The sequence below is a fragment of the Apilactobacillus apisilvae genome (assembly GCF_023380225.1).
GTDB lineage: Bacteria > Bacillota > Bacilli > Lactobacillales > Lactobacillaceae > Apilactobacillus > Apilactobacillus apisilvae.
The window spans coordinates 173,015-230,685 of record NZ_CP093362.1 but is presented as its reverse complement, the minus strand read 5'-3'; the positions used below and the strand labels follow the sequence as shown (position 1 = coordinate 230,685).

Genomic DNA, 57,671 nt, shown 5'->3' with positions numbered 1-57,671 from the left:
GTATCTAAAATTGGTATTAATAAATCCACCGTCTGTTTGACTAAATTTCATAATTCCAACATTCATTGTTAAATCACCCATAATTTTATCATGATAATTTGTTGCTAAATGATTAGCTCTTGAGTCGTTATGCAAATATTTAGAAATAAACGTTAAGAAATTATCGGCATCTTCAGTAAATGAAAATTCACTTAAAAATGTTGCTAAATAAGTTCCGGAGTTAACTCCATTTTTAGGTTCCATTCCATGTGCTGATTTACCAATTAAATGTAGTTTAATCCCATTTTCAGTGATTTCTGAATTTCCTTTTAAATCATTATCTTCCATAAAAGTAGTGAATTGGGAATTAATTTCGTCTTTATCATTTACTAAAATATCAGCATAAGCATCACGAGGTACCATATTTTCACGTAATCCAGAATCAAAATTTTTTAATACACAACTTGCATTTTGAGATTGATTATTATTAAAAGTATTTTCAAAAGTAGTATTACCCTTTTCACCATTAATTACTGGAAATTCAGCATCAGGTGAAAAACCAAAATCAGGCTCGGGTTCTAAATCAAAGTAATGTTTCATTCCTGTCCAATTACTTTCTTCATCAGTACCTACTATAAATCTAATTTTACAATTAGGTTTAATATTATTATCTTTCATAATTTTCAATCCATAATAAGCTGCTAATCCCGGTCCCTTGTCATCAGAGACACCACGACCATAAGCATTACCATCTTTAACAACCATTTCAAACGGATTAGTATCCCAGCCTTCACCAGCAGGCATGACGTCAGCATGAGCTAAAATTGCAAAAGTCTTATCACCTTCACCGTATTCAATATAACCTACTAAATTATCTAAATTTTTGGTTTTAAAACCATCACGTTCACCAAACGATAAATATTTTTTTAAAGCATCAGCAGGTCCCTTTCCTAGTGGGAAATCTTTGCTACTATTATTATCATCACGTTCACTATCGATAGAAATTAATGTTTTCAAATCATTTAAATAATCATCTTTATATTTTTTAGCTTGTTTCTTCCAGTTTATCATGCATATACCCCCTAGTGTTAATAACTACATCTTAGCGGTTATCAGTGAACTTTACAAATATAGAATGCTATAATTAAATTATTAGTTTTAATTAGGAGGATACAGAATGAAAAATATAGATTTGTCTGTGGTTAAAAATACTATAAGAGTTCGTCCTAATGATAGTTATAAGGGTACTTATGGTAAAGTTGGCTTGATCGGTGGTAATACTAATTTTGGTGGAGCTATTATTATGGCAACTGAGGCTGCGTTAAACTCTGGGGCAGGATTAATTACAACTTTGACTGATCCTGTTAATTTAACTAGTCTTCACGACCATGCTCCAGAAGCAATGTTCGCTAACTATAATGATGATAGTGAACTAGAAAAGCTTATTCCTACTTTTAATGTAATAGTAATTGGACCTGGACTTGGAACTAATAAAAATAGTTTAAAAATAATAAGTAAAGTTTTTAAACTAGTTAATAATAAGCAAATTTTAGTTATCGATAGTTCTGCAATTACAATGATTAATCAATATGATTTAACATTACCTGATAATCAAATTATTTTTACTCCCCATCAAATGGAATGGCAACGACTTTCAGGTATTAAAATAAGTGACCAAAATGAAGATAATAACATGAAAGTTGTTAATAAGTTAGATAGTATTGTTGTATTAAAATCACATCACACTGAAATTTATAATAAAGAAAAAGTTTTTAAAAATCCTGGAGGTACTCCAGCACAAGCAACCGGAGGTATGGGTGATACTTTAGCTGGTATGATTGGCGGCTTTGTGGCACAGTTTTCTAATGAATATAATGCAGTATTATCAGCTGTATTTTTACATAGTGCAATTGCCGATGAATTAGCTAAAAATCAATATGTAGTTTTACCAACTCATATTATTCAAAGAATTCCCGAATTTATGAAAAAATACGAAAAAAAGGGTTAAATGATCTGACCCCCAAAAGTTGGACAACATTTTTCTAGGATATTAATCCCAAATATTGATTTGGTGATTGGTATCCTAGTTTTTCTTTAATTCTATTTTCATTATAATCCTTAATCCAAGCTTTCATGGCATGGATTAAGGATTCTTTTGTATCATAATGTACATTCATCATTTCACTTTTCATAATGTGAAAGAATGATTCCATTTGTGCATTGTCTAAACATGTCCCTTTACGGGACATGGATTGAATCGCATTATATGATTTTATCGTGTTTACCCATTCATGACTTTGATATTGGATCCCTTGATCACTGTGGACAATAGTTTGTATTTCTTTATTATTAATAATATTTAACGCTTTGTTTAAAGCCACTAAAGTAAATTTAACTGTTGGATGTGCACTAATATTATATGCAATGATTTGATCTGAATAAAGATCCATTACTGGTGATAAATAAACCTTTTGATTTATTAAATTATGACCATATCTAAACTCACTGACATCAGTAGTTATTTTATGACCAAAATGTTGTGACTTAAACTTTCCATTCAATAAATTAGATGCTATATGTCCTACTTGTCCCTTGTATGAATTATATTTGCGTTTCCTTTTACTAAATAGAGTACATTGTAGACTATACTTCTGCATAATTCTTTGTACACACTTATGATTTACATGTTTTCCATTGTTATTTAAATATGCAGTAATTCTGCGATATCCATAGGTCTTATGTTCATTTACTGCTTGCTTAACTTTTAATTCAATGTCTTGTTTAAAAGAAGAAAGCGTAGCTTTCCTATGATAATAATAACTGCTTCTTGAAATGCCTAAAATGTCTAAAATTTTAGATAGTGTCGTTGTTTTAAATAAACTATTTATTATTTTTATAGTTGTAGTTTGACCATGTTTATCTATAATAGTCTTATATTTTAGCTTTATTGATAATTCCAAATTCTTGTTTTCCAAAATTCTTATTTGCTTTATATTGTCTTTTGTGAGATTCTTTTTAAGTGGATGTTTGATTTTCATGTTATTAAGCGTCCCGTTTTCTAGTCTTCATTCCCATATAAATATGGCAGATGGCGAAGATATATTAAAGTGAAGTGCTGTTTCTGGATATTAACTTTTGTGGAGTTTCATCCAGTTCAGCACTTTTAATTTATACATATAAGAATATGATTGTTTACTGTTTTTCACAATTAAACCTTTAAATCCATATTTTTGATACATTTGTACCCATGAAAGTAATGTTGCACTGCCTTTAATACCATATTCATGGTTCAACGAAGTTGAACCTATTCCTGATAAATATTTTAATACTAATTTTAATTTAAACTCGCTATTAAATTTAACCAAAAAAATGACCTCCAAATATCGAACAATTTCTTGTCCAACTTTTGGGGGTCACTTCAAAATCCTATTTAGGATTTAACCTTTTTATTTAATGTGTAATTTATTTCTTAAGTTTTCAGATTGATGTCCAATAACGTAATCAGCAACTCGGCTCTTTAAAGCAAGATATACATATACAAAGCCTCCCGCTAACACTGCTAATGAAACAACAAATCCACTGCCTACTCTACCATATGGCTCCATTAATAGACCAACAACTGTATTGCCCAAATAAACAAATGCTAAAGCTACAATATAGGTAACCAGTGAAAATATCAAAATCCAGTTAATTTTTTCTAGCATTTCATAACTTCTAACACCAAATTGTTTATCTAATGAACGAATAATTAATCCATCGGCAACTAAGAATCCAATTGCGGATGAAATTAATGGACCAAAAGTTCCAAATAGTAAAACCATTGGGATTTGGAAAACTATTTTAGCAATTGTTCCGTATATAAAATATTTAACTGCTAATTTATTCTGCGAAATTCCTTGCATCATAGCTGAAATAACGGTAAATAATCCAAATAAGATAGAAATAACAGAAGAAAAAGCTAATATGTTAGCAGATAAATGATTGTATCCAGTTCCATAAAATAATCGATTTAATGGACCAGCAACTGCGGTCATCCCAAGAGCAGCCGGAATCATAATAAAGGAAAATAAAACAAATCCATTCGATAATTGACGACTAATTCCATCTTTATCTTTCTTAGTAAAGGCTTCTGATAATAAAGGAACCACAGTAATTGCTAAAGCTGAAGCTAAAGAAATCGTAATCATGATTAGTTTATTAGCGTTACCAGCAAAGATAGCATAAAGTTTGTTTAAAACACTCATTGGATAATCAGTAGCTATCTTCATAATATCAAAGAAAGTATATTGATCAATTAACTGAAAAATAGTAATTCCAGCACCTAAAATGATGAATGGAACTGCTTGACTAACTATTTCTTTATATAGATGATTAGCATTAACATGAATTTTATTATTACTATTTTCTACTAAGTGATTATAATAGTCTTTACGTTTTAAATAATAAGCACCTAGTATTAAAAGTCCAGCAACAGAACCAATAAATGCAGCAAAAGTTGATTGTGTAACAGCAGTTATCCAGCTACCATGTACAACTTTCATTATAAAAAATGCTGTAACTAACATATAAATAACTCTAAATAATTGTTCCGCAAATTGTGATATTGCTGATGGTGCCATATCCTGAAATCCTTGAAAATAACCACGAGTTAAACTCATTGTTGGTATGATTAATACAGCCCATGACAATGAATGCATTACAGGAATTACATTAGGATTACCATTATCTAATAATGGTGCACCGAAATAGAGAAATAACGCGCATAAGATTCCAGTTGTTACAGATAAAACCAACCCCCGCTTATACAGTCGAACACTTATTCCGTATTCATTAAGGGCATTATAATGGGCAACTTCTTTAGCAATTGCCGATGGAACTCCAGCAATTGATATAATTAAAAACATACTGTAAACATTGTATCCTTGAACGTATAAAGCATTGGCTTGAAAATATAGATTACCAAACCAAATACTCCAAGGAATAATGTAAATTGCACCTAAGATTCTTGACAAAATGCTACCAGCAGTCATCCATGAAGACCCTTTTAACATTTTGCTTTGCGTTTGGCGATCGCTATTTATTTTTTCTTTACTTTCTTGCATTTAATAGTCCTACTTTCAAATTTGTCTGACCTATTCATTTTAATCAAAATTTATAAAGTAAGCAACTTTAGTAATAAAAAAAAGAGACAAAGTCTCTTTTTATTTTTAAAATTAGTTAGCAACAATGTTAACAATTTTACCTGGAATAACAATAACTTTACGAACATTTTTACCATTAGTAAATTCAATAACCTTATCGTCATTTAAAGCAACTTTTTCAATATCTTCTTTTGACATATCTTTGGCAACTTTAATATGTGCTCTAACTTTACCATTAACCTGTACTACCATTTGAATTTCGTCATCAATCATTTTGCTTTCATCATAATCTGGCCACTTAGCATAAGTAATGGATTCATCATGGCCCATCTTATTCCATAATTCTTCAGCCATATGAGGAACAATTGGTGCAAGTAGTTTAATGAAGCCTTCCATATAATCTAGATATAAAGTATTTTGTTTATAACATTCATTAACAAATACCATCATACTTGAAATAGCAACATTAAATCTTAAGTTCTCGTAGTCATCAGTAACTGTTTTAACAGTTTTATTATAAATTTTATCTAGTTTTCCATCATTAACAGTAACAATACGATCGCGTAATTGGTTATTATCATCCATGATTAAACGCCATACACGCTTAATCCATCTATTAGCACCATTTAATCCATCAGTACTCCATGGTTTTGCTTCAGTTAATGGCCCCATAAACATTTCGTATAATCTCAGAGTGTCAGCACCATATTTTTCAACAATTTCATCTGGATTAACAACATTACCTTTAGATTTAGACATTTTTTCATGATTAGTACCTAAAATCATCCCTTGGTTAACTAATTTTTGGAATGGTTCCTTAGTTGGTACAATTCCTAAATCATAAAGTACCTTATGCCAAAATCTAGCATATAGTAAGTGAAGAACAGCGTGTTCAGCTCCACCAATATATAAATCAACTGGTAACCACTGTTTTAATAATTCTGGATCAGCAAGTTGCTTATCGTTATGAGCATCAATATACCTTAGATAATACCATGAACTACCTGCCCATTGTGGCATTGTGTTAGTTTCACGCTTACCTTTACGTCCATTTTTATCAACAACATTTACCCAATCATCAATATTAGCTAATGGAGATTCACCGGTACCAGAAGGTTCAATATTTTTCGCTTCAGGTAATTTTAATGGCAATTCATCTTCTGGAACCAATGAAGTACTGCCATCTTCCCAATGAATAACTGGAATTGGTTCTCCCCAATATCTTTGACGTGAGAAAATCCAATCTCTTAAACGGTAATTAGTCTTAGAATGACCTGCTTTATGTTCTTCCAGCCAACTAATTGCTGCTTCAATAGCTTCCTTTTTACCCATGCCATCTAAGAATTCGGAGTTAACATGTTTACCGTCACCAGTGTATGCTTCCTTAGAAACATCGCCACCTTCAATAACCGGTTTAATTGACAAATTAAACTTAGTAGCAAATTCATAATCACGGTCATCATGAGCAGGAACAGCCATAATAGCACCAGTTCCATATGATGATAGTACATAATCACCAATCCAAATTGGTAGTTTTTCTCCATTAATTGGATTAATTCCATATGCTCCTGTAAATACACCTGATTTATCTTTATTCAAATCAGTTCTTTCCAAATCAGACTTAGTAGCAACTTCTTTCTGATAAGCCTTAACTGCTTCTTTTTGATCATCAGTAGTAATCTTATCTACTAAGTCATGTTCAGGAGCAAGAACCATATAAGAAGCACCAAATAATGTATCTGGTCTAGTGGTAAATACTTCAACTTTTTCATCTTTATGGCCATCAACAGCGAAAAATACACTTGCACCCTTAGAACGACCAATCCAATTTCTTTGCATTTCTTTGATACTTTCAGGCCAATCTAAATCATCCAAATCATCAATTAAACGATCAGCATAAGCAGTGATTTTTAGAACCCATTGAGTCATTGGAACTCGATATACTGGATATCCACCTCGTTCAGTTTTGCCATCTTTAACTTCTTCATTGGCAACGACGGTTCCCCCCATAAAATCAGGAGCCCAGTTAACTTCAATCTTATCTTCATAAGCAAGACCTTTTTTATAAAGTTGTTCAAAAATCCATTGAGTCCATTTGTAGTATTTAGGATCGGTAGTATTTACTTCACGATCCCAATCATATGAAAAACCTAAAGATTTAATTTGTTCTCTAAAATGTTCGATGTTTTTTTCAGTAAAGCTTCCAGGATGATGACCCGTTTTCAAAGCATACTGTTCTGCTGGTAGTCCAAAAGCATCGAAGCCAATTGGATGCAAAACATTTTTGCCTTGCATTCTTTTCATTCTGGACATAATGTCAGTAGCAGTGTAACCTTCTGGATGTCCAACGTGTAAGCCTTGTCCTGAAGGATATGGAAACATATCTAAAGCATAGTAATTTTCTTTATTAGCATCATTAGTTGTTTTGAAAGTTTTGTTATTTTCCCAAAATTTTTGCCATTTTTGTTCTATTTTAAGATGATCATAAGGCATTATAAATTCCTCCTATAAAGTTTATTAAATAATAAAAAAGTCCTATAAGTAAATATGAAAAATACTTATAGGACGAAAAGATTCCGCGGTACCACCTAAATTTTTTGTATAAAATACAAAACCCCTTGTAGTATCCATAACGCGGAAAACGTTTTAACCTAATAATTTCAGTTAAAATTTCAACGATGAGTTCAAAAAATTCATATCTAAATTCACAGCAACCATTTAGTTTCTTAATATATCAATTAATTTACTAGTTCGTATCAGCAATTTATTATTTAATAGTTTAATTATTTATAATATACCAGTATATAAATTTAAAATCAAGACTACATAAAATAATCTTAATATATTATAAAATGATATAATTTAATCAACATTTAGTTAAAGGAGATCATAAAAATCAAATTACAACCATCACTAAGATATAGCCATCAATTATTAAAAAACATTGTTCAACCTGGTAACATAGTTGTTGATGCAACCGTTGGTAAGGGTAACGATACTGCATTTTTAGCTAGGTTAGTTAAAAATAAAGGTAAAGTTTATGGATTTGATTTACAAAAAGAAGCTATTCAAATCACTCAGAATCGATTAGATGAAAACGATTTAAAAAACGTTCAACTATTTAATACTGGACATGAAAATATTAAAAAATATGTAAAAGAAAACATTAGTGCAGCAATTTTTAATTTAGGATATTTACCAGGTGGAAATAAGAATATTATTACAAAACCAAATACTACACTAAAAGCCATTAAAGATTGTTTATATTTGTTAGAACAAAATGGTATAGTTGTTTTAGTGCTTTATTATGGACATCAAGGTGGCAAAGAGGAAAAAAATAGTGTATTGAGTTTTGTAAAAAATTTAAATCAAAAACAATATTCTGTATTAGAATATAAGTTTATCAATCAGATTAACGAACCACCTATTCTCATAGCTATACAAAAAAAGTAAAAAGATGTGGCTAATTTAGCTACGTCTTTTTACTTTTTTATCTAAGAAATTAATTATTAATGCTAAAACAACCAACAATAAACAAACAAAAAATACTAAATGTAGAGAATTAAGTAAAATCTCTTTAAAAGACGATATTGTTTTTGAAGATAATTGATGGTCAGATTTATAGTACATAAGTTCATTAACAGAAGATGCATTTACTAAATCAGAATGCAAAGAGCCAATTTTAATTTCTCTATTTGTGACCATTTCTAAAACAGAAAGTATTAAGGTTTGACCAATAATTCTGCTTAAACTGTTAAAAGAAGTTGCCACCCCTAATTTATCATTATCAACAATATTTTGAGAAATAACAGTACTATTAGTTATCGTTAATCCAAAACCGATTCCACAAATTCCAGAAATAACTGCAAAGTTTATTAAACTTAAATAAATTGATAAGTTTAATAATAAGATTGCTGATATCAAAAGACATGTTAGACCGGTAATTGTTACGTAAAACGCATTTGTTTTAGATAATAGCCAACCAGATAGAAAGGAACCAGCAATCCAAAAAATAGATATTGGAGTAATAACCAATCCAGATATAGATGCAGATAGTCGCATAATACCTTGTATCCATATTGGTAAATATATTTCTAAACTAAAAACAAATCCACTAATTAAAAGAGAAACTATATTTTGTATAATAAAAGTCTTGTTATGAAATAATGACATTGGAATAATTGGATTCTTCGATTTATATTCGGTTCTAATAAACAAAATAAAGGAAATAATTGATATAATAATTAAATAATATGTTTCATCCATCTTAACAGACAAAGAATCAATAAACTGAATCAAATTCATAACAGAAAACAATAAAATAGATAAATATATTATGCCTAAATAATCTACTTTTTGTTTAATATAATTAGAATTTTCATTTAAATTAAAACTAATTAATATGATTGACATTAATATAATTGGAACTGTCCAAAAAAATATCCAACGCCAATTAAAAATATCAACTATTAGACCACCTAATAAAGGCGCTAAGGTTAAAGATATTCCCCATATTGCACCATTTATTCCTATCATTTTAGACTTTTTATTCATACAGTAGATATCTGCAATAATAGTATAAGATAGTGGCATAATGGATCCAGCACCAATTCCTTGAATAGCTCGAAATATTATTAAAGTTTCTATATTATTAGAAATTCCAGCGAATATAGTTCCTAACAAAAAGATAGTTAGTCCAATTATAAGTATTTTCTTTCTACCAAATTGATCAGATAATTTGCCATATATAGGTATAGAAACTGCATTGGTTAATAAGAAAATAGAAAATATCCAATTCATAAGTGATACACCATGAATTTCTCCTATAATAGAAGGAAAAGCTGTAGAAACTATAGTAACATCCATTTCTCCCACAAACGTCATCATAAATAACGCTAACATAATCATATGACGATTATTAATATTTTTTATCATATTTCCCCCATAAATAAAATAAAAAAAACGATTTATTTTTTTGAAAATAAATCGTTTTTTTATTAAGCATTATTTTTTAAAAAGTTATTCAATTCGCTAACTTTATCAGTTTTTTCCCAAGGCAAATCAATATCAGTTCTACCAAAATGTCCATAAACAGCAGTTTGTTTATAAATTGGGCGTTTTAAATTAAGCATCTTGATAATACCAGCTGGTCTCAAATCAAATATTGTTCTTACTGCACTTATCAAATCTTCTTCTAAATATTCAGATGTACCAAAAGTATCTATTGATATAGATACTGGTTCAGCAACTCCAATTGCATATGCAATTTGAACTTCAACTTTTTTTGCTAACTTAGCGGCCACTATATTTTTGGCAATATATCTAGCTGCGTAACTAGCGGAACGATCAACTTTAGTTGAATCCTTACCTGAAAATGCACCACCACCATGATGAGCCGCACCACCATAAGTATCAACGATAATTTTACGTCCAGTTAATCCAGCATCCCCTTGAGGACCACCAATAACAAATCGACCAGTAGGATTAATATAATATTTAGTTTTTTCACTTAAAAATTTTTCAGGTATTGTTGTTTTAATGACCTTATTAATTACATCTTCTCTTATTTTTTCTAATTTAACATCAGGATCATGTTGAGTACTTAAGACAATTGTATCAACAAAAAATGGAGAATTATTGTCATCATATTCAACAGTTACTTCAGCTTTAGCATCAGGTCTTAGATATGTAATTTCACCATTTTTTCTTAATTCAGTAATTTTTCGCATTAAATTGTGACTTAATGAAATAGGTAGTGGCATTAATTCAGGAGTCTCATCAACAGCATAACCAAACATTAAACCTTGATCACCAGCACCGATTTTATCTAAAACATCAGTACTATTTTCTTTAGTCTCTATAGAATCATCTACACCTTGAGCAATATCGGGTGATTGTTCATCGATAGCTACCAAGACTGCACAAGTATTGCCATCAAATCCATATTTATTATTGTCATATCCAATATTTTTAATGGTTTCTCTAACAACTTTTTGAATATTAACATAAGCTTTGGTAGTAATTTCACCAAAGACTAAAACCAAACCTGTTGTAACGGAACATTCACAGGCTACTCTAGAATCAGGGTCTTGTTTTAACATTTCATCTAAAATAGCATCACTAATTTGATCTGCTATTTTATCAGGATGTCCTTCCGAAACAGATTCTGATGTAAATAAATGTCTTTCTTGCATTTAATTATTCCCCCTACTTTTTTGGTTACAAGGCATCTTCACTACTAGGTGAATCCTATCGGGAATACGCTCATAACTTTTATAAGCATATCACAAAATAAAAATATTGAAAAGAACGTATTACAAAAAATAAACGATAAGTATTAAATACTTATCGTTTCAACATTAAGATTTATTCGATTATTAATTATACCGGAGGTGGGGTTCGAACCCACACGATCTTAACGATCACTGGATTTTGAGTCCAGCGCGTCTGCCAATTCCGCCACTCCGGCAAAATATATATTAATGAATAATTAAAGGCGGTAATCGGATTTGAACCGATGATAAAGGTTTTGCAGACCTCTGCCTTACCACTTGGCTATACCGCCATTTAATATTATATTCAACTGGGCTAGCTGGATTCGAACCAGCGCGTGATGGAGTCAAAGTCCATTGCCTTACCACTTGGCTATAACCCAATTAAAAAGGGCGGTAGGTGGGAATCGAACCCACGCGTGTCGGATCCACAAACCGATGTGTTAACCACTTCACCACTACCGCCATAGCAACATAACAGGGATAGTAGGAGTTGAACCCACATCAACGGTTTTGGAGACCGGTATTCTACCATTGAACTATATCCCTATTTAAAATGGAGGAGAGTGGATTTGAACCACCGAACCCGAAGGAGCGGATTTACAGTCCGCCGCGTTTAGCCAGACTTCGCTACTCCTCCATAAATGGCGCGGGACAGAATCGAACTGCCGACACACGGAGCTTCAATCCGTTGCTCTACCAACTGAGCTACCGAGCCAAACCATTTATGTTATGCTATAGATTATTTAATTATATGTTGTATAAAACAACAACGGTTCGTACGAGACTCGAACTCGTGACCTCCTGCGTGACAGGCAGGCGTCCTAAACCACTTGACCAACGGGTCATACCAATAAAGTTATAACGGAGAGTAAGGGATTCGAACCCTTGAAACAGGCTTTGACCCGTTTACATCATTTCCAATGATGCTCCTTCGGCCAACTCGGACAACTCTCCAAAACCATAACTAACTCCGAATGTCAGACTCGAACTGACGACAACCTGATTAACAGTCAGGTGCTCTACCAACTGAGCTAATTCGGAATAATAAGCGCGGCAACTTCCTACCCTTGCAAGAGGCGATCCTCTAACTACTCTCGGCGTTTAGAAGCTTAACTACTGTGTTCGGCATGGGAACAGGTGTATCCTTCTAGCTATCGCCACCACACTATTTTTCTAAAAGAACTTCGTTCTTTCAAAACTAGATATTATCATTTCTAAATGAGAACAACCTTACTTGGTTAAGTCCTCGACCAATTAGTACTAGTCCGCTCCATACATCGCTGCACTTCCACTTCTAGCCTATCTACCTAATCATCTCTTAGGGGTCTTACTTCCACAAAGGAATGGGAAATTTCATCTTGAGGTGGGTTTCACACTTAGATGCTTTCAGCGTTTATCTCAGCCATACATAGCTACCCAGCTGTGCCCCTGGCGGGACAACTGGTACACCAGCGGTATGTCCATCTCGGTCCTCTCGTACTAGAGATAGCTCCCCTCAAATTTCCTACGCCCGCGACGGATAGGGACCGAACTGTCTCACGACGTTCTGAACCCAGCTCGCGTACCGCTTTAATGGGCGAACAGCCCAACCCTTGGGACCAACTACAGCCCCAGGATGCGATGAGCCGACATCGAGGTGCCAAACCTCCCCGTCGATGTGAACTCTTGGGGGAGATAAGCCTGTTATCCCCAGGGTAGCTTTTATCCGTTGAGCGATGGCCCTTCCATATGGTACCACCGGATCACTAAGCCCGACTTTCGTCCCTGCTCGACCTGTCTGTCTCGCAGTCAAGCTCCCTTGTGCCTTTACACTCTGCGAATGATTTCCAACCATTCTGAGGGAACCTTTGGGCGCCTCCGTTACTATTTGGGAGGCGACCGCCCCAGTCAAACTGCCAATCAGACACTGTCTCCCACCACGATAAGTGGTGCGGGTTAGAGTGTTAGCACAGCGAGGGTAGTATCCCAACAATGCCTCCACCGAAACTAGCGTTCCGGTTTCTACGGCTCCTACCTATCCTGTACAAGCTATGTCAACACCCAATATCAAATTACAGTAAAGCTCCATGGGGTCTTTCCGTCCTGTCGCGGGTAACCTGCTTCTTCACAGGTATCTCAATTTCACCGAGTCTCTCGTTGAGACAGTGCTTAGATCGTTACGCCTTTCGTGCGGGTCGGAACTTACCCGACAAGGAATTTCGCTACCTTAGGACCGTTATAGTTACGGCCGCCGTTTACTGGGGCTTCGTTTCTGAGCTTCGCCGAAGCTAACTCATCCACTTAACCTTCCAGCACCGGGCAGGCGTCAGCCCCTATACTTCATCTTACGATTTTGCAGAAACCTGTGTTTTTGATAAACAGTCGTCTAAGCCTTTTCACTGCGGCTGCACTACGTGCAGCACCCCTTCTCCCGAAGTTACGGGGTCATTTTGCCGAGTTCCTTAACGAGAGTTCACTCGCTCACCTTAGGATACTCTCCTCGACTACCTGTGTCGGTTTGCGGTACGGGTAGTTAATTACTCACTAGAAACTTTTCTCGGTAGTGTGACGTGGCTTACTTCCCTACTTAAATTCGGTCCTCATCACAGCTTGTCAACCCGCTGAAAAGCATTTCACTCTTCAACTGACTTGCTGCTTGAACGCACATCCAATAGTGCGCACAAGTTAGCCTCCTACGTCCTTCCATCGTTCAAACATAATTAACTAGTACAGGAATATCAACCTGTTATCCATCGCCTACGCCTCTAGGCCTCGGCTTAGGTCCCGACTTACCCTGGGAGGACGAGCCTTCCCCAGGAAACCTTAGTCATTCGGTGGATTAGATTCTCACTAATCTTTCGCTACTCATACCGGCATTCTCACTTCTAAGCGCTCCATCAGTCCTTACGGTCTAACTTCGTTGCCCTTAGAACGCTCTCCTATCACATGACTACGTCATGTCCACAATCTCGGTAATATGCTTAGCCCCGGTAAATTTTCGGCGCAGAATCACTCGACTAGTGAGCTATTACGCACTCTTTAAATGGTGGCTGCTTCTGAGCCAACATCCTAGTTGTCTGTGCAACTCCACATCCTTTTCCACTCAGCATATATTTAGGGACCTTAATTGGTGGTCTGGGCTGTTCCCCTTTCGACGGTGGATCTTATCACTCATCGTCTGACTCCCGAACATATAAATCAATGGTATTCGGAGTTTATCTGAATTTAGTAACCCATGACGGGCCCCTCATCCAAACAGTGGCTCTACCTCCATGATTCTAAATCCGAGGCTAGCCCTAAAGCTATTTCGGAGAGAACCAGCTATCTCCAAGTTCGTTTGGAATTTCACCGCTACCCACATTTCATCTCAGCACTTTTCAACGTACACGAGTTCGGCCCTCCGGTGCGTTTTACCGCACTTTCAGCCTGAACATGGGTAGATCACCTGGTTTCGGGTCTATCTCAACATACTCAAACGCCCTATTCAGACTCGCTTTCGCTACGGCTCCGGTCTTATCCACCTTAACCTTGCATGTTAACATAACTCGCCGGTTCATTCTACAAGAGGCACGCTATCACCCATTAACGGGCTCTAACTGTTTGTAAGCACATGGTTTCAGGAACTATTTCACTCCCCTTCCGGGGTGCTTTTCACCTTTCCCTCACGGTACTGGTTCACTATCGGTCACTAGGGAGTATTTAGCTTTGGGAGATGGTCCTCCCGGATTCCAACGACGTTCCACGTGTGTCGCTGTACTCAGGATCCTGAACTGAGGTTAAACAATTTCGTCTACGGGGCTATCACCCTGTATCGCCTAGCTTCCCAGCTAGTTCGACTATTGTCTAACTTGGTAACTCAAATGTTCAGTCCTACAACCCCAAAGAGCAAGCTCTTTGGTTTGAGCTGTTCCCCGTTCGCTCGCCGCTACTTAGGGAATCGAAATTTCTTTCTCTTCCTGTGGGTACTTAGATGTTTCAGTTCCCCACGTCTGCCGCCAAATTAGCTAATTAATTCACTAATTGGTGATAACCGATTAAGGTTATCGAGTTTCCTCATTCGGAAATCTCCGGATCAAAGCTTACGTACAGCTCCCCGAAGCATATCGGTGTTAGTCCCGTCCTTCATCAGCTCCTAGTGCCAAGGCATCCACCATGCGCCCTTCATAACTTAACCTGTTCATCACTTCGTGATGTTTGGTTAATTGAGTATAATACGAATAAAACTTTTTAAAAAACTCAAAATAACGCGGTGTTCTCGGTTAAAATTGTATTTAATACAAATTTTAATGTTAATTTTAGAAATTAATAATATCTAGTTTTCAAAGAACCAAGTTTGAGAGTAGACCTCTCAAAACTGAATAAGATTGATTAACCTAATGTAAGTTTCCGTAATATCCTTAGAAAGGAGGTGATCCAGCCGCAGGTTCTCCTACGGCTACCTTGTTACGACTTCACCCTAATCATTTGTCCCACCTTAGACAACTAGCTCCCGAAGGTTACTCCATCGTCTTTGGGTGTTACAAACTCTCATGGTGTGACGGGCGGTGTGTACAAGGCCCGGGAACGTATTCACCGTGGCATGCTGATCCACGATTACTAGTGATTCCAACTTCATGCAGGCGAGTTGCAGCCTGCAATCCGAACTGAGAATGGCTTTAAGAGATTAGCTTGACCTCGCGGTTTCGCGACTCGTTGTACCATCCATTGTAGCACGTGTGTAGCCCAGGTCATAAGGGGCATGATGATTTGACGTCATCCCCACCTTCCTCCGGTTTATCACCGGCAGTCTCACTAGAGTGCCCAACTTAATGCTGGCAACTAATAATAAGGGTTGCGCTCGTTGCGGGACTTAACCCAACATCTCACGACACGAGCTGACGACAACCATGCACCACCTGTCATTCTGTCCCCGAAGGGAACACCTAATCTCTTAGGTTGGCAGAAGATGTCAAGACCTGGTAAGGTTCTTCGCGTAGCATCGAATTAAACCACATGCTCCACCACTTGTGCGGGCCCCCGTCAATTCCTTTGAGTTTCAACCTTGCGGTCGTACTCCCCAGGCGGAATGCTTAATGCGTTAGCTGCGGCACTGAAGGGCGGAAACCCTCCAACACCTAGCATTCATCGTTTACGGCATGGACTACCAGGGTATCTAATCCTGTTCGCTACCCATGCTTTCGAGCCTCAGTGTCAGTAATAGACCAGACAGCCGCCTTCGCCACTGGTGTTCTTCCATATATCTACGCATTTCACCGCTACACATGGAGTTCCACTGTCCTCTTCTATACTCAAGTTCTTTAGTTTCCGCTGCACTTCCTCAGTTGAGCTGAGGGCTTTCACAACAGACTTAAAAAACCACCTGCGCTCGCTTTACGCCCAATAAATCCGGACAACGCTTGCCACCTACGTATTACCGCGGCTGCTGGCACGTAGTTAGCCGTGGCTTTCTGGTTAAATACCGTCAAAGCGTAAACAGTTACTCTTACACTTGTTCTTCTTTAACAACAGAGTTTTACGAGCCGAAACCCTTCTTCACTCACGCGGCGTTGCTCCATCAGACTTGCGTCCATTGTGGAAGATTCCCTACTGCTGCCTCCCGTAGGAGTCTGGGCCGTGTCTCAGTCCCAATGTGGCCGATTACCCTCTCAGGTCGGCTACGTATCATCGCCTTGGTGGGCTTTTATCTCACCAACTAGCTAATACGCCGCGGGTCCATCCTAAAGTGATAGCAGAGCCATCTTTCAAGTTGGAACCATGTGGTTCCAACTAATTATACGGTATTAGCACTTGTTTCCAAATGTTATCCCCTGCTTTAGGGCAGGTTACCCACGTGTTACTCACCAGTTCGCCACTCGTCCCGAATCCAAAAATCTTTTATGCAAGCATAAAATCAAATTGGGAGGACTCGTTCGACTTGCATGTATTAGGCACGCCGCCAGCGTTCGTCCTGAGCCAGGATCAAACTCTCATCTTATAGATGAAAAGCTTTTCTAGCTCATCAAATTAATTGTTTTTAAAAGCGAATTGACTTCGCTGTGTTTTAATTTCTTATAATCTAAATTATAAGAATCCTTACACATCATCGATTATCAATCTTGTTCAGTTTTCAAAGATCTACTTATTAGTTATCTGCCTCATTGAGCAGCTTTTTTAATTATACCATGTTAACAACTTAACGTCAACAACTTTTTATAATTATTTTTTATTGCCGTTTGCTTTATCAGCAACGCAACAATAATTATTATGCCATCTTTACAAGTAAAAGTCAACAACTTTTTTAATTAAATTATTTACTTTATTTAACATCACTCGAATATAATAACAATAAAGAAATAGTATGTCAATTAAAATTTAACACCTCATTGTTTTAAGAAATTAATATTTCTCAACAACAAAAATAATCTTATCAAAAACAAAATTAATAGTCAATACTTTATTTTAAAATTTCGATTTTATTAATAGTTACATTACCTAAAGGACGATCACTATTATCAACTTTAGCATTAGCAATTTGATCTACAACGTCCATTCCTTTTATAGTTTGACCAAAAACAGTATGTCTAAAATCTAACCAAGGAGCTCCACCATATTCTCTATAAGCATTAATAACTTTTTCAGAAAATTTAGATTTTTTCATAGGATCAATTAAGTTATCTTCTAAATGATTGTTTTGAACAATAAAAAATTGACTTCCATTGGTGTTAGGTCCTGCATTAGCCATTGATAAAGCGCCTCTAAAATTATATAAATATTCAGAAAACTCATCATCAAATGGTTGATTCCATATACTCTCTCCACCGGCACCTGTATCAGTTGGATCACCTGATTGGATCATAAAATCTTTAATAATTCTATGAAAACAGATCCCATCATAGTATCCTACTTCAGATAGCTTAATAAAGTTTTCAACAGCCATTGGTGCTTGTTCAGGAAATAATCTAATTTCAATATCACCATAATTAGTTTTAATAAGGGCTAACGGGCCATTCTCTTTATCTAAATTTAACTGCGGATAATTAATAATAAACTCCTCCATTTGATTTATATTAGTAACCATATAATATAATAAAATAAATTTAGTAAAATGATAAGTCTTTTTTACTATTTTATTTTATAATTTATATATATTGTAAATATAATTTTGTTAAAATTATGAAAAACAAATACTTAAGGAGTTCAAAATGAATACTTTAATTGATTTTATATTACACATTGATAAACACATAATTAACTTAGTAACATACTTTGGTGATTGGACATATCTATTATTATTTGCTGTTATATTTATAGAAACCGGCATAGTAATTATGCCGTTTTTACCAGGAGACTCATTACTATTTGCTGCTTCTGCTATATCAGCAAATCCACAATATCACCTAAATATATGGATATTTATACTAATTTTTCTGTTAGCATCATTTTTAGGCGATACGTTAAACTTTTATTTAGGAGATAAAATTGGTTATCGAATTACCAAAATGAAATTGGTAGCTAAAGTTATCAAGCCCAAACAGCTAGATCAAGCTAAAGCTTTTTTTGATAAATATGGAATTTTAGCTATTTTTATAGCAAGATTTATGCCTATAATTAGGACATTAGCACCATTTATAGCTGCAACTAGTGGTTATAAATATGAAAAATTTATAAAATATAATTTATCTGCTTGTATTGTATGGGTAGGATTATGTTGTGGTGCAGGTTATTTCTTTGGTAATATTCCATTTGTTCAAGAACATTTTTCAATTGTAGTAATTGGAATTATATTAGTTACTTTAATTCCTGGAATAGTTGCTTTCATAAAGGAAAGAAGAAATAAATAAAAAGGGACTGTGACATAAGTCTATACAAAAATAGGATTTACGTTTTAAATTTAACGTAAATCCTATTTTTGTATATAACTTTATAAAATTAATGACTTTCGTCATTAACTTTCTTATATTTAATGCCATTATAGTAAACCCAGCTTCCTTTTTAACCTTATCGATTCCCCTAACGGAGAATCGATTGAAACGCAAAGAAGCCTTTAGTCTACCAAAAACCGATTCAACATCTATCTTTCTTTTTGCGTAAATATCACTTGTTTTTGGTGCCAAAAGCAATGCTTGTTGTTTGTTTTTAAAATATTCCCATGCATAATTAATACTGATTTTTCTAGTGTTACCAGACTTAGTTAGAGCATATGAATTAATGTCTTGATTAAGATCATACTTTTCAGCTTTATATTCTTTAAAATCACGAGTGAATTTATATTTATCAGTTCTTTTACGATAACCATTAAAATTAAATCTGATGCCTTTGGGATCAATATAATAATCATCTTTTGAATTATAATACCAATTCATGACCTTACGGTCATCACTTTTCCATTTACGACTTTGTTCTTTTAACATTGTTCCATAGGGAATTAAAGGAATGTTATTAGTTAGTTTGTCTTCTATAAAACGATAATTACTTTCAGATCCATAACCAGCATCGGCAACAATATATTTACCTAAACTATTATTCTTAATTTGTTTATTTAAGAACGGAATTAAAGTACGAGTATCAGTGGGATTTTGATAAATGTCAAAATTAGTTATGAATTGTCCACTAGTGGCAATTTGTAAATTATAAGCAGGTTTAAGTTGTCCATTTAACATGGGGTCTTCCTTAATACGCATAAAAGTAGCATCATGATCAGTCTTAGAATAACTATTACGATTGGAAAATATTTTATTACTTTTTTGATATTCTATTTGTTTGCATTTACGAAAACGAAGTTTTCTTTTAATGGCTTTTAACTTACGACGCTTTTTTTATGGGGATTAGGTGATAGTTTTTTATTCTGTTTAATTTGATCATTTAAATCTGCTAAACAATTTTCTAAATGGATGATGATTTCATCTAACTCACTTGTTGAAATATCAGAGTCATCTGGGAGTTCACCCACATATTTAACATCATTCATGTCATGTAGTAATTTTATAATCGCTTCGCGATTTAATTTATCGAATCTGATTATATTTTTACGCCAAACAAAAGAATACTTATTAGCATTCGCTAGTATTTTAGTTCCATCAATAAAACTTACATCATCAATATAATTATTTTTTCTTAGATATTTAGTTAATTGATTCATGCATTTACTAATTAAATTTTCTGCTTCATCTGAAATCCTAAATCGACAGACTGTTCTGTATGAAGGAAATGAATTTTTAGTTAAACAACGTGCAGGTAAATTTTCTTCTGCCAGCTCACTAATTTGGCGACTACTAAAAATCCCTTTAGAATAAGCAAACAAGGTTAACTTTAATAGTGACCGTAGGTCGTATTTTCGTGGCCTACCAAATAGTGACCGTAGGTCGTATTTTCGTGGCCTACCAAATATGTATTTTTCTTCTAAACCAATCATTTCAACAATTTGATTGATAATTTTTACTTGATGATTATTTTTAGGTTGCCAATTTTGAATATTTAAAATATAATTAGTACTCATTAGTTTTAAGTTTCCTTTCAAGGAGATTTATTTAAACGATATCGGTTGGTTCGATATCGTTTTTTATTATACATAAATAACGCTCGTTGGAAAAATTAAATTCCAACGAGCGTTATTTTTTTAGAGACTTATGTCACAGTCCCTTTTTATTTTAAGTCTTTATATCCACGATTTATAAGATAAAAGCAACTAAACAAAAAAAGAACAAAAATTAAAACGGTACAAATCAAAAAATATTCATCCGGAAAGGCTAAAATAATGGGATTGCTTTTAGCATCAAAAACCCAATTATTATTTCTGAAAAAAATTTGGTGAAACTTTATAAAAAAATCATTGAAATCTAAAAGAATAAACAATCCAAAAAATAAAATTAAATAGTTTAAAGTTTTTAGGGGGCGAATAAATATCCATCTATATTTTTTACGTTTAAAAGAAATATAGAATTTTATACTTATTGGTAACGAAATAAACATAACCAAATTATTTATTAGTATTAAATTTTTGACATCCCTAAAATGATTAAATCCATTTTGATTCATTAAAAAACTAGTTTGCATATTAGTAATAAATGGTGATTGTAAATAAGTAATAACGTTATTATAGTTATTCATTAAAATATTAACAGACTTATGTGTATGAAAATTTATATCAAAAAATGAGATTATTATCCGATATAAAAAAGGGACATTAATTATAATAAATATCCCTGCACTAATTACACATATAATAATTAATAGTAATTTAATGTACCACTTTAACATACTAAAGCTGCCAATCATCTAATGAATCAATTTCATTAGTAGGTTTAACATTCATTTGTGATACCTGTTTTTTAGTAGATAATCCTGAATAAACCAGCAAAGTATCAATTCCAAAATTAATTCCTGCAGAAATATCAGTCATATAATTATCCCCTACCATAACAACATCATCTTTATGCAAATGAATCCGATCTAAAGCATTTTCCAAAATAATACTTTCAGGTTTACCAATAAATGTCGGTTCCTTTTGGGTAGCATATCTAACTAAGTCAACTAAGGCACCCGCTCCTGGGAGCATCCCCTTCTCATTAGGAATATTACTATCTGGATTAGTCCCAATAAATTTAGCACCAGCTCTAATATATAAAACTGCTTTACTTAGTTTTTCATAGGTCACATCAGAGTCTAGTCCTACAACCACATAATCAGGTTGTTCATTATCAACAATTTGAAAATTTTTATTTCTTAAAGCCGTAATTAATCCTTTTTCACCAACAATATAAACTTTACGATGTTTTTCATCAGCGATTTTATTCATATAATCAGCAGTAGCCAAACCAGCAGTGTATACGTTATCCTCATTAACATGAATATCATGATTATAAGAAAGATTCTTAACAACATCAATTGGCATTTTGGTAGTATTGTTAGTGACAAATAAAAATTTAATGTTATTTTTTTGTAATTTTTCAATAAATCTTTTAGCAGCAGGTATACGTTTATTACCTGCATATATTGTTCCATCTAAATCAATGAAATAGCCCTTATATTTTTGCATCTTAGTTACCTTCCTTGATTATAAAATGACGTTTACCTTTACCATCGCTTTTAGTAATTTTCATATTTTTACGTTTATTAATTGGACGTTTTTGTTTAGTTATTTTTTCTTCAAACCCATGACGTCTATTTTTACGTTTACGAAAACTAGTACGATTTCCTTTATTATTAAAATTATTATGAGCTTCCAAATTGTGAATAACAAAATATTTAGCCCCAATATTGGCATATTCATATATATAGTCTTCAATTGAACTAAATTGAAATTGTGGATTTACACTACTTTCATCATTAAAAAAACCTTTAAGTCTCAAAATGCCATATCCATAATCTCCAACAATATAATTATATCTACTGAAGATTGGATTATATTGTTGCTTAAACAATTCTAAATCAAAGCAGTTATCTATATTAGTAATTATTTCATAATCATGACCATTAATAAGCAATTTATGTTCATTTTCTTGAGATATTTTGGCTAAAGGCCTTTTTTTATTTCTTAATTCTTCTACTTTTTCTTCAATAGTTTTACGATCCAAATAACATTCTCCTAATTATTATTCAAAGGATATTTTCTTGATAAATGATCAGCAAAAACATCCCGTAATGTTTCATCATATAAAATACGATTATCTCCCATAATATCAATTGTTGGAAAAAATGGAATAAATAAATAATGATCTAATATTGCTATACTATATTTTTCATTATCTTTAACTAATTTATCATTATAGTAAACTTCTTTAGTTCCTATATCGATACTAATTCCAGAATAGTTTAATTCACCAAAATATTTACCGCGAAAACCCATTCCTTTTTGTTCAAAATTTACTAGAAACTTACGGTTTTTTTCCATTTCCATTATCATACGCCATAAATCACTACCACTTAAAGTTGTTTTAGTAACATGCATAGAATGCGGTAAAATTTTATGCAATTGATTTTTATCAACAATCCCCTTAGATAAATCATCAAGAAATAGTCCATCATTAATAATTGCAGCATCAGTTCCAGCCTTTTTCTTCATTGCTTCCAAACCTTCTTTAACAATTGAAGGTTCTCCACGTAAAGATGTATGCATAGTATATGGTATATTAGCTATCTTAGATTTAGATAATATGGCTTCACCACGTTGCTCTAATTCCTTAATATATTTTTCATCTGATGATAATGTTTTTAAGTCTGATGTTTTAACTACAGACGCTGTTTTATTAACAACTTCTCCATTGTCAACATCCAGCTTAATTTCACCCACATAATGGCCATACTTCCCAGCAGCAGCCAACAAAGTTTGATTATCATATTCACCATGTTCAAATAAGTGATGAGTATGACTACCAATAATAATATCAAATTGGGGAAACTTATTGGCTGTAAGTCGATCTTGAGTCACTCCCAAGTGTGATAGTAAAACTAATACATCGTAACTTTTTGAATTATCTTTAAGTAAATCTGGAATCATTTTTTGATCATCAATTGGATTCCAATTTTCTAACTCATAAGTAGAATGATATGGTGCAGTTAAACCTAATAATTTTATCTTAGTATTATTAGTAGTCGTTATTATTTTATATTTTTTAGACCAATCAGGTTGATTACCTGTTTTTAAGTCAACTAAGTTGTCTAATATAACATCAAAATTAGCGTCATCGTAAAGATGATCTAATTGTTGCTTACTATTAGTTAACCCTTCATTATTACCGATAGTAACTGCATCATAGTGTACTTCATTTAACAATTTAACATTAGCTTTGCCATTAGTTGCTTCAGTTAATGGATGAGCACGATCTAATGCATCTCCTAAATCGACTGTAATAACAAAATAGCCTTGATTTTGTAACTTTCTCTTTTCTTCATATAAATATCTAACAATTTTAGGCCAATTTTCAAAATGAGAATGCAAATCATTGGTATGCAAAATTGCGATTTTATCTGACAATTAGATTACCTCCTTTAATAATTATATATATATTAATCTAAACCATTTAAATTACTCTCTTTATAATAATAATCCTAACAAAATAAAATATAAAACAAAAAAGATAATTTCAATTAAGAAATTATCTTTTTTCAAATTCATCAGTTATTAACTTAATAAAGTATAAACAAGCAATCCAAATTATTGAACCTATCAATGCAATTAGGGTATTAAATCTAAATAACATAATAACAGCAACAAAAATTAAAAATGCTAAAACAAAGTAGTTAGAAAATGGAAATAATGGCATTTTAAAAGTTAATTTATCATCATCATTATTATCACTAACAACTTTTCTATACTTAATATGAGCTAAAACAATTAATCCCCATATGAATAAGAAGCAAGTTGTGGAAACACTAGATATTAACTGGAATACGCCATCTGGCATATAAGCATTTAAAATTAATGAAACTGCAATGACAGCGATTGAAAATAAAATACCCTTTGAAGGAATTTGATGCTTATTTAAAGATCCCAATTGTTTTCCCATATATTTTTTAGATCCATATGTTAATGAATAAATCATTCTACCAGTAGTAAAAATAGCAGAGTTACATGCAGAAACTGCAGCAGTCAAAACAACAAAATTAATAATTGAAGCAGCAGCAGTAATTCCAATATTTTGGAATACTTGAACAAATGGACTAGAGGTAGCATTAATATGTTCCCAAGGATAAATGCACATCAATGCAACTAATGATCCAATATAAAAAATTAAAATTCTAGATGGAACTTCATTAATTGCCTTTGGAATTACAACTTCTGGATCATTTGTTTCTGAAGCAGTCATCCCAATCATTTCAATCCCAGCAAAACTAAAAATAACCATTTGAAAACTCAATAAAAATCCACTAAAGCCATGAGCAAACATCGAGCTTCCAAATAAATTACTAATACTAGCATGTCCAACTGGTGTTTTATAGTTAATTACAACTAAAACCACACCAGTAGCAATTAAAGTTAAAATAGCCACTACCTTAATCAAAGCAAACCAAAATTCGGTTTCACCAAAAGCTGATACATTAATCGAATTAGTTAAAAATAATATTATAAGTAAAAACAAACCTGTAACCCACTGTGGAATAGCAGGAAACCAGTAATGTATATATAAACCAGCAGCAGTAATTTCGGCCATTGCTATAGAAATCCAGCAAGCCCAATAAGTCCACCCCGCGACAAATCCTAATCGTTTACCTAAATATTTATCAATAAATTCAATATAAGAATGACAATTAACATCTGATAATAAAAGTTCACCCAGCGATCTCATAATAAAGAAACCGGCTATTCCAGCTATTAAGTAAGCTAATATAATGGAGGGACCTGCAAATTGGATTGATTCTCCAGCTCCTAAAAATAAACCTGTTCCAATTGTTCCTCCAAGAGCAATTAGCTGGACATGACGATTTTTTAAACCTTTTGATAATTGACTATTATCATTATTAGGTGTTTTTTCCATGTTCTTATACACTCCCTTTACCAATAATTATACATAATTATAAATTATAAGGTAAATTTAAAATTTAAATTATGGTTTCTTCATTATAAATAAAGGTTGTAAATTCAACATTTATTCATGATTAATTATTTAAGATGAATTTTTTTCATTTATCAATGAAAAAAAAAAGAGCCCTTAAAAGAGCTCTTAGTTTAATTATTTACGTAATCTTTCAATATCTTTAACAATCATTAATTCTTCGTTAGTAGGTATTAATAATGTTTTAATTGATGAATTTTCTGAACTAATATCTCTTTCAACTGCACGAATATGATTCTTTTCAGGATCAACACCCACACCAAAGTAGCTTAATTTATCAGCAACTTCTTGTCTAATACCAATATCATTTTCACCAACACCGGCAGTAAATACAATTGCATCAACACCATTCATTTCAGCAACATATTGACCTACATATCTAATAATACGATTCATGTACATATTACGAGCTAATTCTGCTTGATGATTGTCAGCTTTAACAGCTTCCAAATCACGCATATCAGCAGATACTTCAGAAACACCTAATAAACCTGATTTTTTATTTAAAACATTAATCATTTCATTAACATCACTAATGCCTTCTTTTTCCATAATGTAAGCAAGTAAAGAAGGATCAACATCTCCTGAACGAGTAGCCATCATAACACCAGTTACTGGAGTAAATCCCATTGATGTATCAAGTGATTTACCATGATCAATTGCACAAATAGAAGCACCTGCACCTAAATGCATTACAACAAGTTTTAAATCTTCTAATGGTTTGCCTAACATGTCGGCTGCACGGCCTGAAACATAACGATAACTAGTACCATGAGCTCCATATTTACGAGCTTTATGTTCACGGTAATATTTATATGGTAAAGCATACATATAGTTTTCTTCAGGCATTGATGTATGGAATGAAGTATCGAATACAGCAATACTGATAACATCAGGCAAAATTTTCTTAAAAGCTTTAATTCCAAGAATATTAGCTGGTTCATGTAATGGTGCTAATTCTGATAAAGATTCAAGCTTGTCTAAAACATCATCAGTAATTACAACAGAATCAGTAAAGTATTCACCACCAGCTACAACACGGTGTCCTACACCTGTAATTTCGTTGTAGTCATCAATGATATCCAAGCTTAGTAATTTATCTAAAACTAGCTTAATAGCTTCTTCATGATTTTCAATATCCATAGTTTTATGAAATTTTTGGCCATCACCATATTTAATTGCAACATCTGACTTAGTTAAGCCAATACGATCGATCGCACCACTTGAAATTAATTTTTCTGAAGGCATTTCGAATAATTTGAATTTTAATGTAGAACTTCCGGCATTAATAGCAATTGATTTTCCCATAATAGTTCTCCCTACTTTTTTATTTCAATAGATTATTTTCTTCCCATTCAACAATTTCAGCTAAATATTTTTGAAAAGCTGAAGGATTCTTAAAGGAAGGAAATTCCCCTAACATTATTTTATCTGCTTGTTTAGCTTGATCACCATGCTTTTGTAAAATTAGAATGGCTTTTTGAGCATTTGAATTAGCAAATAATTCCTTAGGTAAGTTTAATAAACCTTGCATATAAGCATTATCTTGGATCCATTTTAATAATTCCTTAGCAGCGGGAGTATTAAATAGATTACTTGGTACTAAAAAGACACCAAAACCGTTAGGCTTAACATGGTTCATCCCTTGTTCAATTAATAAATGGTGAGCATATGAATGGCCATCTTTAGATCTGGTTTTATAATTTTTAGTGTTTTCGTCTATTGGATAATAGCCCACTGGTAAATCAGAAATAACCAAGTCTGAATCATCAACAAATAAATTATCGACAGAGTCTTGATGAATTAAGTCCATATTATCTGTTTTATTTTGCATTTGAAAATTCAAACTAGCAATAGCTAACATCGAATCATCATTATCAACACCGACACCATGAACTTTAGTTTTAATTTCATCTGTCAATTGATTCATAACGGTACTTAATAAATTACCAGTTCCAACTGATAAATCTAATATATTAATGTTAGGTTTGCCATTATATAATCTAATAATTAAGTAACCCATAATAGATGCAATTGTATCAGGAGTTATTTGATGATTTGCTTGTACAGCATCTTCTTTAGTTGCTTTAATCATTATAATCTGGATAGCTTTCCTAATTGACTCAGCATCCATAGAATTATAATCTATTTCATTATACAGCTTTTCAAGTTTAGAAACAGTGCTTTCACTAGGTTGTCCATTTTCAATATGCACTTGATTAGAATTAAGGATATTATCACCAGTTTCAATAAATGCATCTAAAAATGAGATTGATAGTTCATTTTTCAAAATTTCTGTTGATTTATCTAAAACACTAAACAAAGTTTCTGTATCTTTTTCAGCCAGTATACTCACTCCCTTAAAAGATTTATTACATAGTTCATACTACCAGATTATTATTAATTAATTCAAGATAAACTAAAAATTACTTAAATATATATAGCTAATAGTTTTTTATCAATTCTTTAATGGTAGTAATTTCAGCATTATAGTTAGAAAACTTTATTAATAAAATAAAAGATAAAATTGTTAAAAAAATAATTGCTATCATTGTGGCTGAAGCTTCACATTTAACTTTCAATTGAGCTCACACTTTCAAATTTTTGATTTTCTTTTAAAATCACTATTAAATGTAGGTGATGATTAACTATTTTAAATTCGATATTAGTTACATTATCCAGTAAAGGAACATGACCATTTTTATCACCAGACAATCTTAACATGTTCTTATACAAAGAAATCCTATATCTTTTTTGAGTGTCATAATTAATAAAATTAGCCGTGTCATCATTAGCATTTAATACTTTTAAATTTAGTTTTTTAGACTCGATAGTTTTTAAAAAGATATGATAATTAATTAAATTATCATTGTTTGTTTTATTTTCATAATTTAAATATGGAATTGAATTATTAATCAAAAGAGCAATTGAAGCAACCAATATTAATCCAATAATAGTTTCAATGATAGTAAACGCTTGTTTATTTAAATTTCTGTTCATATTTTTCTCTACTCTGACTTAATCTATATTCATATTTTTTAATAGATTTATTCATCAATTGATCACATTGTAAATATAATAAAATTCCTGAAGAAATTAAGGTGATTGCTATTAAACTATCTAACATAATAAACGCAGATTTATTACTCTTTTTCCAAATGATATATCCCCCAACCTAATTGAAAAGTTTGTTTATAAATATCCCCACTAATTTTAGACTTCCATCGATAAGTTGATGGAGCAACATATCCACCACTTTTTATATTTATTTTATAAGAAGAACTGTATATCTCTAACGTTTCAGGGACTTTAATTTTCTTTTTGATATTATTCCAATAGTAAAAATTAACTTCATCCTTAGTTACCACAATGCTGCTAGTTACATTGGCATGAGTAGTTAATTTAGTAGCAGTTAGTACACTATCCCATTGATGCTTAAAGGCATTCCAAAATGCAGACTCATCATTACGATGGTAACTATTAGTAGTTTGATAAATAAAAATAGTAAAAGAAAGAAATGTTGCTGTTAAGGCCATTACTATAATCATTTCAATACTGGTAAATCCATCAGTTTTATTTTTTAATAGCTTGATTATCTTCAATTCTAATTCCTTGCTTTTCGGCACGTTTAATCTGAACGTCACTTAGATAATTTTTATTTTTTAAAGATTCATAAGTAACACTACCATCATCATTATCAATTAAATATGCATCAATTTGGCTTTGAATTAGTGAAGTCATTGCATTACTATGAACAGATTCTGCTCGTTTTCTTTGACCGGTCAAATTAGGAACAATAATTAAAATCAATAATGAAATAATAAATAACACTATTGTCATTTCTATTAATGTAAACGCTGGTTTTTTCTTCTTAATTGTCATTTTAAATTCCCCTTAATGATTTATATATTGGCATTAATATTGATAAATATGAGAATACTATTCCAACTCCAATAATTAAAAATAAGATTGGTTGAATAAGATTTATAAGTCGATTAGTTTTATTAATCATTTCTTCAAATTGTAATTTTGAGAACATAAATAAATTTCTTAATAAATTATCTCTGGAATTGCCCTGTGAAAAAAATAAATTAAATTCATTAGGAATAAAATTATATTTATTAATAATCTTGGAATAATTACATCCATTTTCAATTTGATGTTTAATTTCAAAACTCAAATGATAATTTATTGTCCCCTTCTGAAAACAATTCATAATATTTAAAATATCTTTGATATCAATTCCATTTTTTAGCATTAAATAAAGACTATACGATAAGTAATAATTTAGATAACTTTTATAAATTTTTCCTAAAAAAGGAAGCTTAATAATAAGTTCTCTTTTCTTTAAAAATGGTTGTTTTATATAAAATATTATAATAAGAAATAAAGCAAATACTAATAGAAATGTTAAAAAATAAAAAAATTGGAAGTTATACTCCTCTTTATAGGCAATATTATTAATTTGAGGCATTAATATCTTATTAATACCCGCTACACCAAATAAAAGCAGCATAATTAAGAAAATTGGATAAGCCAATATTTCTTTTATCTTTTTATTTTGTTTATTTTTAATATTTATATACTTACTTATTTCTTTAAGACATTCAATTAAATTACCATTTTTTTCACTTAAATAAATTTGATTATAAAGTTCACCGTTAATATAACATCTAATACTATGACTAAAATATTTACCATTTTCTAAATTAGTTAAAATATCGTCAATAATTATAAACTTTTTATTTGTTTGCTTAATAAAAAGTAATGACTCTTTTAAATTAAACCCCGATTCCAACATTTCACTCAGTATCTTAAAAAAATTTTGTTGCTGAATTGAGGTCATTTTCTTCCTGTTTTTAAAAAATATCATTTATTTTCTCCATTTTTTTAGATGGATTCTCAATAATGGTTAAACTAGCCGAATTATTATAACTATTATCTTTAACTAACTGCTGATATACAATTGTATTAATTGATTGTTCAATATCTGATAAGTTAATATCTAATTGATGAATTCTATTTAATACACTTTCAGCATTATTAGCATGAATAGTACTTAAAACTAAATGGCCAGATAACGCTGCTCTGATTGCTGCACTAGCAGTTCTATTATCTCTAATTTCTCCAATAATAAAAATATCAGGACGATGTCTTAACCCAACTTTTATGAGTTCGTTATACCCCATTCCAGCATTATCATTAACTTGAAGTTGCAAAAATGATTCATTAACTATTTCGACTGGATCTTCTATACTCATTACAACTTTGTTTCTCCCTAACATATTAGCCAATTTATAAACAGATGTAGTTTTACCAGATCCTGTGGTTCCAGCAAATAAAATCATTCCACCTTTATGTGCATTTTTTTCTAAAGATAATAGTTGATTATTATCAATATATTTTATCGACTGGTCATTAATTGAATAAATAATCCTAATAACCATCGACTCTTTATTATCAAAATTACCAACCGAAGAAAAACGCAAATAATAGTTAATGTTATTATGCTGATATAAATATGATCCTAATTGTGGCCTCCTTTTTTCACTAATTGACATACTTGATATATATTTACAATAATTAAACAATTTATCAGCAAAATCATTTTTCAATATTTCATAATCAATAATTTCTAAATTAGAATGCATTTTTATTGCAAAATTTTCACTGTTAGGAAAAATGTATATATCATTAGCTTTAATTTCAATTGCATGATTAATCAAAATTTGAAAATAATCCATCATCTTCATAAAATACCCTCCAATATATATATTCGTAATAAAGGTTAATTTATTTTTAGACAATAAAAAAAAGATGTGCAATAACATTGCACATCCATTAAAAAAATTTTAAATTATTCAGCATCAGCTGGTAGTTTAACAGCTTCATAAACATCTTGAACATCATCATTTTCATCTAGTTCATCGATTAGGCCCGTGTATTGTGATACTTTGTCACTAGGTACTTCAGTAGTAGTTTGTGGAAACATAGTTACTTCAGCAGTATCCAAAGTATATTTCTTTTGTAATTCATCACGAACAGTGTTTAAATCTGAAGGAGTAACAAAAATTTCAAATTTATCATCACTAGCCTTCATATCATCGGCACCAGCTTCAAGTGCGTCCATTAGCATACTATCTTCATCAACATCTAATCCGTCACGTAAAATAACGATGTAGCCCTTACGATCAAACATGTATGAAACAGAACCATTTGAACCTAATGAGCCACCATGATGAGTAAATGCGGAACGAATAGCTGCAGCTGTACGATTCTTGTTATCTGTTAAACAAGAAACCATAATAGCTGTACCCGCTGGACCGTATCCTTCATAAGTGATTTCTTCATAATTGGCTCCACCAACACCAGTTGCTTTATCTAGCGCACGTTGGATATTATCTTTAGGCATATTAGCAGCATGGGCCTTATCAATAACTAAACGTAATTGAGGATTTCCATCTGCTTCAGCACCTCCAGCTTTAGCTGCTTGGTATAAGTCACGTGAAATTTTTTGAAAAATCTTACCACGTTTTTTATCTTGGGCACCTTTACGACCCTGTATGTTATGCCATTTTGAATGTCCTGACATGATCTCAGCACTCCTCTCGTCTAAGTCAAATTCTTTTAATTGCAAACATATTAAGTATATCAATATGAATTTAGTTAATCAAGTTAATTAAACCTTTGTTGAATCTCTTTGTAAAATATCATAGTTTAATAAAACCTGTTTTTCATTAATTGGTTCATTGTTCATTATCTTAGTTAATAATCTCATGGAAACTGCCCCAATATCATATAATGGCTGGGTTATTGAAGATAACTGTGGTCTAACCATCTTTGATAATTTAGTATTATTACTTGTAAATATTTCAAAATCATTAGGAATATTTATACCAGAATCTGTTAAGCCATTCATAACTCCTGCAGCCAGTTCATCATTAGTAACAATCGCTGCTTTGACTTTTTCATTAATCAGTTTATTAGCTAATTTATAGCCGTCTTCATAACTAGAATTAGTTTCAAAAATCATTTTATCATCAAATTTATAGTTATATTTTTTTAAAGCTTTTCGGTATCCTTTTAATCGATATTTTTTATTTATAGTTTGATTCAAAGAACCAGAAATGAATGCAATTTTCCGATTAGAATGTTTTATTAATTGAATTGTTTCATCCATTACTGCATCAGTATAATCAATGTTTACACTAGGAACAGATCCAGAATCATCAATAGATCCAGCTAAAACAATAGGAGCATTAGAACGTTTGAATTCAATAATCAGTTCATCACTAATTTCATTTCCCATAAAAATAATACCGTCAACTTGTTTACTTAATAAATTATTTAAAACTTTAATCTGTTTATCAGGATTGTCATCAGAATTAGCTAAAATTATATTATATTTATACATAGAAGCAATATCATCAATTCCTCTTGCAAGAGAAGCAAAATATTCATCGGTTACATCTGGAATAATAACTCCAACAGTAGTTGTCTTCTTACTAGCTAAGCCTCTAGCAACAGCATTAGGACGGTATTCCATTTTATTAATAACATCCATTACTTTTTGTTTTGTAGCAGGTCTAACGTTTGAATTACCATTTAAGACTCTTGAAACTGTAGCCATAGAAACTTTTGATTCTCTAGCAACATCATAGATTGTTACGCTTTGTTTATCCATAGATTAATCCCTTCTTAAATATATCAACAGAAAGTTTTATAGCGCTTTCATTATGAATATAAATATAGCAGATTAATATATAAATAACAAGTATATAAAAAAGACTTGAAGCTATAACTTCAAGTCTTTTTTATAAAACTACTTTTCATTTTCCTTAGATAAGAAATCTGGATCAACAACAACATCTTCATTATCATTGTCTTCATTATTCTTAGCCTTTGATCTTAAATTATTGGCTGATTTATGAAACTGAGTACTACCTTCATCATAATAGTATTGAGCTTTATTTACTACATTATCATTAGTTTTACTAGCAACATCTTTAATCTTAGATGTTGCATCTGAGGTCTTAGACTGTAATGATTCTTTCGCATTATCCATTGAATCCATTGCATAAAAGGCATAGTCTAACGCACGATCCTTAAGACTATTAGCAGTTTGTTTAGTATTATCTACTATTTTTTTAGCTTTTTCATCATCTAATTTACGATATCCAAAGTAAGCTGCGGCAGCTGCCCCAGCAGTTAAACCCATAAAAAACAATCCTGTCTTTTTCATAAAAACACTCTCCTTATTTCTTTTTAAATAATTTAAAACCTACACTTGCAGCTTTTTCCATGAAAGTTGGTTTGTTTCTTTCTTGAAAACGTTTAGTTAAGTTTTGAGTAGCGTTATTTAAATCAGAAACACTTTGACCAACGTCAGCAGCGGCCTTATATACTGGATCTAATGTATTTACCTTTTCGTTTAGATCTTTAATCATAGTGTTTGAACTAATCATAATTTCTTCAGTTTGTTTTGATAATACATCAACATCTTGAGAAATTGAGCTAAGATTTTTATTAACCTCATCAACAGTTTTTGAAAGTTTAATTAATACTACTGCGGCACTTACAGCCAAAATTAAAAATGCAATTGCAGCAATTAAACCTGCTAAAGCTCCTATTGTCATACAATTCCTCCCCCTTTTCATACTATATATTTAGAATAGCATTTTACTAATTTTTTTACAATTAGTTAATTTTTAATTAATCCACCAATTATCGAAATCTTTAAATAATTTTTTAATAGCTTGACCACGATGACTGATTTTATTTTTATCTGCTTCAGACATTTCAGCTAATGATTTATGCATACTAGGTATATAAAATAATGGATCATATCCAAATCCATTATTTCCCTTTGGTTCTTTTAAAATTTGACCATTCAAAAGACCATTAACTACTAATTTTTTATTACTATTTTTAATTAATACTAAACAAGTTTTAAAAGTAGCACTTCTATCGTTCTTATTTGATAATTTTTTTAGTAACTTCTTATTATTGGCAACATCGTCATGATCTCCAGCGTATCTAGCAGAATAAACACCAGGTTCATCATTAATAGAATGAACTTCTAAGCCAGAATCATCAGCAAGAACGGGTAAATTTGTTATTTTATGAACTGTTTTGGCCTTAATAGTAGCATTTTCTTCAAAAGTTTTTCCATCTTCTTTTATATTATGAATTTGAGGAAAATCTTTAAGAGTCTTAAATTCGATATTTTTACCGACAAACATTTCTCTGAATTCAGCAGCTTTATTTTCATTATTAGTTGCAATAATTATTTTATCCAAGTTTAAGCCTCCTCTAAAGTAGAAATTGAAATATGTTTTACTTCAATACTTAAATTTAACCATTCTTCCGCAACATGTTTAAATTCATGAACAGAACCAGTTGTATAAAATTCTAATTTACTTTTATTTAAACTACTATTAATTAAGTCATTATCTTTTAGCACTTTTTTCAAATCATCAATAACCGCCACTCCAGGATCCACTAAATGGACATTAAAACCTACTGCATTTTGAATTAAATTTCTCATAATTGGATAATGAGTACATCCCATTATTAAAGTATCAACATTATCTTTTTTTATAGGAAGCAAATCATGATTAACTATTTTTTGATCTTCTTCACTTTTATCTTTTCCTGCTTCAACCATTGGTATAAATCTAGGGCATCCAAGGCCAAATAATGTAGTGTCATCACTAATGGACTTAATTGTTTTTTCATATGCTTTACTCTTAATTGTACCATTAGTAGCAATAATACCTATTCTTCTACCCTTAGATGAACGAACTGCTGTTAAACTACCCGGATAAATAACCCCTATTACAGGAATGTCTAAATTATGCTGCAATAGTTTTAGTGCATGGGCAGTCGCAGTATTACAAGCAATAACTAAAGTTTTAATTCCCTTATTAACTAAAAATCTAGAAATTTGTAGAGCAAACTTCTTAATTTCTTTAGGAGATTTTTCTCCGTATGGTAATCTGGCTTCATCTCCTAAGAAAATAACATTTTCATTAGGTAGTTGGTGTAAAGCTTCCTTAACAACTGTTAGTCCACCTACACCTGAATCCATAAAACCAATTGCACGTCTATCCAATTAGTTAACCTTCTTTCAAAAAAGTCTTTAAATATATAGTATCATTTTTTACAATAATTTAATTAATAAATTTATTAATATTTTAACAACAAAAAATTTATTTCATAAAATATGTAAATCTATTAAAAATTATAATATAATAAAGTGTATAGAAAGAATTGAGGTTAATATCTATGAATAATAATCTTTATAAAAAAATAATGGGTAACAAAGAGACTAGTAATTACTGGGGACAAGAATTGTTAAGGGATATTTTAATTAATGATCTATTAGGTGATGATAATCACAGCATTCTTTATTGGGCCGGTAAAAAAATTGCAAGAAGATTCCCGCTTAAAGATGCTTTAGATGTAAGTTTGTTTTTTAAGCAATCCGGCCTGGGTGATTTATCAATTATCTCAGAAAATAAACATGAAATAAAATGGGTTTTAAGTGGCGAAATTATAAAAGCAAGAATTGAATCTTCGTCTGATAATGATTTTATGTTTGAAGCGGGTATATTAGCACAAATTGCTCAACAACAATTAGGTGTAATTGCTGAAGCTGAAATGAATCCTAAAGAAGATAAGAATGGAAAAGTTATCATTAGAGTACATATGGATCCTAAAAGTCCTGCAAACGATTATGATCGTATAGAAAACTTTGATTTGTATTCAGAATAAAAAGGGACTGTGACATAAGTCTCTAAAAAATAACGCTCGTTGGAATTTAATTTTTCCAACGAGCGTTATTTATGTATAATAAAAAACGATATCGAACCAACCGATATCGTTTAAATAAATCTCCTTGAAAGGAAACTTAAAACTAATGAGTACTAATTATATTTTAAATATTCAAAATTGGCAACCTAAAAATAATCATCAAGTAAAAATTATCAATCAAATTGTTGAAATGATTGATTTAGAAGAAAAATACATATTTGGTAGGCCACGAAAATACGACCTACGGTCACTATTAAAGTTAACCTTGTTTGCCTATTCTAAAGGAATTTTTAGTAGTCGCCAAATTAGTGAGCTGGCAGAAGAAAATTTACCTGCACGTTGGTTAACTAAGAATTCATTTCCTTCATATAGAACAGTCTGTCGATTTAGGATTTCAGATGAAGCAGAAAATTTAATTAGTAAATGCATGAATCAATTAACTAAATATCTAAGAAAAAATAATTATATTGATGATGTAAGTTTTATTGATGGAACTAAAATACTAGCAAATGCTAATAAGTATTCTTTTGTTTGGCGTAAAAATATAATCAGATTCGATAAATTAAATCGCGAAGCGATTATAAAATTACTACATGACATGAATGATGTTAAATATGTGGGTGAACTCCCAGATGACTCTGATATTTCAACAAGTGAGTTAGATGAAATCATCATCCATTTAGAAAATTGTTTAGCAGATTTAAATAATCAAATTAAACAGAATAAAAAACTATCACCTAATCCCCATAAACAAAAGCGTCGTAAGTTAAAAGCCATTAAAAGAAAACTTCGTTTTCGTAAATGTAAACAAATAGAATATCAAAAAAGTAATAAAATATTTTCCAATCGTAATAGTTATTCTAAGACTGATCATGATGCTACTTTTATGCGTATTAAGGAAGACCCCATGTTAAATGGACAACTTAAACCTGCTTATAATTTACAAATTGCCACTAGTGGACAATTCATAACTAATTTTGACATTTATCAAAATCCCACTGATACTCGTACTTTAATTCCGTTCTTAAATAAACAAATTAAGAATAATAGTTTAGGTAAATATATTGTTGCCGATGCTGGTTATGGATCTGAAAGTAATTATCGTTTTATAGAAGACAAACTAACTAATCACATTCCTTTAATTCCCTATGGAACAATGTTAAAAGAACAAAGTCGTAAATGGAAAAGTGATGACCGTAAGGTCATGAATTGGTATTATAATTCAAAAGATGATTATTATATTGATCCCAAAGGCATCAGATTTAATTTTAATGGTTATCGTAAAAGAACTGATAAATATAAATTCACTCGTGATTTTAAAGAATATAAAGCTGAAAAGTATGATCTTAATCAAGACATTAATTCATATGCTCTAACTAAGTCTGGTAACACTAGAAAAATTAGTATTACTTATGCATGGGAATATTTTAAAAACAAACAACAAGCATTGCTTTTGGCACCAAAAACAAGTGATATTTACGCAAAAAGAAAGATAGATGTTGAATCGGTTTTTGGTAGACTAAAGGCTTCTTTGCGTTTCAATCGATTCTCCGTTAGGGGAATCGATAAGGTTAAAAAGGAAGCTGGGTTTACTATAATGGCATTAAATATAAGAAAGTTAATGACGAAAGTCATTAATTTTATAAAGTTATATAAAAAAATAGGATTTACGTTAAATTTAAAACGTAAATCCTATTTTTGTAGAGACTTATGTCACAGCCCCTTTTTTTATCTAATTATAAATATTCTTTTAAAATTTTAGCTAATTGTTCTTTGCTATGATAGCCAACGATACTATCCACCACTTTACCATCCTTTTTAACTAATAAAGTTGGGATACTCATAATGCCAAATTTTTGAGGAGTTTCCGGATTTTGGTCAACATCCATTTTGTTAAAAGTAACTTGGTCTCCCATATCTTCTGATAATTGATCAACAACAGGTGATTGCATACGACATGGTCCACACCAAGTTGCCCAAAAATCTGTCAAAGTAACACCAGTAGAAGTGTCTTTTTCAAATGTCTTATCTGTAGTTTCAGAAACCATTATAAAACCTCCTTGAATTCTTACTAAAAATAAGTTTAGCAGGTTAAAAACAAAATGCAAATAATATGTTTTGTAAGATGTATTATTTTAATTTAACAATTGTTGATCCATCACCACCAGCATTAGGTGCAGAATATCCAAAGTCAGATACACGACGATCGCGTTTTAATAAATTAGTGACACCAGTCCGCAAAGCACCAGTACCTTTACCATGAATAATAGTTATTGAAGGATAGCCAGCCAAAACAGCTGAATCTAAATATTGATCAACTTCATGCATGGCATTTTCGTAACGATGACCTCTCAAATCTAAAGTTGTAGATAAACCTGAAGAACCTGTCCTTTTAACGCGAGTAGTAAAATGTTGTTCTTTTTCAGCCTTAACTTTTTTTAAGTCATCTTCATTGATTTTCATTTTTAAGATACCTAATTGAACTTCCCAATTATGATTGCCTAAATCATTCATTAATACTCCACGTTGTCCATAAGACTTAACCAATACATCATCGCCCTTATGGAAATCATGTTTGGCTTTTTCACGTTTAAGAACTCGATTATTAGATAAACTAACATCTTGCTTTAGAGAATTTACTTCACCTTGAGCATCGATTAGTTCATTTTCTTTTACTGACACCTTACCAATCTGTTTTTGCTTTTTATGCAATTCAGAAATAATACGGTCAGCTTTTACTTTGGTATCTTTAGCAATTTCATTCGCTTTTTCTTTAGCTTCAGCTACTAAACGTTCTTTTTGATTTTGATACTTATTAAATTTGTCGCTTAATTCATCATGAAGTTTAGTTGCATCTTCTAATTGTTGATTTAAGTGCTCAGCATGTTCACGAGCTAATTTAGTTTGGTTAGTTAGTTCAACGATCATATTATTTAAATCTTGACTATCCTGATCAGTTAACGAACGTGCTTCGTTAATAATTTGTGAAGAAAGCCCTAAACGCTCAGCAATATTTAGACCGTTACTTTGTCCTGGTACTCCCATTAACAAATGATAAGTGGGTTTTAATGTTTCAACATCAAATTCCATCGATGCATTTGCAGTTTTAACACGATTATAAGCATAAACTTTAAGCTCTGGATAATGAGTAGTAGCAACCACTTCAGCATCAGTTTCACCAATATTATCTAAAATGGCCATTGCTAAAGAAGCACCTTCTTTAGGATCTGTTCCTGCCCCTAATTCATCTAATAATATTAAACTATGCTTAGTTATCTTTTTTAAAATATCAACAATATTATCCATATGTGATGAGAATGTACTTAAATTTTGTTCAATTGATTGTTCATCACCAATATCGGCAAAAATATTATCAAATACACCAATCTGTGATTCTTCGTTAGCCGTAATAAAAAGTCCAGATTGTCCCATTAATTGTAAAAGGCCTAAGGTTTTGATAGTAATAGTTTTACCACCAGTATTAGGTCCAGTGATAACAATTGCTCTATTTGGATTACCTAATTGTAAATCATTAGCAACCACTTTGTTTTGATCAATTAAAGGATGACGAGCTTTTCTTAAATTAACAAGATTTTCTTTGGAAACAAATGGTCTAGTTGCTTTCATTTTTCTTGCATACTTAGCTTTAGCATTAATTAGATCTAAGTGACCCAGTATTTTAGAATTGTGAACAATCTCCCATTGGTATGGTCTGATTAAATCAGACAATTCAATTAAAATACGTCTTTCTTCTTGTCTTTCAGCAATTTGATTTTGTCTTAATTCATTGTTTAGACCAATTACAGAACTAGGTTCAATATACAAAGTTTGCCCTGATGAACTACGATCGTGAACAATTCCGCCAAATTTGTTTTTATATTCAGCTTTTACTGGAACTACCATTCGATCTTCTCTAATGGTAACAATTGGTTCAGTCAAATATTTAGATTGTTTTTTAGTATAGCCGTTCATAATACCGCGAATATCACTTTTAACTTTATCAATTCTTTTACGGACAGCATTTAATTCTTTAGAAGCAGAATTTAAAATATTACCTTCATCATCAATAGAAAATGATAATCGTTTGGAAATACCGGGTATCGTTTGAAATTCGTTTACAATATCATAAAGTTTTTTAAGCGATACTTGTTCATCATTTAACTTATCAAAAAAGTTAACTAAATAATTAACAGACTTCAAAACTTTATTAATTTTTGAAAGTTCAATTCCATTTAAATTAGCATCAATTTTAAGTCTTTTAATATACGGGCTAATATCATCCAATTTAGGAATTGATATTTCTTTATCTAGTCTTAAAATATGCATTCCATCATCAGTTTCATCTAGCCATATATTGATTGTTTTATCATTATTAGTAGGTTTTAATATTTGTAGTTCATTTTTTCCATTTTTTGTTGTCAAATATTGGTAAATTGAATTTTTAATTTTATTATATTCTAAAGTATCAAAGACTTTAGTTTCCATTAAATCATTGCCTCCTTATCTTAACCATTTTTTATATAAATCATGTGATAATAGTGGAGTTTTATTTACTATAAAGGTTGCAGCTTTTGAGTCATAATATTGTTTTTTTAAGTTATCATCTGGTAATACCAAAATAATATTCAAAATTAAAAATATCATAAGATATGAAATTATAAAGCTCATTAAACCGCCACCAAATGAGTTCAATTCATGAATTACGGGAATTGAAGTAAATTGATCGATTAATCTGATGATAACTCGCACAATTATCCATAAGAATATAAAGATTATAAAAAAACTAATACTATTACATAATAAACGATTATTAATAATATTAGTGTGAGCAAATAACACATTTGTTAAAGTTCTAGAATATATTAATGAAAATAACAATGTTAATAAGAAACCAATAATTCTTATTATTTCCTGAGCTAAACCTTTTCTATACCCATTATAGATACTGAATAAAAGTATTAAAGATATAATAATTGTAAAAAGCATTATTTTTTATTTTCCTTTTTTTCTAGCTTGTTAAGTTCTTTTTGTAACTTAACTTGTTCCGAAAAAGCATTAAATGCCAACAAAATTGAGGCATCCTCTTTGCTGATATTGGGTGATAATTCTTTTAATTGTTTTAGTTGTTCATTCATTAAATCAGTAACAGTTTTCATATGTTCAACAGAACTTTTTCCTACAAAAGTATATTTTTTATTACCTATACTAGTTTTAAAGCGCTGATTTGTAGCCATTATAATAAACCCTCCCAGTCATTCAACAACTATTTTAGCATGAAAAACGACTTTAAAACAGTTAGTAATAAAAAAGAGTACCTAATCAGGCACTCCATTTCATTTAATCAATAATATCTATTATTTTCCATCTTCATCTTTTGATAAAAATGTGTTTAGAACAGATTCAACCATATCCCATTCTTCATCAGAATCGATAGTCTTTAAATCTCCACCTTGAGGATCTGTAGGATCATCATCATCTGGTAATACGTAAGCTTCAATATTTACTTCTTCATCATCAGATTTTCCAACTGGATAAAGTAAAATATATGACTTACCATAATCTTCTGATTGGAAAGTGAATAATACATCATATAATTCTTCATTACCATTTTCGTCAACCATTGTAATTTGTTGTGTTTGTGGTTCTTCTTTACTCATAATTTTCCCTCTTTACTATATATTTGTTAGTTTACCTTTACGGTCTAAATAAGTTTGTAAAATTAATTCTGAAGCAATCTTATCAATTACCTTTTTACGACCTTTTCTAGATGTATCAGCTTTTTCAATTAGCATTCTTTCAGCTTCAACAGTAGTTAATCTTTCATCTTCAAAATCAACTGGTAGGCCAAACTTTTCTTTCAGCAATTCACCATAGTGCTTAGATGCATCTACTCTAGGGCCAGAAGTATTATTCATATTTTTGGGTAATCCTAAAACAAAACCATCTACACCATACTTATCAACCAATTCAGACACACGGTCCAATCCAAATTGCTCTTCTTCTTCTTTAATTGGAATGATTTCAACTCCCTGAGCAGTCCATCCCAATAAATCACTGACTGAAATGCCAACTGTTCTAGAGCCAACATCCATCCCCATTAATCTCATAACTTATTTATCCTCACTACTATTTTTAACTAAATAAAAACGAACTAATTCTTCAATAATTTCGTCTCGCTCGTAACGGCGAATTAAATTTCTTGCATCCTTAAAGCGAGGAATATAAGCAGGATCTCCTGAAATCAGATATCCTACAATTTGATTGTAAGGACTGTATCCTTTTTCTTCTAAAGCTTTATATACTAACAATAGAGTGTCATGTACATCTTTAGGAGCATTATTATTAAAATCAAAATACATTGTTTTATCTGAAGCACTCATTACAAAACACCTCTATATATTGATATAAGATATCACAAGTTTACTAAAATATTAAAGAAACTGCAATCATTATAATTCTTCTAAATAATTAACAGCAGCATCCATTGCTTTTGAAAGACCAGCTGGATTGGATCCACCAGCTTGAGCCATATTGGGACGGCCACCACCGCCACCGTTAATTTCTTTTGAAATGGTTTTAATCAAATCACCGGATTTAATTCCAGCTTTAACTTGATCATCGCTAACTGCAACCATTAAGTTGGCTTTACCTTTACTTTCTGTACCTAATACTAACACATCTGACAATGACTTATTACGCCAAGTATCAGCTAATTGTCTTAATTGACCCATACCAGAAACTTTAATAACACCAGTAATAACCTTTAGGCCACCGACTTCTTGCACGTTTTCAAATACTGAATTAGCTTGTTGGTTAGCAACCTTCGTTTCTAATTTTTCCTGTTTTTGTTGTAATTCTTTAATTTCATTTTGAATTTGACTAATTTTTTCTGGAACTTCTTCTACTTTATGTGTCTTAGTTGCACTTGCAACTTGTTTTAAAATACTTTCTTCATTATTTAAATAATTAAAAGCATCTTCAGAAGTAACTGCCTCAATTCTTCTTACACCGGCACCAACACCAGATTCAGAAGTAATCTTAAATAGTCCTAGTTCATTAGTATTTTTCACATGGTCTCCACCACAAAATTCTACTGAGAAGTCACCAGCGCTAACTACTCGAACTTTATCACCATATTTATTATCAAATAAAGCAATTGCACCCATTTTTTTACCGGTTGCTTGATCAGTTTCAATTGTTTGAACTGGTAGTTCTTTAAAGATCTGTTCATTAACTAAAGCTTCAACCTTGTGTAAATCTGCTTCAGTTACAGATCCAAAATGAGTAAAATCAAATCTTAAATAGTTAGGTTCAACTAAGGAACCAGCTTGTTGGGTGTGATCACCTAAAACATTTCTTAATGATTGATCAAGCAAATGAGTAGCTGTATGATTCTTTTCTACTTTACTATGGAATTGGCGATCAACATCTAGTTCATATTTTTCACCTTTATTCATAGGTTTTAAAACTTCAACAGTGTGTAAATTTTGACCATTAGGTGCACTTTGAACATCGGTTACCTTTGCACAAATTTCACCGTTAGAATTTTTAATAACTCCTTGATCAGCAACTTGGCCACCCATTTCAGCATAAAATGGGGTTTCATCGAAAATAAATTCAGCATCGCCACGAGCTACAGAATCTACTAATTTTTCATTAACAATAATATCAAGTAATTTAGCATTAGAAACATTTAGCTGAGTGTAACCAACATATTTACTTGGTGTTTTAATTTCAAGCAGTAAATCACGTTGAACCCCCATTGATTTTTTATCACCACGAGCGTTACGAGCACGATCTTTTTGTTTTTGCATTTCTACTTTAAATCCATCTTCATCAACAGAATATCCTTCATCATTTAAATATTCTCTAGTCATTTCTAATGGGAAACCATAGGTATCATAAAGTTTAAATGCATCTTTTCCACTAACAACTTTTTGGTTTGTAGATTTTAGATTATCCATCAAATCATTAAGTAAGGATAATCCATCAGAAAGTGTTTCATTAAAACGCTTTTCTTCAGAATGAATAACTTTAGCTAAATAATCTTTTTGATTTAAGACTTCTGGATAATAGGATTGCATAATTTCGCCAACAATTGGTACTAATTTATACAAAAAGTCTTCTTCAATTCCCAAACGATGACCTGAAACAATGGCTCGTCTAATTAGTCTTCTAATAACGTATCCACGGCCAACATTGGAAGGAAGTGCCCCATCACCAATTGCAAATGTAATTGCTCTTGCATGATCAGCAATAATCTTAAAATCAACATCATCTTGATCATTTTTACCGTAATTTTTATTATTACTTAATTCTTCAGTTTTATGAATAATTGGTAAAAATAAATCGGTTTCAAAGTTAGTTGGTGCATTTTGAAAAATGGAAACAACACGTTCTAATCCCATTCCCGTATCAATGTTTTTTCTTGGTAGTGGTTCATAAGTGTTATCAGGCTTGTGATTAAATTGAGAAAATACAATATTCCAAACTTCTAGATAACGTTCATTTTCACCACCAGGATAATTTTCTGGATCATCCGGCTCTAAATCATCATGTCCAGGTCCACGATCATAAAATATTTCAGTATCAGGTCCAGAAGGTCCTTGACCGATGTCCCAGAAATTATCTTCCATATCGACTAAATGATCAGGCGATACACCAGCTGCTTGCCAATATTTTTTAGCATCAGTATCTTTAGGATAAACTGTCATGTATAGTTTTTCTTTATCCCAACCAAACCATTCAGGCGATGTTAATAATTCAAAGGCCCATGAAATGGCTTCTTTTTTGAAATAGTCACCTACTGAGAAGTTACCTAGCATTTCAAATAAAGTATGGTGACGAGCAGTCTTACCTACATTTTCAATATCATTTGTTCTAATACTTTTTTGTGAACTAGTTAAACGATGATTTTTAGGTACCACACTACCATCAAAATATTTCTTCATAGTGGCAACACCAGAATTAATCCATAATAATGATGGATCATCTTTAGGTACTAATGAAGCACTAGGTTCAATCGTGTGTCCATGTTGCTTGAAAAAGTCTAAATACATGGCTCTAATTTGGCTACTACTTAATTGTTTCATATTTTTCCCTCCAAAAAGCACAAAAACACCGTTGCAGTAAAGACGCTCACACGCGGTACCACTTTACTTGCAACGATGTTCTTCGTTTACCTCTTTATTTCTCAATAACGCTGAGTAACGATTTTATTCATCATAAAAAGATAGCATTTACATTAAAAAATCGTTTTTCACACCATCCAAAACGTCTCTTAAAATTCAATTAACATAAATATATTCTCTTCGTTATTCCTACCTATGAGTATAAAATTTATTAAAAATAGTGTCAATAAAATTATCTATAGCGTTTTGAACTATTTTTTCTAGACTTACGTTTACGACGTCCTTCTTCTCTTTGTTCAATCTTACGATTCATTTCGTCGTTTCGTTTAAGTTCACTTTTAATTTTACGTTTATACCCTGGTTTAATATTACGTTTTTTCTTTTTAATCATACCAATCATGTTTGGTTCTAACTTATCATGGCCACGACGATGCTCTTTACGGCGATTACGATCATAAGTATCAACAATGCGACCATTTTTAATTGCTTTAGGTTTGAATGAAATACCCATATTTTCTAAAGCATCAATTTCAGATTCTTCATCAGGATCATATAAAGTAATGGCTGTACCTGGCATATTATTTCTACCAGTTCTACCTACACGGTGAATAAAGTATTCTAAATCATCTGGAATATCATCATTAATAACATCAGATACTCCTTCAATATCAATTCCACGAGCAGCTAAATCAGTAGCAACTACAAATTGAAAATCGAGATTTTGAACTTGTTTCATCATTCTTTTACGTTCACGTGGAGTTAAAGCACCAGAAACCATTCCTACTTTCAATCCCTGATTGCGTAAAAATTCATACAATTCTTCTACACGTTTTTTAGTATTAGCAAAAATTAAAACTAAATATGGTTCACCCATAGTGATTAATTTATAAATTAATTGATTTTTATTTTCACCTTTAGTTGATATTAATAAGTTATCAATACTTGGATTAATAATCGTTGTATTAGGAATGTTTTCAACATATGGATTAGTCATATATTTTTTCAAAAAAGTACTCAATTTTTGCGGAATAGTAGCAGAAAAGGCCATCATTTGAACATCTTTACCAAAACTAGCAGCAATAGTATCTACTTCTTTTAAAAAACCTAAGTCCATTGTCATATCAGCTTCATCAATTACTAATTGATTAGCAGTATGAACATCTAAATGTTGACTCTTGATTAAATCAGCAACACGACCTGGGGTTCCAATTACAATTTGTGGCTGTTCATTTTTTAATTTTTCAATTTGACGTTTTTTATCAGTTCCACCCACATAGTTTGCTAAATGGATAACTTTTTCACTATACTTAGCAAGTTGTTTCGCATTACCATAGATTTGATATGCCAATTCACGACTTGGAGTTGTGATTACAGCTTGGACGCTATTTTCATCTGGATCAATCTTATCAAAAATGGGTAAAAGAAATGCATGAGTTTTGCCACTACCAGTAGCAGATTGACCAATTACACTTCTTCCCTTTCTAATTTCAGGAATAATATTTTCTTGAATCTTAGTAGGTTCATTAAAACCTAAATCATTTAAAGCATCCATAATGAATGTCTTAAAATTATATTGTTTAAAAGTAGTTGTCATTACTTGTCTCCTTTATAATCAGCAACTAATGTATCTAACTGTTCAATAACTTTTTTAATTTCATCATCATCTTTGGCTACAGCACCACTAGCTAATGGGTGACCACCACCACCAAAATTTTTAGCTAATTCATTAATTGATGGTCCCTTAGAGCGTAAACGAATGCGGTAGCTACCATCCTTTTGTTGAACAAATATTGCCCATGAACTAACTTGTTTGATATTTCCAGGTAATGGAACTACAGCGGAAGTACTTTCGTCACCTAATTTAAACGGTTCTAAAACTTCGTCACTTAAAATTAAATATGCAGCACCACTATCTGTAATAGTAAGGTTCTCATATACATATGCTGATAATCTAGCTAATGGAATATCAATTTCTGATTCAATATTATTAACTTCGGTTGTTGAAAAGTTTAATTTGGCCAATTCTGAAGCCACTCTAAATGTATTAGCAGAAGTTGAAGGATATTTAAATCTTCCAGTATCACCAACAATTCCAGCATAAAGCAAGCGGCCAGCTTCATCATTAATTTTTAACTTATTTGAAGAATCGTACAATTCATAAATAAGTTCAGAGGTACTGGATGCTTCTGGTTTAACCCACATAATGTCACCAAATTGATCATCATTAGGATGGTGATCAATCTTAATCATCATCTTACCGGTATTATAACGACTATCATCCACCCGAGGTTGATTAGCAGTATCGCAGACAATAACCAATGCATTTTTGTATACATCATCTGAAATTTCATCAGTTTTACCTAACCAATCAAATCCGTGATATTGTTTCCCAACACAATAAACTTTTTTGTCAGGAAAAGAAGCCTTAATAATATTAGCTAATCCCATTTGTGATCCATATGCATCTGGATCTGGTCTTTGATGACGATGAATAATAATTGTATCAAAGTCACAAATTGCTTTAATGATTTTTTTCTCAGTTGATAAATTAAATGCGTTTAAAATTTTTTGCATAATTATATTTAATGCCCTTCAATCTATTTCTTATATATTTAATAATTATAGCATACGATAAATAAAATTATTAAGAATAAAAAAGACAATTTTCAATCAAATGAAAATTGTCTTTTTTAAAATTAATCTTCTTTTGTTGATGGTTTTTCTTCAGTCTTATCTTCTGAAGAATCCTTATCATTTTGTACTGTTTCACTAACACGATTAGTTACCTTAGCAACTGCACTCATATCGAAAACTAAATAAATACCATCACAATCTAAAGTAACAGTCTTGTTTTCTGTATCAATTTCGTCAACGACACCATGAAGACGACCAATTGTAACAACGTGGTCACCTTTTTGTAATTGTTTTAGCGTTTCAGCATGTTTTTGTTGTTGTTTCTTTTGTGGTCTAATGATTAAGAAGTACATGATACCAAAAAGTACAATCATAATACCAAATCCTGCAAAGTTTCCCATTAATTTCACCCACACTTTCTATATAATCCTTTGTATATAAGGTTATCAGAACTAACAATAATAGTCTACCATAAATTAATTATTATTAATTGGATAATTTAAATGTTTATATGCTGCTTCCGTAACCATTCTACCTCTAGCAGTTCGTTTTAAATAACCAATTTGCAATAGATATGGTTCGTACATTTCAGCAATTGTATCAGTTTCTTCACCAATATTAGCTGCTAAAGTATTTAGTCCAACGGGTCCACCATTATAATAAACAATCATCGTTTTTAATAACTTAATATCTGTACTATCTAATCCTTCATCATCAACACCAAGCATCCCCAATGAATGATCAACAATTTCAACATCAATATTGTCCTTAGCATATACTTGGGCAAAATCACGAACCCGTTTTAACAAACGATTCGCAATTCTAGGTGTTCCCCTTGATCTTCTAGCAATTTCATGGGCCCCCTGGGTAACAATTTCGGCATGAAAAATTTCAGCAGAACGTTTTACAATATCTTCTAAATCTTTTGTTTCATAATATTTCATATGTTCCACAATTCCAAAACGGTCTCTAAATGGAGCTGAAAGAATACCAGCTCTAGTAGTAGCACCCACTAAAGTAAATGGAGGTAATGGAAAATGAACTGGATGAGCAGTTGGACCTTGACCAACCACAATATCTACATAGAAATCTTCCATTGCAGAGTAAAGCATTTCTTCGACTACTTTAGGTAAGCGATGAATTTCATCGATAAATAAAATATCGCCAGGTTGCAATTCATTTAGTAAAGCTACTAAATCACCAGGCTTTTCAATTGCTGGACCACTTGTTGTCTTAATTCCTACATCCATTTCATTAGCAATAATCATTGCTAAGGTGGTTTTTCCAAGGCCTGGTGGTCCATATAATAATACATGATCCAATGATTCTTCTCTTTGTTTGGCAGCCTTAATATAAACGGATAATTCAGATTTTAATTGATCTTGACCAATATATTCGGATAAATATTGTGGGCGAAGCGATTTTTCAACCGATTCTTCATTATGACTAGCACTGTCGCCAGAAATTATTCGATTATCGTCCATAATGATATTCCTCCTTTAGTATTGGGTTAACAATTTAAGTCCTTGACTTAAATATTCATCAGTAGTCATTTTATCATGCTTACTTAGTTCCTTTTTAACTTTCTCAACATCACGTTTAGTATATCCTAACGCTTCTAAGGCTTGCAGTGTATCGGTCATTTCTTGATTTTCTGTATTATCCACCACTTGTTCACTAATTTCATCATTAAAGTCATCAAAAATTGAAGGTGCAAGATCGTCAATCTTACCTTTTAAATCTAAAATGATTTGCTTAGCAGTCTTTTTACCAACTCCTGGAAATTTCGTTAAATAAGTTACATTTTCATTATTAATTGCATTCAATAATGATTTAGGATCGTTACCGGCTAAAATTGCTAGTGCATTCTTAGGACCAATTCCAGATACGCTTAACAACTTTTCAAAGATACTTTTATCTTCACGCGTATAAAAACCATATAAAGTTTGTGCAGAATCACTAATTGCTTGATAAATATAAACTTTAACATTTTTTTGATCATCTACATCAAAACGATAAGGATCAGCAGTATGCACTAAATAGCCTACTCCTGAAACATCAATAACTATATAGCCAGGATTAATATCAACAATCAGGCCGTTTAAATATTCATACATTTTTTAACATCCTTTAAATTAATTATTCACTTTTGTGTGGATCTTGAATTCTTTTAAACATTTTTTCCATATCACCATTAGAAAATGATACTAATACCGGTCTACCGTGCGGACAATTAAATGGATTATTAGCTTTAGATAAATCGGATATTAATTGAACCGCTTGTTTTCGATCTAAATGGTGATTTGCTTTAATCGCTCTTTTACAACTCATCATAATTGCAGCTTTAGCCCTAAAACTAGCAACTGAAATTTTTTTATCATCAATTACCCAATCAATCATTGAACGAATCGTTGATTCTTCTTCACCAGATTTAATCCAAGTGGGATGTTGTTTTACCACAAAACTATTTTGACCAAATATTTCAATATTAATTCCAACGCTATGCAAAATGTCCATTTTATTATTAATAATCATCGAATCTGATGCCGGATAATCTAGAATTAAAGGAACTAATAGATTTTGTTGATTTTCAGAAACTTCACCAATTTCTACTCTAAATTTTTCGTAGTTAATTCTTTCTTGAGCAGCATGTTGATCTAAAATATACATGCCATTATCTGATTCAGCAATCAAATAAGTTCCATGCAATTGTCCAATATAACGTAATTTGGGAAACCGAGTTTCTTCTTTAAGTGTTTTGTTTTCATCAGAATTTTTAGTTTCATTTGAAGTGTCACCAAAAGGTAAGGCATCCTCTTCATTATCATATTTTTCTTTAAAGTCTAATAATTGCTTTGATTTTAAATCTTCTTTATTTTTAACAATAATTGAATTTTGCACATTACTGGATTTAATATTTTCTTGAACAGAAGGCTCAATTGTTTCTTTAAACTCTTTAGAAACAGATGGATGATATTGGGTGGAAGCTTTATTTAAGTCCATTTGAATTTGATCAGTATTTTGATATTTAGGCTTAACTCCGCGTTCCCTAGTCATTGCATCTGGTATCAAATTTTTCGGAAAAATTGATTCATAAACAGTTTTAGTAATTAAATTACATAACTGTTCTTCCTTACTAATTCTGACGGTTTGTTTAGTGGGATGAACATTTACATCGGTTAAAGTTGGATCCAATTTAATATTTAAAGCTACAATTGGGTACCTACCAACCATTAGTTTAGAACCATAGCCATCATTTAATGCTTTAAAAATATTAAAATTTTTAACGTAACGACCATTCAAAATGATTGTGACATAGTTTCGTGAGGATCTAGTTAACTCAGGTAAACTTACGTATCCACTAATTTTAAAATCATCATCTTGATTATTAATACTAATCATTTTTTTAAGGTTTCTAGAACCATAAATATCACCAATAACTTGCTGTAAATTATTTCTGCCAGAAGTTCTAATAATTTCACGATTATTATGAACTAAAGAAAAGGCAATGTTAGGATGTCCAATTGCTAAACGATCCACGATATCTGTAATTTTAGATAATTCTGTTTGCAAAGATTTCATATATTTTAAACGAGCCGGCGTATTATAAAATAAATCACTAACTGTAATGTTAGTTCCTCGTCTAGATTCAGAAGGCATAATAGATTCAATCTTACTACCCTTAATGTGAATTGACGTTCCTTCATCCCCAGTGGATGTTTTCAATTTAACATCTGAAACTGAAGCAATCGAGGGTAAAGCCTCCCCTCTAAAGCCTAAAGAATGGACTTTAAATAAATCTTGGGGATTATTAATTTTACTAGTAGCATGTCTTTTAAAAGCTAACTTAATATCATTATTATCAATTCCATAACCATCATCAACAACCTGCATACTTTTTAAACCAGCATCTTTAATATTAATATCAATCTGACTACTTTTAGCATCAATTGAATTTTCCACTAATTCTTTAATAACTGAAGCTGGTCGTTCAACAACTTCACCAGCTGCAATTTGATCAGCCAAAACTGGGGTGAGTTCATGAATTTTAGGCAAATAATCCCCTCCATTTATTATTTTTCAATCTTTTGTTTCCATTTATAAACAGCATTCATAATTTCCATTGGTGTTTTGGACATTAAATCCATTTTTTTAATATCATTTATAATGCTATTATCTTTAATACTATTGTTGGAATTTTCTTTATTAGATTTATCACTAAATAATGAAAGTTGAGCATCATTATCTTCATTAACTTGTTTTTCTTTAGATACCGGTTCTTGTTCAATATTCATAACATTATTATCATTTTGAGAATTCTCCAAATGTTGCAAAATATCATTGGCACGTGTTAATAAATTATTTGGTAACCCGGCTAATTTGGCAACATGAATTCCATATGATTTGTCAGCAGCACCCTTTTTAACTTTGTGTAAGAAAACCAATTCACCATTTTTTTCAACCGCTCCAACGTGAACGTTGGTTAAATTCTTCAAAGTATTTTCAAGTTCAGTTAGTTCATGATAATGAGTCGAGAAAAGCGTCTTAGCATGCGTATTATTATGAACATACTCAATAATTGATTGTGCTAAAGCCATTCCATCATAAGTTGCAGTTCCACGGCCAATCTCATCAAATAAGATTAAACTATTGTTGGTTGCGTTTTGAATTGCCTCATTTGACTCTTTCATTTCAACCATAAAGGTACTTTCCCCGGAAATTAAATCATCGGCTGCACCAATTCTAGTAAAAATTTGATCAAATACAGGCATTTGAGCACTTTTAGCAGCAACAAAACAACCAATTTGTGTCATAATAACCGCTAAAGCTAATTGACGCATATAAGTACTTTTACCAGACATATTAGGGCCTGTAATTAACAATACATTTGTATCTGGATCCATTTTTACATCATTAGGAACATATGATTGATGTCCCATTACTTTCTCAACAACTGGGTGTCGACCATCCACAATTTCTAGGTCATGTTTATCACTCAAAGTTGGTTTAACTAACCGATAATTTTCAGAAACTACAGCAAAACTTTGTAAAACATCTAGGGTGGAAACTGTTTCAGCCAATTTTTGTAAACGATTAATTGACTGTTTAACAGTATCTCTAACTTCACTGAAAATTTCGTATTCTAAAGTCTTAGATTTTTCTTGAGCTTCAATAATTAATTTTTCTTTTTCTTTCAATTCTGGGGTAGAAAATCTTTCAGCATTAGTTAAGGTCTGCTTTCGTTCATAACGGTCTTCAGGTAATTTATTAAGATTAGCCTTAGATACTTCAATATAGTAACCAAAAACATGGTTATAACCAATTTTTAGATTATTAATTCCCGTTGCTTCTCGTTCCTTGCTTTCCAGTTCAGCAATCCATTTTTTGCCATTATTCATAGCATCACGATATTTATCTAAAGTTAAATTGTATCCATCCTTAATCAAACCACCATCCGTAACTGAAATTGGTGGTTCTTCATTAATTGCAGAATTAATTAAATCAGAAACATCATCTACTGGGTCTAAATTATCATAAATATTTTTAAATGTCTTAGCATCGATTGAAGCAATTTCATATCTTAATTTAGGAACTTGTTCTAATGATGACTGTAACTGAATTAAGTCACGACCATTAACTGAACCGAACGACACTTTACCAGCTAATCTTTCTAAATCATACACCTTAATCAAAATATCACTGATTTCATTACGTTCATAATAATGATCTAGTAGTTCTTGAACCGAATTTTGTCTTTCTACAATTTTATGCTTAACAATTAATGGACGATCTAACCATTTTTTTAATTTACGACCACCCATTGCAGTCTTAGTTTCATCTAAAAGCCATAACAGGCTTCCAGATTTTTTATTGGTTCTAATATTTTTAGTTAACTCTAAATTATATTGAGAATTATGATCTATCTTTAAAAATTCAGCTGGGCGATAAGATGAAGCTGGTTTCATATGTGATAAACTACGTTTTTGAGTTTTAATTATATATGAAATAAGTCGATTAACAGTCTCTTTTTCTAAAGGATTAATTAAGTTATCAGTTAAGTGTTGCATTTCATTACCAATTGAAATATCCGGTTGATGAGATAATAAAATTCCTAATTTTTTAAAAATTTTGATATCTTTATCCGGAACATCTTTAACAATAATCTCTTTAGTTTGTAAATTCATAATTTCATTAATGACGGTATCAATTTGACCCAAAACACTAACCTGCAACTCACCAGTTGATAAATCAGCATATGAAAAACCATATTTTTGATTATCTTTATCATATTCAAGTGCAGTTAAATAGTTATTATTTTTTGCATTTTCAGCGCCTGTTTCCGTTCTAGTCCCAGGAGTTAGTAGTTGAGTTACTGCTCTTTTAACCATTCCTTTGGCAACTCTTGGGTCTTCCATTTGTTCACAAATAGCAACTTTATAACCTTTATCAACTAAAGTATTGATGTATGATTCTACCGCCTTATACGGAATTCCACACATTGGAATTGGATTACTAGAATTTTTATTTCTAGCAGTTAATGTAAGTTCTAATATTTGTGCACCCTTAACTGCATCATCATTAAACATTTCATAAAAATCGCCTAAGCGATAAAATAAAAAAGCATCTGGATATTGAGCCTTTACTTTTTCATATTGTTCCATCATGGGTGTTAGTTTAGTTGATTTTCCCATATTATACCTGCCTTTAAAAATCTTAGCCTTGATATGGATGATCAGGGCTTATCATAATTGTATTTATAGATTTAGCTTTACCAGTGTCATTATTAATATCAATAATACAACCAGAAACAATTCCATTACCATTTTCTTCAACTTCAAACCTGGTTGGGCGTTGTGTTAAAAAGCGATGAATAATATTGTTATATTTCATGCCTAAAACTCCATCAATGGGGCCACACATTCCAGCATCGGTTAAAAATGCAGTTCCATTTTTCAGAATTCGATTGTCATTAGTTTGAACATGCGTATGCGTACCAACTAGTGCACTAATTTTACCATCTAAATACATCGCCATGACCTGCTTTTCACTAGTGGTTTCGGCATGAAAATCAACAAAAATACTATCAACTTGTGATTTTAAATCGTCAACTAAATCGTTAACCATTCTAAAAGGATCATCAATAGGATCCATAAAAATACGACCCTGTAAATTAATAACAGCAACTTTTTTACCATTAATATTGATAATTGTGTAACCATTACCAGGAGTATCCTGTCCTGGAAAATTTAAAGGTCTTACTAATTTTTTTGTATCATCAATAAATTCAAAAATTTCCTCATTATTCCAAGCATGATTACCTAATGTTATTACATCAGCACCAGCATTCATAATGCCTTTATAAACTTTTTTATTAATACCTCGACCAAAAGAAGTCGCATTTTCACCATTTACTATTGTTAATTGTGGCTTATAATCTCTTTTTAAAATTGGCAGATATTGTTCAATCATTTTCATACCTAGATTGCCAACGACATCCCCAAGAAATAAAATTTTCATATTTTTCCTCAATTCATTATTTATATAATAATAATTTTACACCGATTTAGATAAAATAAAAAAGACCAAAATGGCCTTTTTTATTTTGCATATTCAATCGATCTAACTTCTCTAATAATTGTAACCTTAATATGTCCAGGATACTCCATATCAGATTCGATTTTATTTTTAACATCTCTAGCTAAAACAATCGCTTGTGTATCAGATAATTTATCTGGTTTAACAATTATGCGAATTTCACGTCCCGCTTGAATAGCATAGCTTTTCTTAACTTCATCAAAACTATCACCAATTTTTTCAAGACTTTCAAGACGATGAACAAAGCTTTCTAGTGACTTGCTTTTAGCACCTGGTCTAGAAATTGCAATTTTATTAGCAATACTTACTAATTCTGAAATAATATATTTAGGTTCTTTATTTTCATTATCACTAGCAATTGAATCAATAATAACAGGACTCTCATGATACTTTTTAGCTAGATCAATTCCAATATCAATATGGGAACCTTCAACTTCATTATTAACAGAACGACCAATTTCATGTAATAATCCCGCACGTTTTGCTAACACTACGTCTTCACCTAGTTCAGCAGCTAAAACACCAGATAATTTTGCGACTTCAATAGAATGGCTCAAAACATTACGTCCATAGTAAATTTTAAAGTTTAATTTACCAATTAAGCTAATAATTTCAGGATTCATAGAATGAATACCTAAATCAAAAACTGTTTCTTCACCAATTTCTTGAATCTTTTCATCAAGTTCACGACGACTTTTATCAACCATTTCCTCAATACGAGCTGGATGAATTCTACCATCCTTAATTAATTTTTCTAGCGCCATTTTAGCAACTTCGCGTCTGATTGGATCAAATCCACTTAATACAACAGCCTCAGGAGTATCATCAATTACTAAATCAATTCCTGTAAGTGTTTCAAAAGTACGGATATTCCGTCCTTCTCTACCAATAATACGTCCTTTCATATCATCACTAGGCAAATTAACAACTGAAACAGTTGTTTCTGAAACAATATCAGCTGCACTTTGTTGAATTGCCTCAACCACAAGATTTTTAGCATTTATACTAGATTCTTTTTTCGCTTGATTATAACTATCTTTAACCATCTTAGCTCTTTCATCAGCTAATTGATTTTTAGTTTCACCAATAATTAAATCTTTTGCTTCATCTTGTGATAAAGAAGAAATTCTTTCCAACTCAGTTTGACGTTGATTAACCAAATTATCAGCATCCTGTTGTTTTTGTTCTAATTTTTTTTGACTAACGTTTAACTTTTTATCCTTATTATCTAAGGAAGCTTCCCGCTTATCAAAGGCATCTTCTTTTCTATCTAAAGCATCTTCTCTTTGAATCAAGCGATTTTCTTGACGTTGAACTTCCGCACGTCTTTGCTTAATTTCTTTTTCAATATTAGAACGATAATGATTACTTTTTTCTCTAGCCTCAAGCAACTTTTCTTTAGCAGAAGTTTGAGCTTGCCTTTTGGCATTATCCAAGATATCTTTTGCACTTTTATGGGCAATAGCTAATTTTTTTTCAACTATATTTTTATGTAAAAACATACCTATAAAAGCACCTAAAACAACAGCGATGATTACGAGGATTATGGAAACAAACATATAAGTCATAGGCTTAAGTTACACCTCCAAA

47 protein-coding genes, 10 tRNA genes, 3 rRNA genes, 2 pseudogenes, 1 riboswitch and 1 other annotated feature (1 of these 64 cut by a window edge) are annotated in these 57,671 nt (G+C 31.5%); of the genes and pseudogenes, 5 read left to right on the top strand and 57 right to left on the bottom strand.

Annotated features, from left to right (window positions below):
• On the bottom strand, positions 1–1,050 hold the 5' portion of the coding sequence (pepV, locus tag MOO46_RS01175; RefSeq protein ID WP_249511207.1) for a dipeptidase PepV. The gene continues 360 nt to the left of window position 1, outside the view; the window shows 1,050 of its 1,410 coding nt (coding positions 1–1,050); the start codon lies at positions 1,048–1,050; the stop codon falls past the left edge of the window.
• A gap of 106 nt (positions 1,051–1,156) precedes the next feature.
• On the opposite strand from pepV, the gene MOO46_RS01170 reads away from it, so the two are divergent.
• Positions 1,157–1,987: an NAD(P)H-hydrate dehydratase gene (locus tag MOO46_RS01170; RefSeq protein ID WP_249511206.1), complete on the top strand. Its 831-nt coding sequence runs from the start codon at positions 1,157–1,159 to the stop codon at positions 1,985–1,987.
• Between the two features lie 34 nt (positions 1,988–2,021).
• Here the strand turns inward: MOO46_RS01170 and MOO46_RS01165 are convergent, their stop codons facing one another.
• The 4 genes from MOO46_RS01165 to leuS all read right to left on the bottom strand — a co-directional run bounded on the left by MOO46_RS01165 (position 2,022) and on the right by leuS (position 7,613).
• Positions 2,022–3,017 carry an IS3 family transposase gene (locus tag MOO46_RS01165; protein ID WP_260525471.1) on the bottom strand — a complete coding sequence of 332 codons (996 nt, stop codon included), beginning with the start codon at positions 3,015–3,017 and terminating at the stop codon, positions 2,022–2,024.
• Between the two features lie 90 nt (positions 3,018–3,107).
• Positions 3,108–3,344: a helix-turn-helix domain-containing protein gene (locus MOO46_RS01160; RefSeq protein WP_249511204.1), complete on the bottom strand. Its 237-nt coding sequence runs from the start codon at positions 3,342–3,344 to the stop codon at positions 3,108–3,110.
• Positions 3,345–3,425: 81 nt separating this feature from the next.
• A complete protein-coding gene (locus MOO46_RS01155) occupies positions 3,426–5,081 on the bottom strand; it encodes a putative polysaccharide biosynthesis protein (RefSeq protein ID WP_249511203.1) in 1,656 nt (551 codons plus the stop codon).
• 111 nt (positions 5,082–5,192) lie between these two features.
• Positions 5,193–7,613 (bottom strand): leucine--tRNA ligase, encoded by a 2,421-nt coding sequence (gene leuS / locus MOO46_RS01150; RefSeq protein ID WP_249511202.1) that lies wholly within the window; start codon positions 7,611–7,613, stop codon positions 5,193–5,195.
• A gap of 65 nt (positions 7,614–7,678) precedes the next feature.
• Positions 7,679–7,889, bottom strand: a binding site (T-box leader).
• 126 nt (positions 7,890–8,015) lie between these two features.
• On the opposite strand from leuS, the gene MOO46_RS01145 reads away from it, so the two are divergent.
• The gene (locus MOO46_RS01145; RefSeq protein ID WP_249511667.1) at positions 8,016–8,573 is read left to right on the top strand and encodes a class I SAM-dependent methyltransferase; all 558 of its coding nucleotides are present in this window, start codon (positions 8,016–8,018) and stop codon (positions 8,571–8,573) included.
• Between the two features lie 15 nt (positions 8,574–8,588).
• Here the strand turns inward: MOO46_RS01145 and MOO46_RS01140 are convergent, their stop codons facing one another.
• The 16 genes from MOO46_RS01140 to MOO46_RS01065 all read right to left on the bottom strand — a co-directional run bounded on the left by MOO46_RS01140 (position 8,589) and on the right by MOO46_RS01065 (position 18,395).
• Positions 8,589–10,055: an MDR family MFS transporter gene (locus MOO46_RS01140; RefSeq protein ID WP_249511201.1), complete on the bottom strand. Its 1,467-nt coding sequence runs from the start codon at positions 10,053–10,055 to the stop codon at positions 8,589–8,591.
• Positions 10,056–10,117: 62 nt separating this feature from the next.
• The gene (gene metK / locus MOO46_RS01135; RefSeq protein ID WP_249511200.1) at positions 10,118–11,314 is read right to left on the bottom strand and encodes a methionine adenosyltransferase; all 1,197 of its coding nucleotides are present in this window, start codon (positions 11,312–11,314) and stop codon (positions 10,118–10,120) included.
• Positions 11,312–11,395: riboswitch (SMK box riboswitch) on the bottom strand. (Overlaps the previous gene by 3 nt.)
• A gap of 109 nt (positions 11,396–11,504) precedes the next feature.
• A tRNA-Leu gene (locus MOO46_RS01130) sits at positions 11,505–11,589 on the bottom strand.
• Positions 11,590–11,614: 25 nt separating this feature from the next.
• Positions 11,615–11,685, bottom strand: a tRNA-Cys gene (locus MOO46_RS01125).
• 18 nt (positions 11,686–11,703) lie between these two features.
• Positions 11,704–11,775, bottom strand: a tRNA-Gln gene (locus MOO46_RS01120).
• Positions 11,776–11,784: 9 nt separating this feature from the next.
• Positions 11,785–11,857, bottom strand: a tRNA-His gene (locus MOO46_RS01115).
• 13 nt (positions 11,858–11,870) lie between these two features.
• A tRNA-Trp gene (locus MOO46_RS01110) sits at positions 11,871–11,941 on the bottom strand.
• Positions 11,942–11,949: 8 nt separating this feature from the next.
• Positions 11,950–12,032 (bottom strand) — tRNA-Tyr (locus MOO46_RS01105).
• 5 nt (positions 12,033–12,037) lie between these two features.
• Positions 12,038–12,110, bottom strand: a tRNA-Phe gene (locus MOO46_RS01100).
• Between the two features lie 58 nt (positions 12,111–12,168).
• Positions 12,169–12,235: transfer RNA gene (locus MOO46_RS01095), tRNA-Asp, on the bottom strand.
• A gap of 22 nt (positions 12,236–12,257) precedes the next feature.
• Positions 12,258–12,349, bottom strand: a tRNA-Ser gene (locus tag MOO46_RS01090).
• A 14-nt stretch (positions 12,350–12,363) separates the two neighbouring features.
• Positions 12,364–12,436, bottom strand: a tRNA-Asn gene (locus MOO46_RS01085).
• A 7-nt stretch (positions 12,437–12,443) separates the two neighbouring features.
• A 5S ribosomal RNA gene (gene rrf, locus MOO46_RS01080) occupies positions 12,444–12,560 on the bottom strand.
• A 69-nt stretch (positions 12,561–12,629) separates the two neighbouring features.
• Positions 12,630–15,548, bottom strand: a 23S ribosomal RNA gene (locus MOO46_RS01075).
• Positions 15,549–15,775: 227 nt separating this feature from the next.
• Positions 15,776–17,348: ribosomal RNA gene (locus MOO46_RS01070) — 16S ribosomal RNA — on the bottom strand.
• The 16S, 23S and 5S rRNA genes sit together here with 10 tRNA genes alongside, the layout of an rRNA operon.
• A gap of 459 nt (positions 17,349–17,807) precedes the next feature.
• The gene (locus MOO46_RS01065) at positions 17,808–18,395 is read right to left on the bottom strand and encodes a peptidylprolyl isomerase (RefSeq protein WP_249511666.1); all 588 of its coding nucleotides are present in this window, start codon (positions 18,393–18,395) and stop codon (positions 17,808–17,810) included.
• Positions 18,396–18,555: 160 nt separating this feature from the next.
• Between MOO46_RS01065 and MOO46_RS01060 the strand changes: the two genes are divergently transcribed.
• Positions 18,556–19,194, top strand: a complete 639-nt coding sequence (locus tag MOO46_RS01060) for a VTT domain-containing protein (RefSeq protein WP_249511199.1) — start codon at positions 18,556–18,558, stop codon at positions 19,192–19,194.
• Between the two features lie 84 nt (positions 19,195–19,278).
• Here MOO46_RS01060 and MOO46_RS01055 read toward each other — a convergent pair.
• The 19 genes and pseudogenes from MOO46_RS01055 to murI form a co-directional block, all read right to left on the bottom strand.
• Positions 19,279–20,849, bottom strand: a pseudogene (locus MOO46_RS01055) (IS1182 family transposase); the annotation flags it as partial.
• 146 nt (positions 20,850–20,995) lie between these two features.
• The gene (locus tag MOO46_RS07920; protein ID WP_396121406.1) at positions 20,996–21,610 is read right to left on the bottom strand and encodes a TIGR01906 family membrane protein; all 615 of its coding nucleotides are present in this window, start codon (positions 21,608–21,610) and stop codon (positions 20,996–20,998) included.
• A 1-nt stretch (position 21,611) separates the two neighbouring features.
• The gene (locus MOO46_RS01050) at positions 21,612–22,388 is read right to left on the bottom strand and encodes a TIGR01457 family HAD-type hydrolase (protein WP_249511198.1); all 777 of its coding nucleotides are present in this window, start codon (positions 22,386–22,388) and stop codon (positions 21,612–21,614) included.
• 1 nt (position 22,389) lies between these two features.
• Complete coding sequence (locus MOO46_RS01045) at positions 22,390–22,926, bottom strand: YutD family protein (protein ID WP_249511197.1); 537 nt, start codon at positions 22,924–22,926, stop codon at positions 22,390–22,392.
• 11 nt (positions 22,927–22,937) lie between these two features.
• Complete coding sequence (locus MOO46_RS01040) at positions 22,938–24,326, bottom strand: bifunctional metallophosphatase/5'-nucleotidase (RefSeq protein ID WP_249511196.1); 1,389 nt, start codon at positions 24,324–24,326, stop codon at positions 22,938–22,940.
• Positions 24,327–24,447: 121 nt separating this feature from the next.
• Positions 24,448–25,827: an amino acid permease gene (locus tag MOO46_RS01035; protein ID WP_249511195.1), complete on the bottom strand. Its 1,380-nt coding sequence runs from the start codon at positions 25,825–25,827 to the stop codon at positions 24,448–24,450.
• A 195-nt stretch (positions 25,828–26,022) separates the two neighbouring features.
• The gene (locus MOO46_RS01030) at positions 26,023–27,213 is read right to left on the bottom strand and encodes an acetate/propionate family kinase (protein WP_249511194.1); all 1,191 of its coding nucleotides are present in this window, start codon (positions 27,211–27,213) and stop codon (positions 26,023–26,025) included.
• 19 nt (positions 27,214–27,232) lie between these two features.
• Positions 27,233–28,261, bottom strand: coding sequence for a class I SAM-dependent methyltransferase (locus tag MOO46_RS01025; RefSeq protein ID WP_317619369.1), 1,029 nt, complete (start codon positions 28,259–28,261; stop codon positions 27,233–27,235).
• A 215-nt stretch (positions 28,262–28,476) separates the two neighbouring features.
• A complete protein-coding gene (locus MOO46_RS01020; RefSeq protein ID WP_249511193.1) occupies positions 28,477–28,905 on the bottom strand; it encodes a ComGF family competence protein in 429 nt (142 codons plus the stop codon).
• 143 nt (positions 28,906–29,048) lie between these two features.
• Complete coding sequence (locus tag MOO46_RS01015) at positions 29,049–29,507, bottom strand: hypothetical protein (RefSeq protein ID WP_249511192.1); 459 nt, start codon at positions 29,505–29,507, stop codon at positions 29,049–29,051.
• Entirely contained in the window at positions 29,479–29,787 is a 309-nt protein-coding gene (gene comGC, locus MOO46_RS01010) for a competence type IV pilus major pilin ComGC (RefSeq protein WP_249511191.1), read from the bottom strand. Before comGC ends, MOO46_RS01015 begins: the two co-directional genes overlap by 29 nt.
• Position 29,788: 1 nt before the next feature.
• The gene (locus MOO46_RS01005) at positions 29,789–30,778 is read right to left on the bottom strand and encodes a type II secretion system F family protein (RefSeq protein ID WP_249511190.1); all 990 of its coding nucleotides are present in this window, start codon (positions 30,776–30,778) and stop codon (positions 29,789–29,791) included.
• Positions 30,765–31,658, bottom strand: coding sequence for a competence type IV pilus ATPase ComGA (gene comGA / locus MOO46_RS01000; RefSeq protein WP_249511189.1), 894 nt, complete (start codon positions 31,656–31,658; stop codon positions 30,765–30,767). The genes MOO46_RS01005 and comGA overlap by 14 nt, the downstream gene beginning before the upstream one ends.
• Positions 31,659–31,762: 104 nt before the next feature.
• On the bottom strand, positions 31,763–32,497 hold the full coding sequence (locus MOO46_RS00995) for a YebC/PmpR family DNA-binding transcriptional regulator (RefSeq protein WP_249511188.1): 735 nt from the start codon (positions 32,495–32,497) through the stop codon (positions 31,763–31,765).
• Between the two features lie 87 nt (positions 32,498–32,584).
• On the bottom strand, positions 32,585–33,589 hold the full coding sequence (ccpA, locus tag MOO46_RS00990) for a catabolite control protein A (protein WP_249511187.1): 1,005 nt from the start codon (positions 33,587–33,589) through the stop codon (positions 32,585–32,587).
• A gap of 138 nt (positions 33,590–33,727) precedes the next feature.
• On the bottom strand, positions 33,728–34,147 hold the full coding sequence (locus MOO46_RS00985; RefSeq protein ID WP_249511186.1) for a hypothetical protein: 420 nt from the start codon (positions 34,145–34,147) through the stop codon (positions 33,728–33,730).
• Between the two features lie 13 nt (positions 34,148–34,160).
• A complete protein-coding gene (locus MOO46_RS00980) occupies positions 34,161–34,541 on the bottom strand; it encodes a DUF948 domain-containing protein (RefSeq protein WP_249511185.1) in 381 nt (126 codons plus the stop codon).
• 72 nt (positions 34,542–34,613) lie between these two features.
• A complete protein-coding gene (locus MOO46_RS00975; protein WP_260525470.1) occupies positions 34,614–35,204 on the bottom strand; it encodes an XTP/dITP diphosphatase in 591 nt (196 codons plus the stop codon).
• Positions 35,205–35,206: 2 nt separating this feature from the next.
• Positions 35,207–36,019 (bottom strand): glutamate racemase, encoded by an 813-nt coding sequence (murI, locus tag MOO46_RS00970; RefSeq protein WP_249511184.1) that lies wholly within the window; start codon positions 36,017–36,019, stop codon positions 35,207–35,209.
• Positions 36,020–36,192: 173 nt separating this feature from the next.
• Between murI and MOO46_RS00965 the strand changes: the two genes are divergently transcribed.
• Positions 36,193–36,681: a YslB family protein gene (locus tag MOO46_RS00965; RefSeq protein WP_249511183.1), complete on the top strand. Its 489-nt coding sequence runs from the start codon at positions 36,193–36,195 to the stop codon at positions 36,679–36,681.
• A gap of 145 nt (positions 36,682–36,826) precedes the next feature.
• Positions 36,827–38,362: pseudogene (locus MOO46_RS00960) on the top strand (IS1182 family transposase); the annotation flags it as partial.
• Between the two features lie 94 nt (positions 38,363–38,456).
• On the opposite strand, the gene trxA reads toward MOO46_RS00960, so the two are convergent.
• The 17 genes from trxA to rny form a co-directional block, all read right to left on the bottom strand.
• Complete coding sequence (trxA, locus tag MOO46_RS00955; protein WP_249511181.1) at positions 38,457–38,768, bottom strand: thioredoxin; 312 nt, start codon at positions 38,766–38,768, stop codon at positions 38,457–38,459.
• An 82-nt stretch (positions 38,769–38,850) separates the two neighbouring features.
• Entirely contained in the window at positions 38,851–41,205 is a 2,355-nt protein-coding gene (locus MOO46_RS00950; protein ID WP_249511180.1) for an endonuclease MutS2, read from the bottom strand.
• Positions 41,206–41,220: 15 nt separating this feature from the next.
• Positions 41,221–41,706, bottom strand: a complete 486-nt coding sequence (locus tag MOO46_RS00945; protein WP_249511179.1) for a CvpA family protein — start codon at positions 41,704–41,706, stop codon at positions 41,221–41,223.
• Entirely contained in the window at positions 41,706–41,954 is a 249-nt protein-coding gene (locus tag MOO46_RS00940; protein ID WP_249511178.1) for a cell division protein ZapA, read from the bottom strand. Before MOO46_RS00940 ends, MOO46_RS00945 begins: the two co-directional genes overlap by 1 nt.
• Positions 41,955–42,074: 120 nt before the next feature.
• Positions 42,075–42,377: a DUF1292 domain-containing protein gene (locus tag MOO46_RS00935; RefSeq protein ID WP_249511177.1), complete on the bottom strand. Its 303-nt coding sequence runs from the start codon at positions 42,375–42,377 to the stop codon at positions 42,075–42,077.
• 15 nt (positions 42,378–42,392) lie between these two features.
• Positions 42,393–42,827: a Holliday junction resolvase RuvX gene (gene ruvX / locus MOO46_RS00930; protein ID WP_249511176.1), complete on the bottom strand. Its 435-nt coding sequence runs from the start codon at positions 42,825–42,827 to the stop codon at positions 42,393–42,395.
• Between the two features lie 3 nt (positions 42,828–42,830).
• On the bottom strand, positions 42,831–43,100 hold the full coding sequence (locus MOO46_RS00925; RefSeq protein WP_249511175.1) for an IreB family regulatory phosphoprotein: 270 nt from the start codon (positions 43,098–43,100) through the stop codon (positions 42,831–42,833).
• Between the two features lie 69 nt (positions 43,101–43,169).
• On the bottom strand, positions 43,170–45,812 hold the full coding sequence (gene alaS, locus MOO46_RS00920; RefSeq protein WP_249511174.1) for an alanine--tRNA ligase: 2,643 nt from the start codon (positions 45,810–45,812) through the stop codon (positions 43,170–43,172).
• Between the two features lie 271 nt (positions 45,813–46,083).
• Positions 46,084–47,445 (bottom strand): DEAD/DEAH box helicase, encoded by a 1,362-nt coding sequence (locus MOO46_RS00915; RefSeq protein WP_249511173.1) that lies wholly within the window; start codon positions 47,443–47,445, stop codon positions 46,084–46,086.
• Positions 47,445–48,425: a DHH family phosphoesterase gene (locus tag MOO46_RS00910; protein ID WP_249511172.1), complete on the bottom strand. Its 981-nt coding sequence runs from the start codon at positions 48,423–48,425 to the stop codon at positions 47,445–47,447. Before MOO46_RS00910 ends, MOO46_RS00915 begins: the two co-directional genes overlap by 1 nt.
• 122 nt (positions 48,426–48,547) lie before the next feature.
• The gene (gene yajC, locus MOO46_RS00905) at positions 48,548–48,886 is read right to left on the bottom strand and encodes a preprotein translocase subunit YajC (protein ID WP_249511171.1); all 339 of its coding nucleotides are present in this window, start codon (positions 48,884–48,886) and stop codon (positions 48,548–48,550) included.
• 75 nt (positions 48,887–48,961) lie between these two features.
• Positions 48,962–49,969, bottom strand: coding sequence for a Holliday junction branch migration DNA helicase RuvB (gene ruvB, locus MOO46_RS00900; protein ID WP_249511170.1), 1,008 nt, complete (start codon positions 49,967–49,969; stop codon positions 48,962–48,964).
• 15 nt (positions 49,970–49,984) lie between these two features.
• Positions 49,985–50,602: a Holliday junction branch migration protein RuvA gene (ruvA, locus tag MOO46_RS00895; protein WP_249511169.1), complete on the bottom strand. Its 618-nt coding sequence runs from the start codon at positions 50,600–50,602 to the stop codon at positions 49,985–49,987.
• Positions 50,603–50,624: 22 nt separating this feature from the next.
• Positions 50,625–52,541 carry a DNA mismatch repair endonuclease MutL gene (mutL, locus tag MOO46_RS00890; RefSeq protein ID WP_249511168.1) on the bottom strand — a complete coding sequence of 639 codons (1,917 nt, stop codon included), beginning with the start codon at positions 52,539–52,541 and terminating at the stop codon, positions 50,625–50,627.
• Positions 52,542–52,558: 17 nt separating this feature from the next.
• Positions 52,559–55,177 carry a DNA mismatch repair protein MutS gene (gene mutS, locus MOO46_RS00885; protein ID WP_249511167.1) on the bottom strand — a complete coding sequence of 873 codons (2,619 nt, stop codon included), beginning with the start codon at positions 55,175–55,177 and terminating at the stop codon, positions 52,559–52,561.
• Between the two features lie 22 nt (positions 55,178–55,199).
• Positions 55,200–56,003, bottom strand: a complete 804-nt coding sequence (locus tag MOO46_RS00880) for a TIGR00282 family metallophosphoesterase (RefSeq protein WP_249511166.1) — start codon at positions 56,001–56,003, stop codon at positions 55,200–55,202.
• 80 nt (positions 56,004–56,083) lie between these two features.
• Complete coding sequence (gene rny / locus MOO46_RS00875; protein ID WP_249511663.1) at positions 56,084–57,640, bottom strand: ribonuclease Y; 1,557 nt, start codon at positions 57,638–57,640, stop codon at positions 56,084–56,086.
• Between the last annotated feature and the right edge of the window lie 31 nt (positions 57,641–57,671).

Coding starts and splice junctions, on each gene's coding strand:
- rny (WP_249511663.1), bottom strand. CDS start 57,640: ATGTTTGTTTCCATAATCCTCGTAATCATCGCTGTTGTTTTAGGTGCT.
- MOO46_RS00995 (WP_249511188.1), bottom strand. CDS start 32,497: ATGTCAGGACATTCAAAATGGCATAACATACAGGGTCGTAAAGGTGCC.
- MOO46_RS01020 (WP_249511193.1), bottom strand. CDS start 28,905: ATGAACAGAAATTTAAATAAACAAGCGTTTACTATCATTGAAACTATT.
- metK (WP_249511200.1), bottom strand. CDS start 11,314: ATGCAAGAAAGACATTTATTTACATCAGAATCTGTTTCGGAAGGACAT.
- alaS (WP_249511174.1), bottom strand. CDS start 45,812: ATGAAACAATTAAGTAGTAGCCAAATTAGAGCCATGTATTTAGACTTT.
- MOO46_RS00950 (WP_249511180.1), bottom strand. CDS start 41,205: ATGGAAACTAAAGTCTTTGATACTTTAGAATATAATAAAATTAAAAAT.
- MOO46_RS00880 (WP_249511166.1), bottom strand. CDS start 56,003: ATGAAAATTTTATTTCTTGGGGATGTCGTTGGCAATCTAGGTATGAAA.
- mutS (WP_249511167.1), bottom strand. CDS start 55,177: ATGGGAAAATCAACTAAACTAACACCCATGATGGAACAATATGAAAAA.
- ruvB (WP_249511170.1), bottom strand. CDS start 49,969: ATGGACGATAATCGAATAATTTCTGGCGACAGTGCTAGTCATAATGAA.
- MOO46_RS01060 (WP_249511199.1), top strand. CDS start 18,556: ATGAATACTTTAATTGATTTTATATTACACATTGATAAACACATAATT.
- MOO46_RS01030 (WP_249511194.1), bottom strand. CDS start 27,213: ATGGGAAAATCAATTGCTATTAATGCCGGAAGTTCTACATTAAAATTC.
- MOO46_RS01035 (WP_249511195.1), bottom strand. CDS start 25,827: ATGGAAAAAACACCTAATAATGATAATAGTCAATTATCAAAAGGTTTA.
- comGC (WP_249511191.1), bottom strand. CDS start 29,787: ATGACAATTAAGAAGAAAAAACCAGCGTTTACATTAATAGAAATGACA.
- yajC (WP_249511171.1), bottom strand. CDS start 48,886: ATGGGAAACTTTGCAGGATTTGGTATTATGATTGTACTTTTTGGTATC.
- leuS (WP_249511202.1), bottom strand. CDS start 7,613: ATGCCTTATGATCATCTTAAAATAGAACAAAAATGGCAAAAATTTTGG.
- MOO46_RS00980 (WP_249511185.1), bottom strand. CDS start 34,541: ATGACAATAGGAGCTTTAGCAGGTTTAATTGCTGCAATTGCATTTTTA.
- MOO46_RS07920 (WP_396121406.1), bottom strand. CDS start 21,610: ATGTTAAAGTGGTACATTAAATTACTATTAATTATTATATGTGTAATT.
- MOO46_RS01165 (WP_260525471.1), bottom strand. CDS start 3,017: ATGAAAATCAAACATCCACTTAAAAAGAATCTCACAAAAGACAATATA.
- MOO46_RS01140 (WP_249511201.1), bottom strand. CDS start 10,055: ATGATAAAAAATATTAATAATCGTCATATGATTATGTTAGCGTTATTT.
- MOO46_RS00910 (WP_249511172.1), bottom strand. CDS start 48,425: ATGCAAAAAATTTTAAACGCATTTAATTTATCAACTGAGAAAAAAATC.
- MOO46_RS00985 (WP_249511186.1), bottom strand. CDS start 34,147: ATGAAAAAGACAGGATTGTTTTTTATGGGTTTAACTGCTGGGGCAGCT.
- MOO46_RS00965 (WP_249511183.1), top strand. CDS start 36,193: ATGAATAATAATCTTTATAAAAAAATAATGGGTAACAAAGAGACTAGT.
- MOO46_RS01155 (WP_249511203.1), bottom strand. CDS start 5,081: ATGCAAGAAAGTAAAGAAAAAATAAATAGCGATCGCCAAACGCAAAGC.
- ccpA (WP_249511187.1), bottom strand. CDS start 33,589: ATGGATAAACAAAGCGTAACAATCTATGATGTTGCTAGAGAATCAAAA.
- ruvA (WP_249511169.1), bottom strand. CDS start 50,602: ATGTATGAATATTTAAACGGCCTGATTGTTGATATTAATCCTGGCTAT.
- MOO46_RS00915 (WP_249511173.1), bottom strand. CDS start 47,445: ATGACAACTACTTTTAAACAATATAATTTTAAGACATTCATTATGGAT.
- ruvX (WP_249511176.1), bottom strand. CDS start 42,827: ATGAGATTAATGGGGATGGATGTTGGCTCTAGAACAGTTGGCATTTCA.
- MOO46_RS01005 (WP_249511190.1), bottom strand. CDS start 30,778: ATGATATTTTTTAAAAACAGGAAGAAAATGACCTCAATTCAGCAACAA.
- MOO46_RS01170 (WP_249511206.1), top strand. CDS start 1,157: ATGAAAAATATAGATTTGTCTGTGGTTAAAAATACTATAAGAGTTCGT.
- MOO46_RS00925 (WP_249511175.1), bottom strand. CDS start 43,100: ATGAGTGCTTCAGATAAAACAATGTATTTTGATTTTAATAATAATGCT.
- MOO46_RS00945 (WP_249511179.1), bottom strand. CDS start 41,706: ATGCTTTTTACAATTATTATATCTTTAATACTTTTATTCAGTATCTAT.
- trxA (WP_249511181.1), bottom strand. CDS start 38,768: ATGGTTTCTGAAACTACAGATAAGACATTTGAAAAAGACACTTCTACT.
- MOO46_RS00935 (WP_249511177.1), bottom strand. CDS start 42,377: ATGAGTAAAGAAGAACCACAAACACAACAAATTACAATGGTTGACGAA.
- MOO46_RS01050 (WP_249511198.1), bottom strand. CDS start 22,388: ATGCAAAAATATAAGGGCTATTTCATTGATTTAGATGGAACAATATAT.
- comGA (WP_249511189.1), bottom strand. CDS start 31,658: ATGAAGATGATGGATTATTTTCAAATTTTGATTAATCATGCAATTGAA.
- MOO46_RS00940 (WP_249511178.1), bottom strand. CDS start 41,954: ATGGCTACAAATCAGCGCTTTAAAACTAGTATAGGTAATAAAAAATAT.